Origin of the sequence: Halorubrum saccharovorum DSM 1137 (assembly GCF_000337915.1) — an archaeon.
GTDB classification, from domain to species: Archaea; Halobacteriota; Halobacteria; order Halobacteriales; family Haloferacaceae; genus Halorubrum; species Halorubrum saccharovorum.
In genome coordinates this window covers 165,618-220,433 of the sequence record NZ_AOJE01000010.1, presented here as the reverse complement: position 1 = coordinate 220,433, position 54,816 = coordinate 165,618, and the positions used below count along the sequence as shown (strand labels likewise).

Genomic DNA, 54,816 nt, shown 5'->3' with positions numbered 1-54,816 from the left:
CAGGAACGGCTCCAGTCCCGCGGCGCCGAACACGTGCGCCGGCGCTTCGAGCGCCAGCAGTTCGCGGACCTTCGCCGCCATCCCCCCGGAGACGTCCGTCGCGTCGCTCGCGCCCAGCGCGTCGGCGACCGCGTCGAACGAGTCGATCGACGAGATCACCTCGCCGCCGTCGTCGAGGACGCCCGGCACCGTCGAGCAGACGCCCACCCGCCGCGCGCCGAGCCCGACGGCCAGTTCGACGACCAGCTCGTCGCCGGAGACCACTGTCACCCCGGCGTCTGCGGTCGCGACGCCGTCGCCGTGGAGCACCGGGACGAACCCCTCGCCGAGCAGCGTCGCCGTCGACGAGATCGGCAGGTCGAGGTCGCCGTCGGCGCCCTCCGGACGGGCCGTAAGTGAGAGCGGGTGAACCGGCACCGCGGGCACGTCCCGCTCGTGGAGGCGGTCGAGGACGGCGCGGTTCAGCGCCGCCATCGCGCCGTGGATGTCCATCACCGCGTCGGCGTCGTCGGTCCCCGCGGTCGTCGAGACGCCGTGTTCGCTGGCGTGGTGATGACCGAAGCTCCCGCCGCCGTGGACGACGACGAGCCGCTCGACCGCGCCGTCGGCGAGCGCGTTCGCGACCGCGTCGCAGGCCGCGACGAGCGCGTCGTCGTCGATCGTCTCCGGACGGTCCTTCTCCGTGATCAGGCTCCCACCGAGCTTGAGGACGACGGGGGGTTCGGGGTCGGAGTCGGGGCCCGCGCCATCGCCCGTCACGGCTCCACCACTCGGACGCCCTCGGTCGCCAGCTCGGCGCGGAACGCCTCTTCACACCCCTGCGTGAACGAGAGCGCGGTCTCGGTCGCGTCGCTCGCGTCGAGCGCGACGATACAGCCGCCGCCGCCCGCGCCGGTGAGCTTCGCGCCGTGAGCCCCGGCGTCGCGGGCGGCCCACACCATCGCGTCGAGCGAGCGCGCGGAGACGCCGAGCGCGGCGAGCAGGCCGTGGTTGAAGTCCATCAGCTCGCCCAGCTCCGAGAGCAGCTCCGGCGAGGGCTCGGCGTCGCCCCCCGACTCCCCTTCCGGGACGGCGTCTTCGAGCAGCGCTTCGCCGGTCCGAACCACGTCGCCGATAGACGCGACGGTGTCGGCGGCGAACTCGTACTCCTCGCGGAGCTCGCCGACGCCGGCGACGAGTTCGCCGGTGTCGCCGGCGCCGCCGTCGAAGCCGACGACGAACGGGAGGTTCGGGGTCTCGATCGGCTCGCAGTCGTCGCCCTCGACGCGGACCGCGCCGCCCATCGTCGAGCAGAACGTGTCGGCGCGCGAGGCCTGCCCGTCCTGCACCTCGTACTCCGCGCGGTACGCCCGGTCGGCCAGCTCGCGGCGGTCGAGCGGCTCGCCGAGCGCGCGCGTCGCGGCGTCGATTCCCGCGACGACGACGGCGGCCGACGACCCCAGCCCGGCGCCGAGCGGGATGTCGCTCTCGACGGTGATGTCGAAGCCGGCGTCGGGGGCGTCGGCGGCGTCCCGTGCCTGCTCGACCGCGGCGTCGACGTAGCCCATCGCGGCCTCGACCAGCGGCGTCGGCACGTCCACGTCCGGGCGGTCGCTCGTCCCGCCGGAGTACTCCACCGTGAACCCGTCGAGCGAGAGGTCCTCGGCCTCGACGCGGACGTGGTCGTCCGACCGGGGTTCGGCGGTCACCGCGGCGCGTCGCTCGATCGCCGCCGGCACGGCGGGCTCCCCGTAGACGACGGCGTGTTCGCCGAAGAGGTACACCTTCCCCGGCGCTTCACAGACGGTCATACGAACTCACTCTCCCCGCGTGCTTACAGGCGTTGCGCTTGGCGGGACAGGCGAGCGTCGACGACGGCCGTCGCGGTCGAGTCTCGACGCGACGGCAAACCCCTCCGTCCCCGCCACCTTTTCACCGGCGGGCGCCGTCGTGCGCGCCATGACGACGCTCCCGTCGCTTCTGAGGCAGTCGCTCGCGAACTTCGTCGAGGGGCTGGCGGTCGCGATACCCCGACTGCTCTCCGGGCTGGTCTTCCTCGCGCTGGCGTACGTGACGGTTCGGATCGTCCTCGCGCTCGTCCGCTCGTCGATCGAGAGGGTGTACGTCGGCGACCGCGAACTCGTGGGCGATCTCATCGCCACGCTCGTCGCGATATTCCTCTGGTTCGGCGTCGCGCTCACCTTCCTGAAGGTCGTCGGCATGGGCGATATCGCGGCGAGTCTCGGCACCGCCGTCGGCTTCATCGCGTTGGGCGTCTCGTACGCCCTCTCCGAGATGATCGAGGACACGGTGGCGGGCGTCTACCTCCTCCGCGACCCCGACTTCAACGTCGGCTACCGCGTCGAGGCGAAGGGCGTCACGGGAACGGTCGCCGCCATCGAACTCCGGAAGACCCGAATCGACACGGACGCCGGCGACCGGATCGTGATGGCGAACCGTGAGATAGAGCCGCGGTGGACGCACGATGTCCCCGACGACGAGGACTGATCTCGCGAGGCGACCGACAGAAAGGACCCAATACTTATTAATTCAGTCTGAGATATCCGCAGTATGTCAACCCAAACAGAGGCAAACCCCGTGGAAACGGTCGCCGGAGACACGACGCTCGCCGCGCTCTCGCACGCGTCGGCGCTCGTCGCCTCGTTTCTGGGGCCGCTGCTGTTCCTCATCCTCGCGGACGACGACGACGAACTCGTCAAACAGAACGCGAAAAACTCGCTTAACTTCCAGCTGATCGTCTTCATCGCGATGGTCGTCTCGGCGCTGTTGACCGTCGTACTCGTCGGCTTCCTGCTCCTCCCGCTGATCAGACTGATCGACCTCGTGTTGGTGCTGATAGCCACCCTGAAGGCCAACGACGGGCAGGTCTATTCGTACCCGTACACGCCGGACCTTCTCTGAACACCGCGAATCGGATTCGTTCGCGTTCCCGCTAACGCACTCGGTACCGCCTCTCCGATCCATTTGTTCCACTGTCACGGCGGAGACAGCGGCTGCTCCAGAGAATCGGAGCGTCGGAAAAGTCGAACTCGACGTCGAAGGCCGGTTACAGTTCGTCTTCGAAGTCGTCGAGGGCGAACACGGTGTCGGAGCCGCGGCGGTCGAGCGTCTCGTTGGCGAGGAGCCAGTAGACGACCGACAGCGCGCGTCGACCCTTGTTGTTCGTCGGGATGACCAGGTCGACGTTCGACAGCTGGTTGTTGGAGTCGCACATCGCGATGACCGGGATGCCGACGGTGATAGCCTCCTTGACGGCCTGCGCGTCGCCGATCGGGTCGGTGACCACGACGACGTCCGGCTCGATGTAGCCGGCGTAGTCGGGGTTCGTCAGCGTGCCCGGGATGAAGCGTCCCGTACGGGCGCGGGCGCCGATGGCGTCCGCGAACTTCTCGGCCGGGAACCGGCCGTACTGGCGCGAGGACGTGACGAGGATCTGCTCGGGGTCGTAGTTCGAGAGGAAGTCCGCGGCGGTCCGGATCCGCTGGTCCGTCGTGCTCACGTCGAGCACGTACAGGCCGTCGTCGCGGACGCGGTGGATGAACCGCTCCATGTCCTTCGTCTTCTGCTGGGTCCCGATGTGGACACCGGCGGAGAGGTAGTCCTCGACCGGGATCAGCAGGTCGACGTCGTCGTCGGGCATGACGTCGTCGTCGAACGGAGAGGCGTCCTCCTCCTCGGCAGCGGCGTCGGCCTCTGCGGCCTCGTCGGTCTCGGCGTCGGCGGGTGCTTCGGGTTCGGCGTCAGCGGACGCCCCCTCGGCAGCCGCGTCGGCGGTCGGTTCCTCGGTCGTGTCGGCCTCCTCCTCGACCGCCGCGTCGACCGCCTCGGTCTCCGCGTCGTCGTCGAGTTCGACCGCGTCGTTGTCTTCGCTCATGCGTGGTGTCGGCCCGTCATACCGCGTCGTCCGCGATGCGGACCAGTTCGTTCAGCTTGGCGGTTCGCTCGCCGCCGACCGTGCCGGTCTTGATGAAGCCGGCGTCGGTCGCCACGGCGAGGTGTGCGATGGTGGTGTCCTCGGTCTCGCCCGAACGGTGGGAGATGACCGTCTCGTACCCGTTGCGGGAGGCGAGTTCGACCGCGTCGAACGCGTCCGACAGCGTCCCGATCTGGTTCGGCTTGATCAGGATGCTGTTGGCCGCGCCGACGTCGATCCCCTCGCGGAGCCGCTCGACGTTGGTGACGAACAGGTCGTCGCCGCAGATCAGCGTCCGGTCGCCGACCCGGTCGGTCAGCTCCGCGAACGCCTCGTAGTCGTTCTCGTCGAGCGGGTCCTCGACGTACGCGAGGTCGTACTCGTCGACGAGGCCGGCGACGTACTCGACCTGCTCGTCGGTCGATTTCGCCTCGTCGCCGTACACGTACGCCTCTCGGTCGTCGTCGTACAGCTCGGCGGCCGCCATGTCGAGTCCGAAGCGGATCTCGAAGCCCACTTCCTCCTCGACGCGGTCGACCGCCTCCTCGACGACCTCGAACGCCTCCGCGTCCGAGATCGGGGGCGCCCACGCGCCCTCGTCGCCCTTCGCCGCGGGCACGCCGCGCTCGTCGAGCACGTCCGCGACCGCCGCGTGGACCGCGGCGTTCGCGAAGACGGCCTCCGAGACGCTCGGCGCGCCGACGGGGGCCGCGAGGAACTCCTGGATGTGGGTCGCCTCCTTGGCGTGTTCCCCGCCGCCGACGACGTTGCCGAGCGGAATCGGGAAGTTCTCGCCGCGGAACGCGCCCCCGAGGTGCTGGTACAGCGGCGCACCGAGCACGTCGGCGGCGGCCTTCGCGGCCGCCATCGAGATCGCGACCGCGCTGTTGGCGCCGATCGCCGAGAAGTCGTCCGTGCCGTCGGCGGCGCGTAACGCGTTGTCGACGGCGCGCTGGTCGCCCGCGTAGACGCCTTCGAGGCGAGGCACCGCGTGCTCGCGGGCCTTCGCGATGGACTCGTTAGCCGGGAGCTCGATCGCCTCGTACTCGCCGGTCGAGGCCCCGCTGGGGGCCGCGCCGCGACCGAAGCCGCCGGACTCGGTGAGCACGTCGGCCTCGACGGTCGGGTTCCCCCGCGAGTCGAGCACGCGACGCAGCGAGATGCCGGTGATTCGGGTCATCAGTTTGACTCCCTCCGGACGGTGAAGGGGAGCGCACCCGCGTCGTACTCCTCGGCGGCGACGAGGATGGGCTCCGTCTGGTCCGTGTCGATCAGCACGGGCGCCCCGTAGGACACCTGCAGCGCTCGCGCGCCGAGGATTCGTGCCTTCTCGTACCGATTGTATCGCTGTTCTGACATGGATTACTGGTACGGCGAGACGACGTCGACGAGGTCGCGGTGGCTGACCAGCATGCGGCGGCAGCAGTGCCGGTCGACGCCGAGCTCGTCGAGGACCTCGCCGGGGTCCTCGTCGCCCTCGCGGGCGCGCTCCTTGAACTCCTCCCAGTGTTCACCCACGACGTTGCCGCACGTGAAACACCGGACGGGGATCATCATGACTGGATCACCTCAGCGGTAGGACTTCTGGTAGCGGGCACGCGCGCCGGGTCCGCCCCACTTCTTGGGTTCGGACTGGCGCACGTCGTTGACCAGCAGCGTGCGGTCGAAGTTCATGTACGCGTCGCGCAGCTCGGCGTCGCCGAGGTGCTGGACGAGACCGCGCGCGATGGCGGTCCGCGTCGCGTCGGCCTGGCCGCTGAAGCCGCCGCCCTCGACGTTGACCTCGATGTCCACGTCGGCGCGGAGCTCCTCGCCCGCGATGCGGAACGGCTCCAGCATCTTGAGGCGCGCCTGCTCCGGTTCGACCAGCTCGACTGGCTGGGAGTTGATTCGAACGCGGCCCTCGCCGTCGCGCACGGTGGCGCGGGCGACGGCCGTCTTCTTCTTGCCTGAGGTGTTAGTTACCATGTGACGTTGGCTCCCAGAGACTCGGAGATGTCCCCGAGCGTCGTGAATTTGATGTTCGAGAGGCGGTCGAGCGAGGTGTCGTCGAGGACGACGCTCTCGGCGTCCTCGTCGCGCTCGTAGGGGTTCCCGACGTACACGCGCACGTTCGAGAACGCCTCGCGGCCGTCCTCCGTCTTGTACGGCAGCATGCCGCGGATGGCACGCTTGAAGATCCGGTCGGGGCGCTTCGGGTAGTACGGCCCGCTGTCGGAGCCGAGCTCCGCGCGGGTGTGGTACGTCTCCATCGTCGCCTCCTCGTTGCCGGTGATGACCGCGCGCTCGGCGTTGACGACGGCGACCGTCTCGCCGTCGAGGACGCGCTGCGCGACCTTCGACGAGACGCGACCGAGGATGCAGTCGCGGGCGTCGACGACGACGTCCGCGTCGATCTTCGCGAGACTCATCGGATCACCCGGACGTTGCTCCCTTCGGGATTCTGTTCGATACACTGTTCAAGCGACACCGCTTCGCCGGCCTGGTCGATCTTCGTGCGGGCGGTGCCCGAGAAGTCGACGGCGGCGACGGTGACGTTCTTTTCGAGCACACCGCTGCCCAGCACCTTGCCGGGGACGACGACCGTCTCGTCTTCCTGCGCGTATCGTTCGATACGGCCCAGGTTGACCTCAGCGTGCGTGCGCCGTGGCTTCTCCAGTCGATCGGCGATGTCCTGCCACACGTTGGCACCGGAATCGCGCGAGACCGACTTCAGATCGGCGATGAGGTTCTGTAGTTTCGGATTCGTCTTGCTACTCATAGCTGTCCCTCCTGAAGTGGAGAGTTAGTGAAAACGGAGTGCAGGGAGCAGGATTTGAACCTGCGGACCTCTACAGGACAGCGCCCTGAACGCTGCGCCGTTGGCCTGACTTGGCTATCCCTGCGTGCACTCCTGCGTAATCCGGCTCCCTTCAAACCACTTTCGGTCCCGGCGCCGCAGCTCCGTTCAGGGGCGAGCGCCGTGTGTGCGGTTTGAAGGTCCGTCATTACGTTAGACCGCGACTTTCGTCTGTAGTTCGTCCGCGCGCTCCTCGATGGAGTCGATCGCGCGGAGCAGCAGTTCCTCGACGTCGAACGAGCCGTCCGTCTCGATGTGGAACACGAACGCGCCGGGGACATCCTCGACGCTGACCTCCTTCCCGGGGAACCGCTCCGAGAGATCGTTGTCGAACTCGTCGGTGAGCTCGATATCCCCGTCGGGCGTCTCGATGACGCCGCGGAGAATTCGCGGCTCGTCGTCGTCGAACTCGCCGAGGTCGCCCTCGACGGTCACGCGCTGAAGGTGGCGATAACCGACGGAGACGCCGCCCTGGTGTTTGGCGTGCTCCTTGCCGGTGTCGAGCACCGCGTCGGCCTCGAACTCCAGTCGCTGTCCTTCCTTCAGCTCGATGATCGGAATGTTGTCGTCCGCGACCTCGACGAGCGGGTCAGCGCACTCGATGTCGCCGGAGTACGCCGTCGCCGGGCCTTCGACGTCGAGCGCGAGGGTGACCTCGTCGCCGATTTCGAAGTCGTCGAGCGGCGTCGTCAGGGGCACGAGCCCCAGCCGAAGTCCGATCATCTCGTCGAACATGACGGAGGAGTTCTCGACGAACCGAACGGTGTCGATCGAGAACGTCGGGACGTCGGCGATCATCGCGCGGCGGATGCCGTTGGCGAACGCCGGCGTGAGCCCGCGGATCAGTACCCGCGCGCTGCGATCGTCCCGTTCGACGTACTGGACGTCGAAGTCGTCTTCCGTCATGTCAGACTCGCTTGTTCTTTGGCGCCTTCGTCCCGTCGTGCGGGATGGGCGTGACGTCCTCGATGCGACCGATCTCGACGCCCGCACGCGAGAGCGCGCGGATCGTCGCCTGCGCACCGGGACCGGTGGACTTGTTGAGGTTGCCGCCGGGACCGCGCACGCGAACGTGCACGCCTTCCAGGCCGGCGTCCTTGACGCGCTCGGCGACGACCTCCGCCATCTGCATGGCGGCGTACGGCGACGCCTCGTCGCGGTTCTGCTTCACCACGGTGCCGCCGGACGACTTGGCGATCGTCTCGGCGCCCGTCTCGTCGGTGACCGTGATGAGCGTGTTGTTGAACGACGCGTACACGTGGGCGATGCCCCACTTTCCGTCCTCGGATTCACTCATGGTTGGTTACTCCTGTGACTCCGCGCGCTCGGGGTGGAGATCGTCCGCGAGCGGGCTGTTCTCGTCGAAGGCGATGGCGCCTTCGTCGTCCACGTCGACCTTCACCGAGGGGCGCGTGACGCGCGCGCCGTCGACGGTGATGTGGCCGTGAACGATGAACTGGCGGGCCTGCTGGGTCGAGGACGCGAACCCCTGTCGGTAGGCGACCGTCTGGAGACGGCGCTCGAGCAGGTCGGTCACGTCCAGCGAGAGGACCGCAGAGATGTCGTCGTTGTCGCCGAGGATGCCGATCCGGCGGAGTCGTGCGACGAACTCCGCGCCGGCCTCCTGTGCGGCGTCGACGTCACCCTGGGCCTCGCCGAGCAGGCGGCGCGCCTCGCGCCGCATGCTGCGCAGCTCGGACTGGGCGCGCCAGAACTCCTCTTTGTTCTTCAGACCGTACCGCGAGAGGAGATCGGACTCCTCGGCGATGCGCTCGCCCTGGTACGGGTGGTTCGGCGTCTCGTAGCCCTTGGTGTTTTTCCCGGTGCTCATTCCTCGTCACCCGCTTCGTCTTCCGCCATCTCCTCGCGGATCTCCTCGACGTTGACCCCGATGGTCCCCTCCGAGCGACCCGTGGACTTCGTGCGCTGGCCGCGTACCTTCTGGCCGCGCTTGTGGCGAACGCCCTTGTACGATTCGATGATCTTCATCCGGTTGATGTCGTGGCGGCGCTTCTCGTTGACGTCGGTGCCGACGAGGTGCGTCGTCTCTCCGGAGTAGAAGTCGTTCTGTCTGTTCGTCATCCACGACGGGACGTGGTCTTCGAGGTTCTCGGCGATGTCGACCACCGTGTCGAGATCATCCTCGTCGAGGAGCCCGAACGTGGCGTTTCGGTCCACGTCGGCCTTCTCGGCGACCAGCCGCGCCGTGCGCGTGCCGATGCCGTCGAGTTCGGACAGGCTTCGCTCGACCGTCTTCGTCCCGTCGAGGTCAGCGCCCCCGATCCGGACGAAGTACTGGAGGTCTTCTTCCTCCTCCTCCGGCGAGTCGTCCTGTGATTCTTCCGTGCTCATGTGTTGGTTGTGGTGAGGCCTACCGGCGCGAATCCGGCGGTACTCGGTCCGTTCGAGCGTTGCGGCGGGGATTCGAACCCCGGAGGCAGTGACGCCACAGAGTTAGCAACCCTGCGCCTTGGGCCAGGCTTGGCTACCGCAACTCGCGTCGTATCATCGCCCTCGTGGACTCGGGGCCCGGCGCCCCTGCAGTTCGTGCATCCGTATGGTCCCCCTTTCGGTACTTAAACATCACGAAAGGCTCGGGGCGGATGCGTCCGATTCGCACGGGTGTGAGCCGTTGGCGTGGACGACGAAGCCGTTGGCGTGGACGACGAAGCCGTTGGCGTGGACGACGAGTCCCAGTCGGGCGTGAGCGCGAGGACGCCGGAGCGAGTTCCGTTTGGCGTACTGTTTAGTGGATGCCGCGGGAGGGTCCGAGCATGAAGGCCGTCCAGTTCGATTCCCACGGCGACCGCGACGTGATCGAGTACGGCGAGTTCCCCGACCCCGAGCCCGACCGCGGCGAGGTCCTCGTCGACGTCAAGGCCGGCGCGTTGAACCACCTCGACATCTGGACCCGGCGCGGCATGCCCGGCATCGACCTGGAGATGCCTCACATCCCGGGCAGCGACGCGGCCGGCGTCGTCGAGGCCGTCGGCGAGGACGTGACGCGCTTCGAGGTCGGCGACCGGGTCGCGGTGAGCGCGGGCGTCTCCTGCGGCGAGTGCGAGTTCTGCCGGCACGGCGAGGAGTCGCTCTGCCCGTCGTTCCACATCATCGGCGAGCACGTCCGCGGCGTCCACGCAGAACGCGCGGCCGTGCCCGCGGAGAACCTCGTCCCGGTCCCCTCGGGCGTCGACTGGGAGGTCGCGGGCTCCGCCTCGCTCGTCTTCCAGACCGCGTGGCGGATGCTTCAGAGTCGCGCCGACATCGAGGCCGGCGAGAAGGTGCTCGTCTTAGGCGCCTCCGGCGGCGTCGGCCACGCCGCGGTGCAGATCGCCGACCACGCCGGCTGCGAGGTGTTCGCGACCGCCTCCAGCGAGGAGAAGCTCTCGCATGCCGAGGACTGCGGCGCCGACCACGTCATCGACTACGAGGCGAACGACTTCGCCGAGGAGATCGCCGAGCTGACGGGTCGGCGCGGCGTCGACGTCGTCGTCGACCACATCGGCGAGGCCACCTACCCCGACTCGCTGAAGTCGATGGCGAAGGGCGGTCGGCTCGTCACCTGCGGCGCGACCACCGGCCCGAACCCCGACGCCGGACTCAACCGGATCTTCTGGAACCAGCTCTCCGTGATCGGCTCGACGATGGCGACCCCCGGCGAGGTCGACGACGTGCTGGAGCTCGTCTGGGACGGCACGTTCGAGCCGCGGGTCCGCGAGACGCTCCCGATGAGCGAGGCCGCTCGCGCACACGAGATGATCGAGAACCGTGAGGGCTTTGGCAAAGTGGTGGTTAGACCCGACAGTGAGCTCTGAATCCGACGGCGACGCGGGCGAGAGCGCGGACGGCGGCTACGTCCACGTCGCCGGCGAGGGCGCCGCCGGTGGGAAAGGCACCGACGAGGACCGGGAGGCCCATCCCGAAGCCGACGGCTTCGGTCGGAAGGGGTGGGCGCTGACGGCGGTGCTTTTCACCTGCGTCCTCGTCATCCCGGGGATCATCTACGTGTACCCGTACGCGGCGGGCGCGCTCGGGTTCTCGTTTTTCGCGACGTACCTCGCCTTGCCGCTCGTCCCGGCCGTCCTGCTCGGCGCGGTCGCGGTCTGGTCGATGACCGCCGCGACCCGGGACCGGTAGGGCCGCGCCGGCCGTTCGGCGGCGTCTCGCTGACGCTCTTCCCCACTCCCCGCGAGTCGAACGACAACCGTTTTGAACGGCACCCGCGCAGTAGCGATATGTTGATCACCGTCTCCGGCCCGCCTGGGAGCGGGAAGAGCACGAACGCCGCGGGGCTCGCCGATCGACTCGGCCTCGATCACGTCTCCGGCGGCGACATCTTCCGCGAGATGGCGGCCGAACACGACATGACGCCCGTCGAGTTCAACGAGTTCGCGGAGGAGGACCCCCAGATCGACCGCGACCTGGACCGGCGGCTCCACGAGATCGCGACGACTCGCGACGACCTCGTGTTGGAGTCGCGGCTCGCCGGGTGGCTCTCCGCGGATCACGCCGACTTCCGGTTCTGGTTCGACGCCCCGGTGTCGACCCGCGCCGAGCGCATCGCCGACCGAGAGGCGAAGTCCGTCGACCGCGCGAAGGCCGAGACCCAGCGCCGCGAGGCCTCCGAGAAGAAGCGGTACCGCGAGTACTACGATATCGACATCGACGACCTCTCCATCTACGACGCCGCGTACAACACCGCCCGATGGGGGCCTGAGCGGTTCATCGACGTCCTCGTCGCGACCATCGACGCGTACGACCCCGCTGCCGACGAGGGGAAGGCGCCGATCGAGGGCGTGAGCTACGACTTCTAGCGCCGAATCCCACTCTCCACACTCCCCGCATGACCCGACACACCGACGACACCGACCCCGGCGACGACTCGGCTACCGACCCCGGCGAGGACGACCCCCTCCGTCCCCCGCCAGAAGCGCGTTCGGTCCCGGAGCTGCTCCGGTTCGGCGTCGTCAACGTCGACAAGCCCGCCGGCCCCTCCTCTCACCAGCTCTCCGCGTGGGTCCGCGACGCGATCAACGAGTCGCTGGCGACGCTGGACCCGGACGGCCCCCCGATCGACGGCGTCGCCCACGCCGGGACGCTCGACCCCAAGGTCACCGGCTGTCTCCCGACCTTGACCGGCGACGCGACGCGGGCCGCGCAGGTCTTCCTCGAGGGGAGCAAGGAGTACGTCTCGGTGGTGGAACTCCACGGGTCGCCCCCCGCGGACTTCCGCGACGTGGTCGCCGAGTTCGAGGCGGAGATCTACCAGAAGCCGCCGCGCAAGAGCGCGGTGACCCGCCGGCTCCGGACCCGCACGATCCACGACCTCGACGTGCTGGAGGTCGACGACCGGCAGGCGCTCCTCCGGATCCGGTGTGAGTCCGGGACGTACGTCCGGAAGCTGTGTCACGACATCGGCCTCGCGACCGGCGTCGGCGCGCACATGGGCCACCTCCGCCGCACCGCCACCGACCCGTTCGACGACCGCGACCTACGTCCCTTACAGGACCTCGTCGACGCGCTCGCGTGGGCGGAGGAGGGCGACGACACGCTCCTCCGCGAGGTCGTCCGCCCCGCCGAGGACGCGCTTGTCCACCTCCCGTCGGTCACGATCGCGCCCTCCGCCGCACGCAACGTGGCCACCGGCGCGCCCGTCTACGCTCCCGGCGTCATCGACGCGGACCCGACCCCGGACGAGGGAGGCGAAGACGACGACGCCGGCCGCGGCCCCCCGCTCGTCGCCTGCCACACGCCCGACGGCGCCGCGGTCTGTCTCGGACGGCTGGTCGGCGATCCCGACGCCGAGTCGGGGGTCGTCGTCTCGCTGGAGCGCGTCCTCGTCTGAGGCCGTCGCGCTGGGTGGACGACGACTGAAACGAAGTCCTTAATTACCGGACTCTCGTTTTTCCGCGTGCAGACAGGGACCGTGGGGTAGTGGTATCCTATGCGGATGGGGTCCGTATGACCTGAGTTCGACTCTCAGCGGTCCCATCAGAAATTTTACTGGTTGCTGTAAACAGCAGCCTTAGCCACCTCTACACTCCGAAAAACGGATACGGGGGTGCGCTATGAACCGCCAAAACAGCGGTTCCGACGACGCCGGTCGCTGTCTCAACTGCGGGACCCACGTATCAGAAACATTTCAGGCAGTTTTCGGCGATGAGGACGACCGCGCGCACCGTCTGAGAACAGCGCATGCGCACCGAGTTCGAACCAGGTGTCGGCGGCGTCCGGCAGCGGGCCTCGGAAGAGACGGAATTATGGATCCTCCCACGATCCGGGTGCCCCCGACCGCGATGCCGGTTTACTCGTAACGCTCGGATCCGCGGATCGTCACCAGAATCGAGCGGAAGAGATGGTTATTTGTCCACAGTCAGAAACATATTTTAAATATAGCTGTTATCAATTGTCGGTATGCGTTCGCGCTATCTGTTCATCGTGGCCGCGGTCGTGTTGTTGGCTGGCTGCGGTGGGATAGCAGGTCCCGGTGAGAATGGAACCGCTAACGTAACCGATCCGGGAGAGGAAGTAAGCGGGGTAAATCAATCTAACTCAGACACCGATCCGAAATCGGAAACCCAACCAGAAGCGAATCTCGTGATATCCGAGATCGAGGTCGACCGGTTGATGACTTACAATCAGACACAGTCTGGCTCCGTAAGCGTCGAGAATGCCGGAGGTGAATCTGGTGCTGGCAACCTTTCGGTGATGCTTCGCGATCGACAGCTCGTTTCCGAAGCGATCGAACTTGACGCTGGTGAGACGATCGAAGTCGAGTTTGAAACGGGCCGACTGCGGTATCCAGAGGGTGATTACGTAATACAGGCGACGTTAAATGCCGAGTTTGTCGAACAGGAGTTCAGTATCAATCACCCAAGTCCATACGGTTCGACGGACATAGACCTGTACGTTGACGATAGCGCTACGGACCGAAAGTTGAACGAGAGTGTGTCTGAGGCCATCTCTTATTGGGAAGAAAATGACGAGGCGTACCTTGGTTACGAAGTTGAATATCATCTAGTCGACAGCGAAACTCAAGCCGACAAAGTGCTCACGTTTGAGGCTGTAGGCACGTGTGGAACCGAAATCGATACTGGCTACCTAGGTTGTGCGGATCTGGTCAGATCCAACGTAGACGATCCGGTTCGGCTCTCTGTCGATCCTCGGACTCCGAATCCGGTTGTAACAGACACGTTGATCCATGAGATCGGTCATACGCACGGCCTCGAACACGGTGAGGAGCCGGGTGCAGTGATGCGTGAGAGCTACGATGTGTTTGAAAGTCTCGGGTCGGTGAAGTTCCACGTCCGGTCTTCAAGCGGCTCTGTTCCGGACGATGCTCTGGATGAGATCGAAGAGGCGCTTGACTTCTATCAGTCAGAGGGTGCGTTTGAATACGCCCTTGTTAACTCGGCGGCTGATGCACACTACACAGTCACGTTCGACTCGCGCGGGACCCAGTGCGGATTTTCGGGGGGTGGCTCGTGTCTTATCGATGGTGAACACGAGTCACAGATCGATATTCGGCTTGAACAGTTGGACAGCGAGGTCGTCGCGTGGCATCTTGGCTACAATCTTGCTGGGCCTGCCGTTGATCGCCTCCCCGAAGGGTTAGATACGGAAGAGAGGGACGAACGGGAGGACTGGCCGCAGTAGTGGAACCAAACTCTTCAGCTCACGACACGGCGAACACAGGTGCGAGGACAGTGTAACAGATCCGTATCTCTTTGTCCGTGTAGAACGTTTACAGAACATGAAACCAACGGGAGGTGTGTCACGGATCCTCCTGATAGTGGGGATCGTCTTCCTCGCGGGCTGTGCGGGCGTCGTCCCCGGCGAGCAAACGCCGACGGAGCCGGACACGGGCGACGGATCGACGGTCGAGACGGCGAACGGAACCGTTGAACTCCACTACATCAACGTCGGCCAGTCGGTCAGTACGCTCGTCGTCGGACCGGAGGGGGAGACGATGCTCGTCGACACGGGTCACTACAACGACGACGGCGAGCACGTGTTACGGTATCTCCAGCGACACGATATCACCCGGATCGATCACCTCGTCACCTCGCACAACGACGCGGACCACATCGGCGGTAACGCGGCGGTCATCGAACACTACGAGACGGAGGCGGACGGGATCGGTGCGATCTACGACCCGGGTATCGCCGCGAGCACGCAGACCTACGCCGAGTACCTCGACGCGGTCGAGGAGTACGACGTGCCGCTGTACGAGACGCGCGAGGGCGACGCGATCTCGTTCGGTGACGTCGACGTCGACGTCCTCGGGCCGCCCGATCCGTACCTCGAAGGCGAAGCGCGCAACGAGAACAGCATCGTCCTGAAGCTCACGCACGGCGAGACGAGCTTCCTGCTCTCCGGCGACGCCGAGGACGACCAAGAGGAGTACCTGATCGACGCGTACGGCACGGAGCTCCGGTCGACCGTGCTGAAGGCCGGCCATCACGGCTCGTCGAGCTCGTCGAGCGAACCGTTCCTCGACGCGGTGCACCCGCGGGCGGTCGTCGTCTCGAGCGCCTACGACTCGCAGTACGGGCACCCGCACGACGAGGTCCTCCGGCGGCTTTCGGACCGGTCGATCCCGACGTACTGGACCGCGACGCACGGCGATATCGTGCTGGTGAGCGACGGGAGCGGCGTCTCCGTACGGACGCAGCGCGACGCGCCCATCGACCCCCTCGCGCTCCGCGACGGCGACCCGATCGAACTGGGTACGAGCGGCGACGTCGTCGAACGCGCCCGGCTCGGCGGCGGTCCGGTCGATGGCGGCTCCGGAGGCGACGGCGATGAGACTGCGGGCGACGGAACCGGAAGTGACGGCGACGAGGCGGACGGTGCCGACGGAGAGAACGAGACGACATCGGCCGCTTCGGGCGCGGCCTTGGAGGTCGCCGCGATCAACGCGGACGCCGAGGGCGACGACCGCGAGAACCTCAACGACGAGTACGTCGTCTTCGAGAACGCGGGCGACGAGCCGATCGACCTCTCCGGGTGGACCGTCGAGGACGAGGCGGCACACAGCTACGAGTTCCCGGGGGGGTTCACGCTCGACGCGGGCGCGACGGTGACGCTTCGGAGCGGAAGCGGCACGGACACCGACACCGATCTGTACTGGGGGTCGGGCTCCCCGGTCTGGAACAACGGCGGGGACACGGTGATACTCTCGGACGGTGACGGGGAACACGTCCTCGAGGTGAGCTACGAGTGACCGATATCGAACTCCCAGACGGCGAGTACACCGCGGTCGTCGACAACGTCGAAGACGGGCTCGCGACCGTGTTCTTCGAGCGCGACGGCGCCGATGTCGGGAACGCGGTTCTGGAGGTCTCGCAGCTCCCGTCGGAGGGGCGGCACGCCGACGCCGTCCTCTCGGTGACGCTCGACGACGGGCGCATCGAGTCCGCCTCGCACGAGCCCGAGCGGACGGAGTCCCGATCGGAGGCGGCACAGGACCGGTTCGATCGGCTCTCGGAGCGACCGCCGTCCGACGAGGACGCGTAGCCGAGCCGCGGACACGGGGCAGTGTCCCGAGCCGCGGACACGGGGCAGTGTCGATCGACGGGAGCGCCGGCGACCGAACGGCCGCACTGCGGGATCCGGCTCGCCGAAGGCCACAGCGAGTGAGCCTCCGCAACCACTAAACGCGGCTCGCTCCTTGCTCCGGTAATGGCCGATTGGACGGAGAAGTACCGCCCGAGCACGCTCTCGGAGGTCCGCGGCAACGACAAGGCCCGCGACGCGTTCGCGGAGTGGGCGCGCTCGTGGGACGACCACCGCGAGGCCGTCGTCCTCCACGGGAGTCCGGGCGTCGGGAAGACGAGCGCGGCCCACGCGCTCGCGAACGACATGGGGTGGGAGACGGTCGAACTGAACGCCTCCGACCAGCGCACCGCCGACGTCATCGAGCGCTTCGCGGGGCGGGCCGCTCGCAACGCCACCCTCGGCGGGAGCGCGGCCGGCGGCGGCGCGGCCGGCGGCGACACGGCCTCCCGCCAGCTCGTCATCCTCGACGAGGCCGACAACATCCACGGCAACTACGACCGCGGAGGCGCCTCGGCGATCACGAAACTGGTCAAGGAGTCGGGCCAGCCCATCGTTCTCATCGCCAACGACTACTACGACATGGCGCGCGGGCTCCGGGACGCCACCCAGGAGATCGAGTTCCGCGACGTCTCCGCGCGCTCCATCGTCCCCGTCCTCCGCGACGTCTGCCGGAAGGAGTCGATTGAGTTCGAGTCGGACGCGCTCGAACGGATCGCCGAGCGCAACCGCGGCGACCTCCGCGGCGCGATCAACGACCTGCAGGCCGCCACGGAGGGGCGCGACTCGATCGCGGTCGAGGACGTGGTCACCGGCGACCGCGACAAGGCGCTCGGGCTCTTCCCGTTCCTCGACGCGGTCCTCAAAGAGGAGTCGGCGGAGGAGGCCCTCCAGTCGGCGTACGCGGTCGACGAGACGCCAGACGACCTCACGAAATGGATCGAGAACAACGTCCTCGACGTGTACGAGCCGATGGAGGCGGTGCGCGCGTACGACTTCCTCGCGAACGCCGACGTGTGGCTCGGTCGCGTCCGGGCCACCCAGAATTACACCTACTGGCGCTACGCCACCGACAACGCGGCCGCGGGCGTCGCCGCCGCGCGCGACGGCGAAAAGGGCGGGTGGACGCGCTACGGCCGCCCGCAGTTCTGGAGCTCCTCCGACGCGACCGCGGACGAAGTCGTCGGACGGATCGCCGCCGAGAGCGGGTGTAGCGTCGCGACCGCGCGCCGCGAGGTGCTCCCGTTCCTGCGGGCGGTCACCCACCACTGCAAGCCCCGCGAGCTGACGGTCGCGATGGCGGCCGCCTACGACCTCGACGAGGCGGGCGTCGCCTTCGTCACCGGCTCCGGCGAGTCGACGAACAAGGTGGAGTCGATCGTCGAGGACGCGCAGGCGCTCCGCGAGGAGCGGATGGAGGACCACGCCGAAGGCGCCTTCGCCGGCGGTCGCCGCGGGGCGGACGAGTCCGATTCACCGGACGGCGACGGCGGGGAACACGGAGACGCTCCGGCGAGCGGGGCCGTCGGTGAGGGTACCGCTATCGACGAGGGGACGGACAGCGACGACGGCGCCGCTACCGGCGAGGGTACCGACGACGGTGACGACGGACAGGCGGGACTGAGCGACTTCGTCTAAGCGAACGGGAACGGAACACCGGCCACGAGGGAGCGGTCGCTGCGGGGTGTCACTCGCTCGGCGACGGCTCAGACCCGCCTGCCGGGTCGAGCCCGGTCGATTCGGGGGCGACGCGCTCGGTCGGTGCGGCGTCGATCTCGTCGGTCCCCTCGTGGTCGGCGAGATCGACGCCGACAAACTCGAATCTGGCGCCGCCGGCCTCGCTCTCGGTCACCGAGACCTCCCAGCCGTGGGCCTCCGCGATGCGTTCGACGATGGAGAGTCCGAACCCCGTCCCGTCCCTGTCGCTCGAGTGGCCCGGTTCGAAGACGGTGTCGCGCTCCGACGGCTCGATCCCCACGCCGTCGTCGGCGACGTAGAAGCCGTTCGGCAGCCGTCCCACGAACACCCGGAGCGAGGGCTCCCGATCGGGCGCGCTCTCCGAACCACCGGCCTCGCGTTCGGCGTCTGAGATACCGGGATCTGAGTCGTCGGAATCGAGTGGAGCGGCGGCGTCTCCCCTGAACGCCTCGGGGCCGATGGTCGACCCTCCGTCGCTCTGTTCGACGGGGCCGACGGGAAGCGTCTCCTCCGTTCCGTGTTCGATCGCGTTGCGGAAGAGGTTCTCCAACGCCTGTCGGAGCCGGCTCCGATCGCACTCGATCGCCGGCAGCGGGTCGGCGACGGCGAGCGCGACGCCCCCCGGGGCGCCGACCGTCCGCCACGCCTGGTCCACGACGGCCCGGAGGTCCGTCGTCTCGGTCTCCTCGACCGATCGGCCCTCGCGGGCGAGCGCGAGGAGGTCCGAGATGAGGTCGTCCATGTAGTCGAGCGCGTCGTGGGCGCGGTCCAACCGCTCGACGGTCGCGTCGCCGTCGAGATCTCGGGCCAGTTCGATGTTTCCGACCGCGACGGACAGCGGGTTCCGCAGGTCGTGAGAGACCACGCTGGCGAACTCTTCGAGCCGCTCCCGCTGCTGTTCGAGCTGTCTTCGGCGCTGGACCCGTTCGTCCGCGGGGAAGAGGTATCCGACGACGTCGCCGTTCTCGTCGCGGGAGCCGAGCTCGTGGACCCACTCGGAGTCGCCGTCGATCGTGATCCGATACGTCACGTCGACCGTGCCGTCGGCGAGCGCGTCTCGGAGGGGGTCCCTGTCGTCCGCCGCGACGACGCGGAGCCAGTCGGACCGCGGCAGCGCCTCCGGGTTCAGGCGCGACTCGCCGGCGGCCTCGACGACGAGTTGGGTCGGATCGCCGTCCGGCCGCCGATACGCGAGGCCCGGCCGACAATCCATCGGCTGCGTCACACCCGATACACCTTACTGTATAATAATAAACCTTTCTCAAATATCAGTTCTGTTAGAGAATTTTTCGATGAGTTGATTACGTAATACATGGTTCAAGTCCATTAATAGAGCTATATATGGCTGAAAACAAATTCCGCACATCAGATCGCGTCCGCTTACATCACATAACCGTCACGTGTCGGACATCGGCCGAGCGCGGAACGCGGTTTTAATCTCTGCCGGGACGTGGTGTCCGTATGCGCGCGGCGATCCTCCGCGAGTACGGCGAACCGCTGGATGTCCGCGAGATCCCAGAACCGGATCCCGGTCCCGACGGCGCACTGATCCGCGTAACCGCCTGCGGCGTCTGCCGGAGCGACTGGCACGCGTGGGCGGGCCACGGCGAGTGGGCCGACGACCGCGTCCCCCGCGGACAGGTGCTCGGCCACGAACCCGCCGGCGAGGTGATCGCCGTCGGCGATTCGGTCGACCGGTTCACGCCGGGAGACCGCGTCGTCGTCCCGTTCTCGCTCGGCGACGGCACCTGTCCGCGCTGTCGGCGAGGACACGGGAACGTCTGCGACGACGGGCGCGCCCTCGGGTTCGAGCCCGACGCCCCCGGCGCGTTCGCCGAACGCGTCGCCGTGCCCGACGCCGACTACAACCTCGTCGAGCGCCCGCCGTGGCTCGACGCGACCGCCGCGGCCGCGCTCGGCTGTCGGTACATGACGGCGTATCACGCCCTCGCGGAACGAGTCGAGCTCGGCGGCGGCGAGTGGCTCGCCGTCCACGGCTGTGGCGGCGTCGGGCTCTCGGCGGTCCAACTCGGCGACGCGCTCGGCGCGCGGATCGTCGCCGTCGACGTCGACGACGGCGCCCTCTCGCTCGCTCGCGACCTGGGGGCCGACGAGGTCGCGAATCCGAACGACCTCTGTGGCGACGAAAAGGCGGTGCCGGACCGGATTCGGACCCTCACCGACGGCGGGGCGGACGTGTCGATGGACGCGCTCGGGATCGCCGAGACGTGCCGCAACTCCGTCCGGTCCGTGCGCCCGCGCGGAACCCACGTGCAGGTGGGGCTGACCACCGAGGCCGAGCGCGGCGAGGTGTCGCTGCCGACCGATTGGATGACCCGCTGGGAGGTGTCGTTCGTCGGATCGCGCGGGATGCCGCCGACCAGCTACGACGACCTGTTCGCGCTCGTCGAGGCGACCGACGTGGACCCCGCCGCGCTGGTGAGCGACGAGCTGGCGCTCTCGGAGGTCTCCGAGCGACTCGCCGCGATGGAGGAGTACGACGCGCGCGGCGTCGAGGTCGTCACCGACTTCGAGGGTTGAATGTTTGCGTGCTCCGTCCGAAAACTGGTGGAGAGTCGGACGGGATCGAAAGGTGGCCTAAACAACGAAAGCGCTGGATGCTAGATCAAGGTCCATGCGAGCGCGCCGATCACCGCGAGAATAAACAAGACGAGGACGATCTGCGCTACTGTTCTAATAGCGCTTGAACTGGACCTTCCTGGAGGATCGGTTAAGTCAACCTCCTGTGAGAACCAAGGCACTTCTTCGCCGTCGGCCCTCCGGTCGGCACGCTGGGCCTTTTGGAGTTCGAGTCCCGGACAGTCGTGACTCTCGGGCAGTCGATGGTTGACACAAAACGTCCTGCCGCATCGACTGCAGTTGTATTCCATCGAGTCACTACGTCCGCACGCCTGACACTTCATGAACTCGCGTGCGGAGGGAACCGTGATAAGGGTATGGCGAGATGCAGGTCCTTCTCGCCCAGTTGGCGAGCACCCCCTCAATTTAAATTAGAGATTGAACCGGTGGGGCTCTCTTCACCTGACAAGAAGAGGGTGCTGAATATACATAATCAATATAGCAAACCGTTCGCAGGGCGTCATGATCACCTCAATTTATTCTATGTCGTCATCGTCGTAGTCGGTCGTAACCACCGCGCTACGAATGTCTTGGTATCGCTGTGAACTCTGTAAGTCTTCAAGACCGATATTGAGGGTCCCCGAGGCTCCTTTGTCGGTCGCAACACCGCTCGTGAGAATGCTTTGAACCCCCTCCTCAATGGTCATGTCTATGTCATACACGTCCGACTGAGGAATATACGTTAACAGCCCACCAGTCACTGGGTTCGGTGCTAACGGCAGGAACATTGAGACCATCTCCTCGTGATCGGTTGAGTCTTCAATCGTTACCGGAGCGTCGCCGGTCTTGAACCCGAGCACGTAGACGTTCTCTTCGAAACACTGGACGAGCTTCACCTCCTGAAACTTGTCGCCCTGCTCGTCAAGAACTACGTCTCCCATCCGCCGAAAGCTCTTGTACACTGTTCCGACGCCCGGGATTGAGGACAACATGAGATCGAAGACATCCACGACCCGCTGACCGTAGTGATTGCGTCCCACAACCCCGACGATAGCGATAACGAGCACAAGGACCGCGATCGCGATGAGTTCGGAAACGAACGCCACAACGTCGGCGTAGATCCCGATTTCGATGAGCAGCTGGACGAATCCGCCCGACTCAATACGCTGGATGACACCGGCCCATCTTAGGATCCGAATAAGCGGGTCCAGTGCGTTCCGAACGAATCCGATCGCGATGCTGACAATGTATAGCGTCACGATGACGGGGATCATGATCGCGACACCCGTGATCAGCGAATTGTATGCGCGCGAGTACAGAGATTGCCCGGTTTGTTTCGCCCGGGTCGCGACTTGGGAGGACTTGCTATCGTCAGGCGAAGACATGATTCGTACTTCCGGGAGGATTAGTAAAAGAGATATTCATTACGAAAGCGCGACTGCGTACGGCGACTTCAAACAGGAGCAAGTGCTTCACTAGGGTAAGGTTCGTGTTCTCCCGAATGGGTGGGTTGCGTCGCCCACGGACCGGCTCTTGTCTCCCGAAGCAGTCCATCACATTGACCAATAGGGCTACTGTACTGTCCAGGCGCTAGCTATCACGCTTTAAACCTCGGTTAGCATGACATACGCGCTCTGTATTCAGCATGCTCGCTAGAATATGCCAACAGATCAGTGCTTTTCGTGGCTGTCCGGGAAGTGATGGAGAGTCGGAAAGAGTCCTCGAAGTCGGAGCAATCACGCCGATAACCATCAGCTTCCCTGTACCCTTCCGTCCGGTTGACTCGCGTTCCGGACGCAACGAGGCCATAACCTCACGACATGCCTCAATTGGAACTGTCGATCGACAATTCTCTCTTCACTCCTCCCGCTCGGCCCCGAGCCCGGGGATCGAGACGCGGTCCTCGACGCGCTCCATCAGCTTCGACGCGGTGAGGACCAAGGCGAGGTACGTCATCCCGGTCACGACGAAGATGAGCGTGTATCGGAACGTCTCGGAAGCGACCTGGTTGGTCCGGTAGTACAGCTCGGGGACCGTGATGAAGCCCGCCAGCGACGAGTACTTGATCAGGTAGACGAACTCGTTGGTCCACGACGGGATCGCGTAGCGAAGCCCCTGCGGAAGCACGACGTGGTAGATCGTCTCCAGCTTCGAGAGGCCGATCGCGCGGCCGGCGGTGATCTGACCCTCCTCGACGCTCTCTAAGGCCCCGCGGATGTACTCCGCCTGATAGGCGGCCCCGTTGAGCGTGAATCCGAGGATCGCCACCCACACCACGTCCCGCGCGAACACCCCGGAGACCGCACCGGGGACGTAGCTCGCGAGGTTGAGCCCGTAGTAGAGCACGAACAGCTGCGCCAGGAGTGGAGTGCCGCGCAACAGCTCTGTGTACCCCAGCGAGAGCCACGCCGAGAACCGACCGTACACGCGAGTCACGGCCAGCGGGACAGCGATGATGAAACCGAGAGTGAGACTCACGCCGGTGATCACGACCGTGAGCCACGTCCCCCGAGATAGCACCGGCGTGAGCTCGACGACGAAGCCGGCGTCGGCAGCGTACGCGGCGAGCCCCGGGATCGCCCCGAAAGCCGCCTCCACGGCCCCTACCGGGACGAGCGGCTGGCCGACCGGGACTATCACTCCGCCGAGCCACCGGTTGATCCAGCTCACGACGAGCCAGCCCCAGAACAGCGCGCCGGCGGCGACGAGGAGGAGCCGACCGACCGAGCGGTCGGAGTCGGCCACGCGTTCTCGGATCGCCGCGGGTCTCGTCGCGCTCGCCATCAGTCGTGACTCGTGATCCGTTCGAGGAACCGGCCGGTCCGTTCCTCCTCGGGGTGATCAAACAGCTGTTCTGGCGGGCCGCGTTCGATCACGTGTCCGTCGTCCAGGAACACGATCTCGTCGGCGACTTCGCGGGCGAAGCTCATCTCGTGGGTGACCACGAGCATCGTCATCCCCTCCTCGACGAGCCCGTGCATCACCTCCAACACCTCTCCGATGAGCTCCGGATCGAGCGCGCTCGTCGGCTCGTCGAACAGCATCAGCTTCGGCTCCATCGCCAGCGCGCGGGCGATGCCGACCCGCTGCTGTTGGCCCCCGGACAGCTCCGCAGGATAGGAGTCGAACTGGTCGGAGAGCCCGACGCGTTCCAGCTGGGCCTCGGCGCGCTCCCGGGCCTCCGACTCCGAGAGCCCGAGCACGCGGCGGGGGCCGAGCGCGGCGTTTCCGACCGCGGTGAGGTGCGCGAACAGGTTGAACCCCTGAAACACCATCCCGACCTCGCGGCGGAGTTCGTCAACGTCGAGGTCGGGCGAGAGCACCTCCTCGCCGTCCAGCAGTATCGACCCCTCCTGCGCCTCCGCGAGCCGGTTGACGCACCGCAGCATGGTCGATTTCCCGGAGCCGGAGGGACCGATCAGGACGGTCACGTCGCCGCGGTCCATCTCGAAGGAGACCTCGTCGAGCACCTTCTCGTCGCCGTACCACTTCGAGACGTCCGTCACGCGGAGGAAGTCGTCGTCACTCACGCCGACTCACCCTCCGGGATCGCGTAGTGGTCGCCGAGGTAGTCGAGCGCGCGGTTCGTCGTGAACGTGAGAACGAAGTAGATTGCACTGATGAAGAGGATAACTTCGAGCACCGCGGTCGTCTGCTCCGAGAACAGGTTGTACCCTCGGGTGAGCAGCTCCGCGAGCCCGATCGCGAACACGATGCTCGTGTCTTTCAACACGATCGTGAACTCGTTTTGAAAGCCCGGAATCGACCGACGCAGGGCCTGCGGTACGACGACGTGTCGGACCGCCTCGAACCGCGAGAGCCCGAGCGAGCGTCCGGCCTCGAGCTGTCCGTCGTCGACGCTCGACAGCGCCGCTCGGAATATCTGCGACTGGTAGGCGGCGCTGCGCAGTCCGAGCCCCATGATCCCGGCCGTCATCGCCGAGGATATCGAGGCGATTCCGAGGTTGATCTGAGGGACGCCGACGACGAAGTACATCACGATGAGGATCACGACGATCGGGGTCCCGCGGAGCACGACGCCGACCGTGCTGACGGCCCGTTCGAGGAGGCCGTCGCCGTACACCTCGACCGCGCCCGCCGGGAACCCGACGAGGAACCCGAGGAGGATCGACGCGATCGTGAGCCCGATCGTGAGCAGGGCGCCGATCCCGAGGTAGTCGGCGTTTCCGAAGACGAACTCCCAGTCGGCGGGCTGGCCGATAAACCACCAGTCACCGGACTCGCCGACGGACGCGAGCGTCGCGAGTACGTCGCCCGTCGGGAGATCGGTCGCAGCGCTGGCGACCGCCGCGAGCGCGAGCGTCCCCGGGTCCGACATCCTACTCCTGCCCGAACCAGGTGTTGGTTATCTCCTCGTACGTGCCGTCGTCGCGAACGGTCGCGAGGCCGTCGTTCAGCGCGGACTGGATCTCCGACTCGCCCTGCCGGAGACCGAAGCCGAACTCCTCGCCGGTCTCCTCGATGAACGCGATCGTCACGTCCCGGTTGGCCGCGAAGGTCTCCGCGACGGGAGTGTCGATGACGACGGCGTCGATGTTCTCGTTTTCGAGGTCCTCGACCGCGAGGACGTAGCTCCCGTACGTGCGGTAGTCGTCCTCGGCGACGAGCCCGGGGTCGACGAGGTTCGACTGGACCTGATCGGCGCCGGTCGTCCCGGACTGCGCGCCCACGCTGACGCCTTCGAAGTCCTCCCACGTCGACGGCTGGAAGTCGCCGCCCTCCCGCACGAGGATCGCCTGATCGGACTCCCAGTAGGGGTCCGAGAAGGCGATCGTCTCCTGGCGGTCCTCGGTGATCGTCATCGCGGCCGCGATCACGTCGATCTCTTCGTTCTGGGTGAGCGCGGGGATGAGCGAGTCGAACTCGAAGGTTGCCCACTCGCCCAGTTCGTACCCTGTCTCGCCGACGACGGCCTCCAGCAGGTCGATGTCGAAGCCGATCAGCTCGCCGTCTTCCTGCATCTCGAACGGCGGGAAGCCGGGCGCGGTGCCCGGAGTGATCGTAGTGCTGTCCCCGCCGTCGCCGAGACAGCCGGCGACGCCGGTCAGTCCGACGGCGCTGGCCCCGCCGGTCAGCTTCAGGTACGTGCGACGGTTCATGTCCGTCTCCGTGCGGTATGGCATACCGATGGGTGAACGGGAACTGATTTTAACCTTTCCTCCTCAGGCAGGTCGTCGAACCCGTTTCCGGGGAGCCTCGACTGGTCGATCCGATCAGTCGCCGTGAACGGGGCCCGCCGCCGTCCCCTCCGACCCGCCGCCCCTGATCGCCCACGCGGCGCCGAGCGCGAGCGCGGCGGCGGCGGCGAGCGCGACGAGGTTGAGCAGCTGCCAGAACGGGGAGTACAACACCAGGTCGCGGCCTAAAAGCAGGGTCCCGACGAGGGCGGCCATCGCGCCGCCGGCGAGCAGGCGAACGGTCTTCGCGGTCGACCGATCGAGCCCCGCGTAGCCGGTTCGGACCGCCTCCGTGGCGTACGCGACGGCCGCCACGAGCCCGAGGTGGCCGGCGAGCCCGGTCGCGTAGAAGCCCGCCTGCGCCCCCGGCGAGTAGGTGACGAACGGGACCGCTCGCGAGAACACCGCGCTGGCGACGATCCCGGCCACAGCGACCCCGACCGCGGCCCGGAGCAGCCGCGGGGAGCCGCGGCCGCCGCCCCAGATCGTCGCCAGCCCGAGCAGCGTGAAGATCCCCAGCGCGACGATCAGGTGGGCGGCGTGCGTCGACACCGTGTACCCGCCGGGAACGAATCCGCCGAGGGTGACGGTTATCGCGCCGACCGTGATCTGCAGCGGGAGGATCGCGACCGCGAGCGTCGCCGCCAGCCGGGTTCGGCGATCTCGACCGCCGAACCACGACCAGCCGGCGACGCCGATGATGAGGAACCCGGTGACCATCGCCCACACGCGGTGGAACCACTCGATGAAGTCCGGGTTGATCGTCAGTTCGGGGATGAACTGGTCGGAACAGAGCGGCCACTGGGCCTGACACGCCAGCCCCGAGCCGGTCGCCGCGGTGTAGACGCCGAGCGCGAACAACACCAGCGTCATCCCGGTCGTCGCCGCCGCGTATCGCCTGAACGTCAGCCACGCGGGCCGAAGACTCATTGGTCGAGTTCGGGATTGAGCGTACTTAGACCGTTCGGACGCTCCGAGGAGGCGGGAATTCGATAACCGGGAAGAAACCGTCACGGCCCCGTGTTCTACTTATATCTGAACGAGGCGGTGGCGCGCCCCGGTGAGCGGCCGTCAGGCCGCGAACCGACGGTGCGAGGGAGTCAGTGGTCCGGAGCAACGCGGAGGACCACTGACGAGGCTGGGGAGGTGTGAGGCTGCGGTCCCGCGAGCGGAGCGAGCGGGAGCACGGAAGTCGCAGCGCCGAGCGCAGCGAGGCGACCGTCTTCTGGCGGTGCTGTGCGGTCGGGTGGGACTCAAAGGGGTAGCCGCGAAAACGGCGCAGGCGACGTAAGCACTGCAAGGAGTGAGCGGAGCGAACGACTGAAGCGCGCAGCGAGCGTGCGCCGTTTTCGCGGCTGGGGCTTTGGTGGCCTTCACCGTCGATCTGTCGATGACCGTTTATAAATAACCGACAGAGACTCTACTCACGAATACCGCCTATCCCGACAGTTCCCGTTTCGCTCTCCGCGCCCGATCCGACATCTCCTCGTTGTTCTCGACATCGGCGAGGGTTTCGATCGCCTCCAACTGCCGCACCGAGTCGTCGAGGAACGAGAGCACGTCGCCGGTGTACGCGTACACCATGTAGTCGTCGCTCATCACGTCCACGATCGCCTGCGGGCCGAGTCCCTCTGCCCGAAGCTCCAACACGTACCGCATGAACTTCTCCTCCGGGCAGCCGCAGTAGGGGTTCGCCTGACAGTCGCAGTCGAGGAAGTCCTCCGCGAAGTCCAGGATCCGGTCCCGCGTCGTCGAGTCGAGCTTCGAGAGCCCGTCGCCGGTGAACAGCATGTCCAGCGTCGCGCCGGCGAAGGCCCCCTTCGGGATGTTCGTCTCCAGCTGGGAGGCGAGCTGCCGGTGGTTCTTCACGTAGATCTTGTCGGTGAACGCCACGGTTGCCCGCTGATACGCCGGCTGGGAGTAAAAGCGACGCGGTCGCGGGGGCGACGACGTCCCGACCGGCGAGGCCACTCACCGAACGACACCGTCCCGACCGGCGAGGCCACTCACCGAACGACACCGTCCCGACCGGCGAGGCCACTCACCGAACGACACCGTCCCGACCGGCGAGGCCGTTCACCGAACGACACCGCGTCACACGCCCGTCCGGGAGTCGTAACGGTTATTTATCAAAGCGGGATAGATATCGACGCGTGTCCGGGTTAGGGTAGTGGACTATCCTTCAGCCTTGTGGAGGCTGAGACGCGGGTTCGATTCTCGCACCCGGACCTTTTCACGACGACCGTAGGGAGGAGTGGAAAAGCCGGAAGGCGAGATTGAACCACGCGAGACGAGCGCGGCGAGTCTCGCCTCGGGTTCGATTCTCGCACCGGGGCCTTCGACGGCGAGTAACACCGCGAGCCGCGGGTTTTGGCGGATCGCGCTCCGCCGAACGCGGTCGCCGCCGACCCCGCCAGTAGGCCCGTGATCGGGTTTACGAGCGATCGTCGCCGATCGCCGCCCCTCCAACCACGGCGTCGCCGCCGACCGCTCGCTCGCCCGGCTGCTCCTCTCCTTCGGCGCGGGCGAGTTCGACGACGAAGACGGCGCCTCGCGGCTCGTTGTCCTCGACCCACACGTCGCCGCCGAACTGCCGGGTCAGGACCGAGACGAGGTAGAGCCCGATCCCGGAGCCGGCGCTGTCGAGTCCCTTCTCGCCTTTGCCGAACACCACCTCCTTCTCCGTGTCGGGAACGCCCGGCCCGTTGTCGGCGACCCGGACGCGGATCCGGTCGTCGGTCTCCTCGCAGGTGACCGTCACCTCTGGGGCGTCGGTGTCGTTGTGCTGGACCGCGTTGTTCAGGAGGTTCCGGAACACCGACGCGAGCATCTCGTTCGCGAGGACGGTGGCCCGAGGCGGGTCCTCGGGCACGCGGACCGTCGCGTTCGGGAAGGAGTCGCGCGCGGCCTGGACCTCGGCGGTCAACACGTCGCACAGATCGACCGGCTTCACTTCGAGCACCGCGTCCCCGGTGAGCGAGTCGACGAAGTCGCGAGCCGTCTCGGTAAGCTCGATGACGTGGGCGGACTTCCGGAGCACGCGGTCGAGGGCGTCCCGTCCGTCCTCGTCGACGTGGTCGCGGAGGGCCTCGGCCCAGCCGTGGATCACGGCCATGTCGTTGCGGATGTCGTGGCGGACCACCCGGTTCAGCGCCTCCAACTGTTCCGTCCGCTCCTCCAGACGGATCCGGTACCGTTCCCTGTCGGTGACGTCGGCGACCGTGAGTAGCTCACCGGCCGGGACGCCGCCGGCGGTGAACGCGTTCCGAGAGACGTGGAAAAACGCCGTCGTTCGGGATGGCGCTCCCTCTTCCCCGTCGGTCGCGCCTTCCACCGCGATCACGCCGTCCGCGTCGCGGTCGATGGCGAGTCGCGGAAGCACGGATTCGAGCGGCTCGCCGATCGCCCCGCGGAGCGGCGGGAACAGCAGGCTCGCGGCCCGATTGTAATCGCGGACGCGTCCGGATTGGTCCAAGAATATCGCCGCGGCGTCGCTCTCGGCCGCGAACCGGATCGCCTCGAACCGCCGGACGTAGACGAACAGCGTGCCGACGGCGAACAGCGCCACCCCCGGCGGCTCGTACATCAGCGGGAGGAGCCAGGACAGCTCTCCCCCGAAGACGGTCGCGGCCGTCGGAATCGCCGTGACGCCGACGAGCGCGACCAGCGGCCGGCTGTCGGCGCCGGCGTAGTAGAACTGCTCGATCAGCATGAAGAACCCGACCGCGATGACGGCGTACGAGAGCCCGAGGACCGCCCAGTAGAGCAGCTCGTGCCGGATCGTGAGGTGGGGGAACGGCTCGGTGACCCACGTCGTCGTGAAGTAGAGCTCGTGGACCGGATTGGTCACCTTCAGCAGGCTCATCGCCGCGAAGAGGCCGACGACGAGCCACCGGTACGGCGCGTGTCGAGGCGATCGACCGGTGTAGGCGGCACAGAAGTAGAGCCACGCGCCGACAGCGAGGAGCGCGAAGACGAATCCGACAATGTAACACGCCGTCTTGAGCGTCTCGTCCGGCGCGACGAGGTACCCCACGTAGCCGCCCGCCCAGACGGCGACCGCGAGGAGGAGCGCGACCAGTCCCTCGCGGGTCTCCGGGTGTCCGACGCGCAGGGCTCGCGGCAGGGCGGCGAGACACGCGAGCGCCGACAGCGCGAACACGGAGACGTGCGCGAGAAAGACGTGGTCCATCGTTCGACGGCTACACCCTCCACGCCCCCTCCGATAACGATTCGGGTGTCGGTCCGGCGGACGGCGGCGTCGGACGCCGACCGCGTCCGTCGCGCCACCGGGTCACCCGAAGATACGCGACAGCCCCAGCGTCCACCGGGCCAGCACGGAGCAGGCGAAGAGAGCGCCCTCGGTGCGTGAGAGCCGCCGCCCGGACCACAGCGCCGCGACCCTCACCACCGTGAGGACCGTCAGCCAGGTGGGCGTCACCACCGTGAGGACCGTCAGCCAGGTGGGCGTCTCGATCGAGTGCGCCGTGCGCTCGTCGCGCACGAGGTAGGCCGTGTAGGCGACGAACAGTCCGACCAGCGGGGCGCCCTCGATAGCGGTCACGGTCCTGTCGAGCAGGGCTCCGACCCCGACGAACGTCGAGAGTACCAGCGCGGCGCCGTCGCGGTGGACCAGCGAGCGCTCGACCGGGATGACGCGTAGCAGCGACACCGCCCCGAGGATGAACGCGAGGGTGTAAGCGTTCGAGCCGACCACGTTTCCGACGCCGATCTCGGCGAGCCCCGCCAGCGCCGCGTCGACCGTCACGACGAGTTCGGGCGTCGAGGTCCCCATCGCGACGATCGTCAGTCCGATCGTGGATTCGCTGACGCCGAACCGACGAGCGCTCCGTACCGTCGAGTCGACGAGCGCCCGAACCCCGAACGGAGGCCGCCCGACGCGACGCGTAACGCACCGTGTACTTATGTGTCGGTCGGGCGTCGTGTCGCTCGTTATGGACGGACGTGAGACGCCGTGAGACGACGCGGTCTGCTCCGGAAGAGCGCCGGGATCGGCGCCGTCGGCCTCGCAGGGCTCGCGGGATGTGGGGACGGGAGCGACGGCTCGGCCTTCGAGGAGGGGTTCGAAGGGGGCCTCGGCGAGACGCCGTACGGCGGGCTCCGCGACGCGCTGTGGCGCGCCGACGGCTGGCGGGAGTGCTCCTTCGAGTGGACCGCCCCCGAGCTGTCGATGGACACGCTCCACCTCGCGGTGGGGACGGCGGTGATCTGGGGGGCCGACGCGACTCACTACGTCGACGACCTCGCGGTGACCGTCGAGCCGCGATGAGCGAGACGACAGGGGCGGAGTCGACCGCGGCCGGCGACGGCGACACCACCGACGGCAGCGCGACCACCGCCGACACGATGCGCGCACGCGCCGGCGAGAACCGGGTGAAGCTCTGGCTGCTGTTGCGCGCGAACAGGCTCCTCGTCGCGGGCGTCCTGACGCTCGTCGTCTTCGTCGCTTTCCTCGCCGTAGCGGCCGCGTTCTCCCCGGCTCTCGCCGAGAAGGTCGGGTCGAGCGACCCGATCGAGACGCTGTTCGCCTCGATGATCACGGCGATCGTCACCGGGGCGACACTCGTCGTCACGATCGGACAGCTCGTTCTCACGCAGGAGAATGGTCCCCTCGGGGACCAACAGGAGCGCATGGACGACACGCTCGCGGTCCGGGACTCCGTCGCGGACCTGACCGGTTCGCCGGCTCCGACGGACCCCGACGCGTTCCTCGAGGCGATCCTCCAGGCGGCGTCCGACCGCGCTTTGGATCTCCGCGAAGCGGTTCACGACAGCGGTGACAGTGACGACGGCCCGGATCGAGCCGCCCTCGAAGCGGACATCGACGAGCTCGTCGCGGGCGTGGTCGAGAACGCCGACGGAGTGCGTGGCCAGCTCGACGGCGCGGAGTTCGGTTCCTTCGACGTGGTGTTCGCCGCCCTCGATTTCAACTACGGCCGAAAGATCGGTCGGAGCGAGCGCGTCGTCGACAATCACGGCGACACGCTCACCGACGAGGAACGGGACCTGATCGGGGAGCTAAAGGAATCGCTGTCGCTGTTCGGTCCCGCCCGCGAACACGTCAAGACGCTGTACTTCCAGTGGGCGCTGATCGACCTCTCGCGGCTGATCCTCTACGCCGCGGTGCCCGCGTTGGTCGTCGCGGGCGCCATGCTCGCGGTCGTCGACGGCGGCACGTTCCCGGGGCGAACCCTCGGGGTCGACCACCTCTCGCTCGTCGTCGGGGGCGCGTTCGCGGTTACGCTCCTCCCGTTCTCCCTTTTCATCTCCTACGTGCTCCGCGTTCTCACCCTCGCGAAGCGAACGCTCGCGATCGGGCCGCTGGTGTTGCGGGACTGATCGCGAATCCGACGCCTCAACGGTTGAGAACTGTTTTTCGTGAAATGTCGCCCGCGACACTAACGACCGGTCTCATCTCCGGCGGCGTGCCGCGTCGACCGGGAAACCCTCGTGGCGGGCGGTCGCCTGCGCGGCGACGGGCGGGTCGCGTGAACGACCACATGTGACGCGCCTGGGTTCTCCGCGCGGTCATCGCTCCCATCGGGGAGTACTCGGGCGGGGACTGAGGGCGCGCGTCTGCGAATAGCCGCCGCCTCGGTTTAAAAGGTCCGCTGCGGTCGTTCAGTCCTCCTGCTCGGTGCCCGCGACGACCACGCGCTCGCCGTCGTCGGACTGCGCCTCCGAGGCCGACACCGGATCGATGCCGCGCCTGGAGGCGTCGATCTCGGACAGGAGGTAGACGAGCCCGGCCAGCAGGACGGCGCCGAGCGGGAGCAGCGCGAGCGGCCTCACCCGGGTGAATCCCCACACGACGAGGAGGAGGACGACGACCGCGGCGACCGTGACCGCGTAGTAGATCTGGGTGCGGACGTGGTCGATCAGGTCGGCGCCGGTGAACGTCGCCGAGAGGACGGTCGTGTCGGAGATGGGCGAGCTGTGGTCCCCGAAGATGGCGCCCGAGAAGATGACGCCCACCATCGCCGCCACGAGCGTGTGGCCCGCCGCGCCGCCGCCGCTGACCTCCCACGCGATCGGGATCGCGATCGGGGTGACGATCCCCATCGTCCCCCACGAGGTGCCGGTCGAAAAGGCGATGACGCCGGCGACGACGAACACCAGCGCGGGCAGGAGCGCGGGGGAGACTGACCCCACCGCGATGGTCGCGACGTAGTCGCCGGTGCCGAGCGCGTCGATCGCCTCGCCGATCCCCCACGCGAGCACGAGGATGGAGGCCGCGGTGAGCATGATCCCGAACCCGTCGATCGTGTACTCGGTCGCGTCGCCGACCCCGAAGATCCCGTACACTTTCGCGAGGGCGAAGCCGCTCGCGACCATCGCGAACGATCCGATCATCAGCGCCACCTCGTAGGAGGCGTTGAGCGCGGCGTCCCACAGCTCTCCGCCGGCCGCGCTGAGCTCCCCGGCGAGGAGGTCGCCGCCGAACGCGACCGGCGAGAACTCGCCGGACCACAGCGCGGTCGCGACCGTCACGACGATCAGCACCGCGACGGGGACGAAGAAGTTGGCGAGCCGGGGCGTCGACGCGGGCGGCTCGCCGAGCTCGCCGGCCACATCCTGCATCGGCACGGCCTCGTCGCGCGTCACCTTCCCGGAGGTCCACGAGCGGTTCTCGGCGGTCAGCATCTCGCCGTAGTCGCGGCCCGACCCCACGATCAGGAGGACCATCACGATCGCGAGGATCGCGTACATGTTGAACGGGATCGACGAGACGAACACGTCGAAGGTCCCGGGGCGGTTCGCGGCGTCGACGCCGGCGGACTCGTACCCCTCCGTGATGAGGGAGAGCTGGAACGCGACCCACGAGGAGATGCCCAGCGTCGCCACCGGGGCGGCGGTGGAGTCGACGATGTACGAGAGCTTCTCGCGGGAGATCCGGAGGCGGTCGGAGACGTCCTTCATCGCCGACCCGACGATCGCGGTGTTTGCGTAGTCGTCGAAGAAGAGGACGATCCCGAGCCCCCACGCGACGAGCCCGGCCTGCCGCTGGGAGTCGAGGCGTTCGAGCGCCCAGTCGCGGACCGCGGCGGTGCCGCCGAGGTTCCACACCATGGCGACGCCGGATCCGAGGAGCAGGGTGAACACGAGGATGGTGGCCTGGAACTCGTCGGAGACCGCCGCGACGATCCACTCGAACGTCTGTACGATTCCGAGCCCGCCGGTGACGATGACGGCCCCCGACCAGATGCCGAGGAACAGTGACAGGACGGCCTTCCGCGTGATCACCGCCAGCACGATCGCGAGCACCGGCGGCGCGATGGACAGCGCTCCGAAGTCGGTCATTGTCACGTACTGCCACGAGGAGGTATATAAACGTCGCGTGCCGCACCCGCGTCACCGGGACGCGGTCGCTTCCGCGCGGACCGGGCGCCGTCACCGACCGGCGGAATCGGCGCGTATCCGAACGCACTTACGTCCCTGTGACCGACCCACGTGCAATGTCTGTACGAGTCGGCATCCTCGGCGCCACCGGCGCCGTGGGACAGCGGTTCATCCAGCTCCTCGACGACCACCCGACGTTCGACCTCGCCGCGGTCACCGCGAGTGCGGACAGCGCGGGCAAGAGTTATCGCGAGGCCGCGAAGTGGCGCGTAGACACCCCGATCCCGGACGACGTCGCCGAGATGGAGGTCGCGGAGACGACGCCCGACGGGATCGCGGACGACGACGTGGACCTGCTCTTCTCGTCGCTCCCCTCGGGCGTCGCGGCCGAGGTCGAGCCGGCGTTCCTGGAGGAGGGGTACGTCGTCTCCTCGAACTCCTCGAACGACCGCATGGCGATGGACGTGCCGCTGACGATCCCCGAGATCAACCCCGATCACCTCGACCTGATCGAGGTCCAGCGCGACGAGCGCGGCTGGGACGGGGCCCTCGTCAAGAACCCGAACTGCTCGACGATCACGATGGTCCCCACCCTGGCGGCGATCGACCGGTTCGGGCTGGAGAGCGTCCGGGTCTCCACCCTGCAGGCGGTGTCGGGGGCCGGCTACTCCGGCGTCACCTCGATGGAGATCATCGACAACGCCATCCCGCACATCGGCGGCGAGGAGGAGAAGATGGAGACGGAGTCGCGCAAGCTCCTCGGCGAGTTCGACGGCGCGGAGATCCACCTCCACGGCGCCGACGTGGCCGCCTCCTGTAACCGAATTCCGACGCTCGACGGCCACCTCGAGAACGTCTTCGCCGAGTTCGCCGAGGACCCCTCGCCCGCCGACCTCCGCGAGGCGATGCGCTCGTTCGAGGGCGCCGGCGCGCTCCCCAGTTCGCCCGACCAGCTCATCAAGGTGTTCGGCGAGGACGAGCCGGAGCGTCCCCAGCCCCGCCTCGACCGCACGTACGCGGACGGGATGGGCATCGTCGCCGGCGGCGTGCAGGCGACCGACGCCGGCGCGAAGTACAACTGCCTCGCGCACAACACGATCCGCGGCGCCGCGGGCGCCTCGCTGCTCAACGGCGAGCTGCTCGTCGAAGAAGGGTACGTCTGATCGGCGAAGGGTACGTCTGATCGGCGGAGTCGACGCGAGCGAGGCACGGCGAGCAGAACCGAGGTGGCGCGATCGCGGCGACTCGCGACTGCCAGACACTTTTCACTCCGCGTTCCGTCACCGAGCGCAATGTCAGAGATGATCTCGAAGCGGTCCCTCCGACGAGGCGTCGCCGTGCTCCTCGTCCCGCTGTCGGGAGCGACGACTCTCCCCGAGTTCGTCGAGTCCGCGCTGCCCGGCGCCTCGGACGTCCTCGGTATCGCGCTGTTCGTCGCCGCCGTCGCCTACCTCGTCACGTGCGTCGGGCGACAGGTGACCGCGGCGTCTGACACCCCGCTGTAGCGGGACGATCCGGCGGCGGCAGGGGCCGGACGCGACGACCGAAGTCTTGAACGGTTACGCCTCGGTACCCGGACCGCATGGTTGATAAAGACGCCGTTCGCCGCGGGTACGACGAACTGGCGGAGGCGTACGCCGCGGATCGGAACGAAGACGGTCGCGGACGAGAGGTTCTCTCACGGTTTCTCCAAGGGCTTCCCGGATCAGCGCGCGTCCTCGACGCCGGCTGCGGACAGGGAACGCCCGTTCTCCGGGACCTACACGCGTCGGAGACCGCAGTCGGGATGGATATCTCGCGTTCGCAACTGGAACTGGCCGCGGACGCCGTCCCCGACGCGGCGCTCGCGCAGGGGGACATGGCGAGGCTGCCCTTCCGCGACGGATCCTTCGACGCGGTGACGGCCTACCACTCGCTCATCCACGTCCCGCGCGAGCAACACCAAGCGGTCGTCGACGAGTTCGCTCGCGTCCTCCGCAACGGGGGGAGACTGCTCTGCTCCGAGGGGCCCGAGGAGTGGAGCGGTGCGAACCCGGACTGGCTCGACACGGGGGTCGAGATGCAGTGGCACATCGCGGGCGTCGAGGCGACGCGGGAGCACCTCCGGAACGCCGGGTTCGTCGTCGAACGAGAGTGGGGGGTCGACAACTCGCTCAACGCCGGCGACGACGCTCGGTGGACGTTCCTCTCGACGCGGTTGGAGGGGTGAGTCGGCCGCGGACCCCCTCGCTTGCTACCTCACTTCCCCTCGAACTCGGGATCGCCGTCGCCCATGAACGCCGTGACGCCCTCGATGAGGTCGTCGGTGTTCATCACGTGGCCGAAACCCATCGCCTCCACTTCGAGACCGGCCTCGCCGTCGGTGCGGCCGGCGTGTATCGTACGTTTCGTGTATTTCTGAGCGATCGGCGGGCCGGCGGCGAGCTGCTCGACCAGCTCCCGCGCGCGTTCGTCGAGCTCGTCGTCCGGGACCACGTCGTTGACGAAACCGTACCCTTCGAGCGTCTCCGGTTCGTAGCGGTCCGCGGTGAAGATGATCTCCTTGGCGCGCCCCTCGCCGACGATCCGAGCGAGCCGCTGGGTGCCTCCCCACCCCGGCATCAGTCCGAGGTCGTGCTCCGGCTGGCCGAACTCCGATCGCTCGGAGGCGACCCGGAGATCCGCCGCGGTCGCGAGCTCCATTCCCCCGCCGAGGCAGTAGCCGTCGATGGCGGCGACCACGGGCTTGTCGGAGTCCTCCAGTTTGCCGAACGCCCGCTGACCCCGCCGCGAGAGCTCGACCGCGGTGAGCGGTTCGACGCCGCCGGCGGCCATGCTCTGTACGTCGGCGCCCGCGGAGAACGCGCGATCGCCGGCGCCGGAGAGCAGGATCGCCCGCACCTCGTCGTCGTCGTCGAGGCGGTCGACCGCGTCCGGGAGCTCGTCGAGAAGCTCTCCGCTGATCGTGTTCATCCGGTGCGGGCGGTCGATCTCGACGTGCCCCACGCGGCCCTCGACGGTGACGTTGAGGGTGTCGTAGGCGGCGAGCGCGTCGTCGCCGTCCTCGCCGTCGCCGGCCCGGTCGCCGTCGTGGAAGCCGCCCGCCTCGGCGGCCTCGCGGAGGTAGTCGGTCGCCTCGTAGCGCGCCTCGCCCGTCTCCTCGTGGAGGTCGTCGAGCACGTCGACGAGGTCGTCGAGCCCCTCGCTGTCGGCGAGCTTCGCGGGACCGTCCGGGAAGCCGGCGCCGAGCATCACCGCGCGGTCGATCGCCCGCGGATCGGCCACGTCGTTCCCGACGAGGCCGGCGACCTCGTTGGCCATCACGGCGAGCAGTCGCTTGCGGACGTCGGCGTCGATCGCGTCGGACGGGATCTGCGCCCCGCCGTTCTCGTAGTCGTAGAACCCCTTACCGGTCTTCTTCCCCAGCTCCTCGGCCTCGACCTTCTCGACGAGCAGCGGGCAGGGGCGGTACGCCTCGCCCAGCACCTCGTGCATGTACTCCAGGACGTGGTACCCCACGTCGATGCCGACTTGGTCCGCGAGCTCGAACGAGCCCATCGGGAGCCCCATGTCGAACTTCGTCGTGGAGTCGACCGTCTCGATGTCGGCGTCGCCCGACTCGACGATCCACGCGGCCTCGTTCATCAGCGGGACCAAGATCCGGTTGACGATGAACCCGGGGCTGTCCTTCCGGACGCGGACGGGGGTCTTCCCCATCGACTCGGCGAGCCCCTCGATCAGTTCGAGGGTGTCCTCGGAGGTGTGTCTCCCGGAGATGACCTCGACGAGGTCCATCCGCACCGGCGGGTTGAAGAAGTGCATCCCGCAGAAACGCTCGGGGCGGTCGGTGACTTCCGACAGTTCGGTGATAGAGAGGCTGGAGGTGTTGGTGACGAAGACGGCCTCCTCGGGCGCGTACTCGACGACCTCGTCGTACACGTCTTTCTTGATCGCCATCTTCTCGGGGACGACCTCGACCACCACGTCGGCGTCGGCGAGCGAGTCTTCGAGGTCGACGAAGGTCTCCACGCGGTCGAGCGCGGCTTCGGCCTCGTCGTCGTCGATGCGGTCCTTCTCGGCGAGCTTGCCGAGCGACCACTCGATCTGGTCGTAGCCGTCCTGTACGAACTCCTCTTTGATATCCCGCAGGGACACGTCGTAGCCGGCGAGCGCGGCCACCTCCGCGATGCCGTGGCCCATGTTCCCGGCGCCGAGGACCGTTACGCGCTGGACGTCTTCGAGCTGCATATCGAAACGGTCGGAACCGTAATGGTTGAACGTTTCCATCTTCCAAACGGAAAACTCACTGTAAGTTTATCCGGGGCGCTCCGCGGGGAAACCCACTCCCGTCTCCGGCCCCAACCCCGCCCGATGAACGAGCGAGTCGCGGCGACCCTGCGCGAGGACCCGACGATGGCGCGGCTGATCGATCGACACGGCCCGCTGGCGGTCGAGCCGGCCGGCGACGAGTTCTCGCGCCTCTGTACCTCGATCGTGAACCAGCAGCTCTCGACCGCCTCCGCGGCGGCGATTCACGAGCGGTTCCTCGACGTACTCGGCGGCGATCCCACCCCGAATCTGGTCCTCGCGGCCGACGAGGACGACCTCCGCGAGGCGGGTCTCAGCGGGACCAAGGTCGAGTACTTGCGCGAGGTCGCCGCGGCGTTCCGCGACGGCGACCGCGAACTCACGCGCGAGGGGCTCGCGGACGCGAGCGACGATGAGGCCGTCGCCGCGCTCACCGAGATCCGGGGCGTCGGCGAGTGGACCGCGCGGATGTACCTCATCTTCGCGCTGGGCCGCGAGGACGTGCTCCCGCTGGGCGACCTCGCGGTGCGGAAGGGGATCGAGCAGGTGTACAACGACGGCGACGAGCTGACCCGCGCGGAGATGCGCGAGATCGGCGACGCGTGGCGCCCCTACCGGAGCTACGGGACGCGGTACGTCTGGGCGGAGTACGAGTCGTAGCCGGCCTGCCGAACGCTACTCGCCGCCCGCCGCCGCGTACGTCTCCAGCGCCGCGAGCCGCCCGTCTTCGACCGAGAACACATCGATGAACGCGAACACCTCGTCGCCGTCGGCGTCGAGCAGGCGACCGCGGACGGCGACGCCGGGACCCTCGGGGTACACCGCGTCGACGACGTGAGTCGTGTCGGTCATCGGGCGCTCGTCGCGCATGAACGAGACGAAGCGGTCGCGCCCCTCGAACGTGCGGTCGGGGCGCCGCTGGACGAAGTCGGGGGCGAGTAGATCCCTGAGCCGGTCGTACTCGCCGGCGTCGAGCGCGTCGTAGTACGCCCGGGCGAGCCGAGCCGGGTCGCCTGTTTTGGGCACCGTCACGCCGCCAGCGCCTCGAACTCCTCGGCCGAGGTGCGGGTCCCCTTCGAGATGACGGCGTCGCCGGCGCGGAGCGTGGTGTCGATGTCGTGGCCGACGAGCCACCCCTCGTCGGGGCGCCGGATCGCGATGACGCTCGTCGAGATGTCGGTCGCGGGGATCCCGTCTTCGACCCGGGTCCCGTCGAGGTCGCTCCCCTCGCCGATCACGGTTCGGACGATGATCTCGTCGGACTCCTGGACCGCCATCTCCACGACCGGGTGGACGCCGATGTCGCGCATGACGCCCTCGGTGATCTCTAAGGCGGCGTCGGAGATCTCCTCGGTCGCGACGCCGAGGTGGATCAGCCCGCGCAGCGAGACGGGGTCGTCGGCCTCGCGGGCGGCCCGGAGCGTCCACGCCTCGAACCGCGACTGGAGGGCGTCGACCTCGATCTCCAGGTTCGACACCTCCTCGGAGAGCGCCTCGTTGTCGAACAGCACGGAGCCGTACGCCAGATCGACCGCCAGCTCCGAGAGGTTCTTCATCAACACGATGGAGTCGACCGCGCGCTCTAAGTCGTCGATCGCGGGTTCCGGGGGCTCGTCCGGCTCGAACGCGTCGCCGGTCAGCGTCGGGTGCACGTCGGCGACGCCCGTCTCCGGCCCGCGGAGGAGCGTCACGTCGCCGGCCTCGATCCGGGTCGTCGGACCGGGGTTGAGGATCCAGTCGTCGTCGCGCCGGATCGCGATGACGCGCACGCCCGTCTTCGACTCCAGGTCGATGTCCTTCAGCGTCCGCCCCGCGTACGCGGAGTCGGGCGAGACCGTGCCGCGCACCAGCGTCTCGACGCCCTCGGTGAGCGCGCCGCGCATCGCGTCGGGGAGCCCGATCTCCTCGGTGACGATCTTGGCGATGTCGCCGGCGGCGTCGGAGATCTTGTCGGCCGCGCCGACAACGCCGAGCACCGGCGCGAGCGTCTCGGCCTCGTCCGGGCTCCGCGCCGCGAGCATGAGGCTCATCCGCGCGCGCATCTGGAGCACGTCCATCCGGTGTTCGAGCTCGACGACCTCGTGGGCGATCGTCGGGCTCCCGTGGAGGACCGCGGAGTACGACAGGTCGATCAACAGCTCGGCGGTGTCTTTCATCTCCACGAGCAGGTCCTTCACGCTCGTCGGCTCGTACTGGACCGTCAGCGGCCCGTCCCGCCCGTCGAATCGTCCCATGGTGACACCTCTCCGGCTCCGAGTAAAAGGCTTGTTACGGGGCATCTGTCGCTCTCACGAACCGGCGTCTCAGGCGGCGTCTCAGGCTGCGTCGCCGGTGACGTAGGCGACTGGACTCGCCTCCGAACCGCCGCTCTCTCCCGCCTCGATCGGCCGGGCGAGGTCGACGAGCGCGAGCCACCGGAGGAGCCGGTCGGCGCGCTCGCGCCACGTCGCCGCCCAGTCCGGATCGCGGGCGCGGTCGTGTCTCGGCACCGATTCTCGCGTCGCCTCGAACAGCCCCTCGGGGGTGAGCGGGTCCGCTGGCGAGGCGTCCCGCAGGGCGGAAAGCGCTTCTGGGACGAGCAGCACGCCCTGGCGGAGCCCCTCGCGGACGCGCTCGGGGGTCGGCTCCGCGTCGGCCCTGACGAACCCGCGGGGCGTCTCGCGGGCCAGTCCGAGCGCGCGCAGGAACGCCAGCCAGTCGTTCGCGGTCTGTCTGTCGGCGAGTCCCTGCCGCTCGCGGAGCCGGGCGCAGCAGTCGTCGGTGCGCCCCGGAACGAGCGGGACCGCCCGCTGGAACGCGCGGAGGTCGTCGAGGGCGTCGGGCGGTTCGGGGACGGGTTTGAGCCTCATCGTCGGGGGGCGGGACGTGGCGACGCGGCGACCGGCATCAGCGGTAGCCGAACGACTCCGCCAGCAGCTCCTCGTCCGTCTCGCCGACCGTGTAGACGGGGCCGTCGACCACGTCGACGGTGACCGTCGCGGGGGCGAAGACGCGCTCGTCCACCTCGTAGAAGTCCCAGTCGGCGTCCTCGAACACCTCGACGAACGGCGTCCCGTACTCCTCGCGGGCGGTCGAGACGATCTGGTCGAAGCGGTCGTCGTCGCGCGCGACCTGCAGGTGGACCTCCCCGCCGTACGCCAAGGCGTCGTTCGTCCGGCCCATCGCGAGGTCCTCGTCGCGGGTGGCCGGAGCCATCGGCGCGGAACCGGAGGCGTGAAGCACGTCGGTCGGCTCGTAGCCGAGTTCCAGCAGGCGGAAGACGGCGAGCTCCGCGGCGCGGGCCGCGGTCGCGACCGACCCCGCGGTCGAGCCGGTGGCGTACGCCGGGAGGAACACGCCCTCGGCGTCGACCTCGGCGAGGTCGGCGACGTGCTCCGCGACCTCCTCGGTCGGGAGCGTCGTCGACTCGACGGCGAGCGTCGCGAACTCGGAGGAGTCGTAGTAGCCGACGCGCTCGAACTCGGTCTCCTGTCCGACGAGCGCGCGGGCCGGCCCCGAGCCGAGCCCCTCGAAGCCGGAGTCGAAGGCGAGCTCCCAACCGGCCTTCTGCGAGCAGAGCAGGGCGATCGCGGGGTGGTCGGTCGACAGCTCGACGTACTGGCGCGGCGCGTCCGCGACCTCGCCCATGCGGGTGCGGAGGTTCGCGAGCCCGGCGGTCTGGATCTCGGCGAGCAGCAGTCCCGCCTCGACGCCGCCGGCGGCGTCGACGCCGAAGTCGACGACGGTGGCGCCGTTGTCCAGCTCGTAGCCGACGACGTCGAGCTCGCCGGCGAAGTCGAGCGCCTCGTCGACGAGCTCGATCGCGGTCCGGTTGATGCTTTCCATGCTCGACCCTTCTCGCTCCCGCAGTAAGTGGTTTGTCAGTCGTCGTCGTCAGCGCCCGCGGCTCAGCTACCGTCGCCGCCGGCGACCGGTTCGACGCGGAACACGTACCCCTCGTACGCGTCGTACAGGTTCGTCGGGGACTCGCCGGCGGCGTGGTCCGCACAGAGGAACGCGGTCGCCTCCACGGCGCCCGCACCGGTCTCCTCCTGGTAGCGCTCGGTAACCGAGAACGCCACGGGCTCGGAACAGCCCCGACGATGGCACTCGGTCGGCGGATCGGCGGTCGGCTCCGGCTCGTCGCCGCGCTCTCTGGCCTCCGAGATGTCCCGCTGTATCCGTCGCCGCTCCTCCTCGCGTGCCTGCTTGTCGCGTCCCGATTTTGTGTCGGCCATACGCCCCACGTCACGCTTCAGGGGCATAACGCTACGGTCGGTTCGGACCTCCGGCCTACCAGAAGCCGCCGTCCGACCCGCCCCCAGAGCCGTCGGGGCCCGACGGGCCGCCCGGTCCGCGGGGTCCTCTCGGGCGGGGATCGGGGTCGATCTCCACCAGCTCCGACTCGGCGCGCGGGTCGATCTCGCTGCCCTCCTCGTACCGGACGAAGGAGAGGTAGAAGGGCTCGCCGCAGCCGACGCCCTCCGCGTCCGACTCGCGGTAGGGTTCATCGCCCTCCGCGTCCGGCTCGCGGTAGGGTTCACCGCCCCCCACGTCCGGCCCGCGAACCCCGTCGTGCGGGTCCCAGTCGACCCCGTCGCTCTCGCCGCAGACGAACCGGACGCCGTCGGCGTCGTCGCCCTCGAACGGGTCCGTCGGGGCGACGTACGCCCACCCTTCGAGGGGGTACGGCGTCACCGACTTGTCTGCGAGGTAGCCGTCGCGCTCCAGTTCGACGAGCGTCCCGCAGTGCGGACAGTAGTAGGTGACCGGATAGCTCATGCGGATCGTACGGGCGGTATTTATAAAGGATCGTCGGCGGGGAGAGGTCCGTCAGCGGAGGCGAGGGCCTCGTTGTGTCCCCGGAAGCTGCGGCTTCATCGGCGGCGGGCGCGGTGTGGTCCCCGTCGTTCGGTTCACGGGAGGGCCGTCCGGAGGTCCTCGCAGAGGTCATCGGGGTCTTCGAGGCCGACGGACACCCGGACCAGCGTCTCGGGCACCTCCGCCGAGTCCTCACACCGGCTGAACTCCTCGGGGATCATCAGCGACGGCACCTCGACGAGGCTCTCGACCCCACCGAGACTCGCTCCCGGCGTGAACACCTCGAGTCCCCGGACGAACGCCTCGAGTTCGACGAGCGTCCCGTCGAACTCGAAGGACAGCATCCCGCTGTATCCCGACATCTGCTCGCTCGCGAGGTCGTGTTGCGGGTGGCTCTCGAGACCCGGATAACGGACGCGAGCGATCCGATCGCGGCCTTCGAGGAACCGGGCGACCGCCGTCGCGTTCGTCTCGTGGCGGTCCATTCGCGCGGGGAGCGTCTTGACGCCCCGCGCCACGAGGTAGCAGTCGAACGGCGACAGCATGTTCCCGAGCCCGACGCGCTGCGCGAACGCCAACCGCTCGAACACCTCGCCGTCGTCGGTGATAACGGCGCCGCCGATCGAGTCGGAGTGCCCGTTGAGGTACTTGGTGGTGCTGTGAACGGCGACGTCGGCACCCAGTTCGAGTGGGGCCTGACAGTACGGGCTCGCGAAGGTACCGTCCACGCCGAACGGCGCGTCGTGATCGTCGGCGATGTCGGCTATCGCTCGGATATCGCACAGCCGAAGCAAGGGGTTCGACGGGGTTTCCGCCCAGATCAAGTCGGTGTCCGAGCTGACCGCATCGGCGACGTTGTCTGGGTTGCGGGCGTCGACGAAGTCGACGTCGACGCCGAGGTGTCCGGCCAGGTGTTCCGTGAGCAGTTTCTCTGTTCCGCTATAGACGGTGTCCGAGGAGACGACGTGGCCGTTCGGCGGGACCAGCGACAGCATCGTCGACGAGATGGCGGCCATTCCGGAGGCGAACGCCAGCCCGTGCTCGCCGCCTTCGAGGCGGGCCAACTGCGCTTCGAGGGCCGCCCGCGTCGGATTGCTCTCGCGCGAATAGTCGTGTTCGTCGGCGTCCGTCCCGACGCCCCACTCGAACGTCGTCGAGAGGTGGATCGGCGGGACGACGTCGGTCGTTCGATCCCCGTGAGAACGGGCCTCGGCCGCGCCGACTGCGGTGGTCGCGAATCGGTTCCCGTCGGACCGGCTATCGTGTCGCGTCATGAGATATCACCATTGGACTCACTCGAACCCGATTCGGAGAGGGAGTTTACGAACGGTTCTCGGGGACGAGTGATAGGTGTGGAGTTCCCGGCGAGGGTGGCCACGACCCGAACCCGACTCGGCCGCGGATCGGCGGGCCGGTTGCCGCCGTTGCCGCCGTTGCCGGGCGTTGCCGGGCGTTGCCGGGCTTTGCCGGGCGCCGTCGGCTCCGAGGGGAAGCGTCTTGCCGACGCGGACGAGTGGTGCTCTCGATGTACTTGGTGACGTTCCGCCTCGCTCCGGGCGAGTACGACGCGGAGTTTCACGAGCTGAATGACGCGATACAAGCGGTCGCCGAGGACACGGCGGGGTATCTGGGCAAGCGGACGTGGCACGCGCCGGACGGCGACGAGGTCCTCGTCGTCTACTACTGGGAGTCGTTGGACGCGCTCGAGTCGTTCGGAGCGGACGCGGACCACGAGCGGGCGAAACGGCGGTGGACCGAGTGGTACGACGCGTACGAGGTCACCGTTACGGAAGTCGTCGAGACGTACGGGAGCGGATTCGGTGACGATGCGATCCCCCTCGCGTAGGGGTGGCAGATCGCAAAGAGTGGTCCGCAACCAAGAGTGGTCCGCAACCAAGAGTGGTCCGCAACCAAGAGTGGTCCGCAACAGGAGCGACCGCGCAGCTAGTGGAACCCGCGGTCCACGTCGTCGTCGTCGATCAGGTCCTCGAGCTCGGACGAGAGGAGCTCCTCGGCCTCCTCGAAGGTGTCGGAGAGCGCGTCGAGCTCGTCGGGGCGCCCGTCGAACTCGTAGTCCATCGGGCCGAACGCGGGCGAGTCGACCGCCTCCATCACGTCCTCGAACAGGTGGTCGGGGCTGGTCGGCGCCTCCGCGTGGACCTTCAGCGTCTCGCGCAGCCGGGTCGCCACGTCCTCCGCCTCGGCCTCGTCCTCGGGCGGGGACTGCACCGCGAACCGCCCGGCGGACTCCTCGTCCGGGAGCAGGGGGTCCAGCTCGTCGTCGACCCGGCGGGCGACCCGCGTCCCGACCCCGCGGAGGTCGCGGGGGTTCTTCGCGTACGTCTTCAGGTGGTAGACGCCGACGCCCGGGTGACCGAAGTAGAGGTCTTCGCCGAGCCCCTCGCGTCTGGATCCGGCGACCGCGCGCCAGCCGTCGGGGTCGGTCGAGTCGCTCGCGACGTCGGCGAGGATGTCGTCCCAGTCTCGCACGCGCATGTCGGCGTATAGTCATGAGTGGGCGCGCTTGAGCGTGTCGGTCCCGGCCAGCGGGGATCGGGTCCGTCGCCTCACCGACAGCGTTTTTCGGGATCGCCGCCGATGACGGCCGTGAACGTTCGGGGGCCGATCCTCTCCGTCGGGGAGGCGCGGACGGTGTCGACGTCGTACGGCGACCGCGAGCTCCGCGAGCTCCGGATCCGGCCCGACCGCGGCGCGGGCGACGCGGTCGACGTGACGCTGTGGGGCAAGTGGACCGAGACCGCCGAGGCCGCCGAGCCGGGGATGGAACTGCTCGTCACCGGCGCCGAGGAGGACGAGTTCGGCGGCGAGACGGGGTACGCCACCACCGGCGACTCGTGGGTCGTGCTCGAACCCGACTTCCTCGTCGACGTGACCGGGATCCGGTCGTGGGTGCAGTGCCCGCGGATGTACTACCTGAACAAGCTCTCGGGGATCCCGCTGAACTACCCCGTGGTGAAGGGGACGGTCGTCCACGAGGTGTTCGGAGACCTGCTGCGCGGGATGGATATGGAGGCGTCCGTCGCCGACCGCGTCGACGAGGCGGGCCTCGAACTCGGCCTGCTGGGGTACGAGCCCGAGGAGGTCGCCGACGAGGTCCGCCGGAACGCCGCCGCGATCGAGGGGTGGCTCTCGCAGGGGACCCTGACCGACGAGGACACGTGGCGGTCGGAGTTCACCCTCATCTCGCCGACGTTCGGCCTGAAGGGCCGGGCCGACGCGCTCCGGCGCGGGACCCCCGTCGAGCTGAAGACGGGGAAGAACACCAAGCGCGAGCCGCGCTTCCACGACAAGATCCAGGCGGCCTGCTACGCGCTCATGCTCGACGAGCGCGGCGTCGACCCCGACATCGGAACCCTCCTCTACACGAAGAACACCGCCTTGGACCGCAACGAGGAGTCGGGCGATCTGTCGCCCGCCAAGGAGTTCTCCGTGGGACGGGGCCTGTTGGAGTTCGTCGTCCGCGAGCGCAACGCCCTCGCGGCGATGGAGTGGCGCGCGCTCGACGACCCCGGCGAGCGCCCCACGGTCCCGACGGGGTACGAGGCGGACGCGAAGTGCGAGTACTGCTTCGAGCAGGACACCTGCATGGTCGTCTCCGGTCGCCTCGATCAGGAGTCGAAGGCGGGGTCGGTCGGGACGCCCGTCCCCGACGAGGAGCGCGACTACTTCGACCGGTTCTACGTCGCCTTAGAGGAGGAGCGCCGCGAGACCCACGCCGAGTACCGGAAGCTGTGGGAGCAGACCCCGGAGGAGCGCGCCGCGGACGACCGCGCCCTCATCGACCTCGAACCGGTCTCGCAGACCGAGATCGACGACGCCCGGTGGGAGCTTCGCGCCCGAAAGCCGGGTGACGCCGTCTCCAAGCTCCGCGAGGGCGACGTGGCGCTCGCGAGCGACGGCGACCCCGTCTCCGGCCACGGCGAACTGGGCCGGATCACCGCGCTCGACGGCGACGAGGTCGTCGTCGAGACCGACGAGCCGGTCGAGCTCCGGCGGCTCGACGTCTACCCCTCCGAGATCTCCGTCGACCGCTCGCTCACCGCGCTCCACGACGCGATATTGAAGGGGAGCGAGCGACGCAAGGAGGTGCTGTTCGGGCGGCGCGAGCCCGAGTTCCGGGCGGAGAGCGAGCGCCCGGCGGGAGCGCCCGGAAGCGACGATCCGGACGCCCCCGACGCCTACATCGACAACAACGCGGCCCAGAACGAGGCCGTCGGGCTCGCCGTCGACGCCGAGGACTGCGCGCTGATCCACGGCCCGCCGGGCACCGGGAAGACGTACACCATCGCGCGGACGATCCGGGCCTTGGTCGAGGAGGGGAACCGCGTGCTGCTCTCGGCGTTCACGAACCGCGCGGTCGACAACGCCCTCGAAGCGCTCCGGGATCAGGGCTTTGAAGATGTGCTCCGCGTCGGGACCGAGACCGGCGTCCGCGGCGACATGCAGGACGTGCGGCTCGTCCAGCGCGGCGACCCCAACGCCAAGGCCGCCGAGCTGCGGGACGCGCCGGTCGTCGCCGCCACCACCGCGGCCTGCGGCTCCCGCGTCCTCCGCGAGTGCGAGTTCGACGTGGCCGTGGTCGACGAGGCCTCCCAGCTCACGGAGCCGGGCACTCACGCCGCGATCAACCGCGCGGACCGGTTCGTACTCGTGGGCGACCACGAGCAGCTCCCGCCGGTCGTTCGCGCCGAAAACGACCTCCAGACCTCCCTCTTTCAGCGTCTCATCGAGGAGTACCCCGACGCGAGCGTCATGCTCGACCGCCAGTACCGGATGAGCCAGCGGATCCAGGCGTTCGCGTCCGCGGAGTTCTACGACGGCGCGCTCCGCCCGGCGACCCCCGAGGTCGCGGGGCAGACCCTCCGCGATCTGGGCGTCGATCCCGCCGACCTCCCCGAGGGGCTCGCCGGGGGCGTGAGCTTCGTCGACCCGAACGGGAGCCGCGACGGCAACCGGAACGTCCGGGAGGCCGAGCGCGTCGCCGCGGTCGTCGACGCCTACGTCGCCGCCGGCGTCGACCCGGACGACATCGGCGTGATCGCCCCGTTCCGCGCGCAGGTCGCCGAGATCGGTCGGCGGACCTCGGTCACGGTCGACACGGTCGACCGCTTCCAGGGCTCCTCGAAGGAGGTGATCGTCGTCTCGCTGGTCGCGACCGGCGACCTCGACGGGCCGATCTTCGAGGACCACCGGCGGATGAACGTGGCGCTCACGCGGGCGAAAAAGCAGCTTACCCTCGTCGGCGACGCCGACGCGCTCGCGTCCGAGCCGTTCTACGCGCGGCTGCTCGACTGGGCGCGGCGGTGAGGCGGGCGGCGGTCCGATCGCTCCCGTCCGCCCCTACTCTCCGTCCGCGCCGGGGTCCGCCTCGGTGACGATCCCGGGCTCCTTGCTCGCGATGACGACCATCCGGTCGGTGAGGTCCTCGATCGTGTTCGCGAGCTCGTCCAACAGGATCGCCAGCTCCCGGTAGACGAGCGGCTGGTCGACCGCGTCGTCGGCGAACGCGGTCGCGATGGCGTCGTTGCGGAGCTCGTCGCACTCGCTTTCCAGACCGCGAATCGCCTCGATCCCCTCGGTGAGCGTCTCAGTCGCGTCGCCGCGCGCGAGTCCGCGGACGAACCCCTCGACGACATCGACGAGGACCGCGACCATCTCGACGATGCGGGTGGCCATCTCGCGCATGTCGCGGAACGGCTCGGCGTCGGGGTCGGGGCGCATCATGAGCGCCTCTTGGGCGATCCGCTCGGTGTGGTTCGCGACCACGTCGAGCTCCTTGTAGAAGTCGAGCAGCGCGGACTCGTTGAAGTTGATCCGGGTGTTCAACAGGCCGATGTCGTCCGGGCCGGCGTCGGTGATGGCCGCGGTGATCTCTCGGACCAGCTCGTCGCACTCGCTCTCGATCGCGGCGATGTCGTCGATCGTCTCGCGGTACGGCCCGTCGCTCGCGTACTCGTCGAGGGCGCGCGGGAGGAGGGCGACGCAGTCGTCGATCCGGTCGAGGTACGCGGCGGTCTGGGATTCGAGCCGTTCGCCGAAGTCGGCGTCGGTGGGCATGTCCCGATCCACGAACGTCGGGGCTAAAGAGGTTCCCTCGCGTTTCGTCGATCGTGAGGGTTCTTTCGGGCGGTCCCGCCCGCGTTGACGGGCGCGTGGTGCACCCGGCGTCGTCGGTCGCGTGGTGCGCCCGGCGTCGGTCGCGCAGTGGACCCGGCGTCGTCGGTCGCGTCCTCCCTACAGCCCGTCGACGGCGTCGAGCGCCGCCTCGATGTCGGGAACGTCGAACCACTCCCGGCCGGTGTACGCGTTCGTCCCCGACGCGTACAGCTCGGAGACCGCGTCGACGACCGCCGGCGGCAGCGGGTCGGGGTCGGGCTCGCAGAGCTCGCGCCAGTCGTCGATGTCGCGGTCGGCGACCGCCGTCTTCGCCTCCTTCACGGCCTCGACCCACGCGGGATCGTTCGCCTTGTACCACTGGCGGACGACCTCCTTCGAGATCCCGCGCCCGCCGTAGGAGAAGCGGTTCTCGTCGAAGGTTCCGACCACGTCGGCGACGCGGAGCTCCCCGTCGACGTAGAGGCACTCGATCTTCCCGTCCTCGTGGACGAAGCCGGCCGCCTCGGCGCGCTCGGTGACGACCCGGTTCACGTCGAGCGCGAGCGATTCGAGCGCGTCGATTTCGGCGACGCCCGCGATCCGGTCGGCCTCGGCGCGAGTGAGGTACCGGTCCTGCTGCTCGTACTTCGTCGAGAACTCCACGACCGGCTCGGGGAGGTCGACCGGTTCGTCGGGCCAGTCGCCGTCGGGACCGGCGAGGTCGTCGAGCCCGAAGTCGGCGGGTTCCCGGCGGCGCCGGAGGCTGGACCCAACCGGGACTCGGTTCCGGAAGACGACCTCCAGCGGGACGAGGTAGTTCTCCCCGCCCGCGGCGTGGAACGCGTCGTAGTCGTAGCCCGCGTGGGGCCCCTCGTACGGGAGGTCCGGGACCTGCGTCAGGTCGATGGCCATCTCCGTCGGCGGGGCGCTCGCGTCGGCGAGCGCGACGATCTCACCCGTGTCAGCGTCTGTAACGCCGCGGTAGTGCGTCGGGACGCCCTCGTCGTCCAGCAGTTCGAAGTTGAACGCCCCCATCGCGCAGAGGCTCGCGCCCTTGCGCGGGATCGCGTCCGGCATCTGGCCCCAGTCGAACACCGAGTAGGCGTCCGTGAAGACGAACCGACCGCGGCCGAGCGAATCGGCGGTCGCGGCCTCGTCGACGCGGAACTCCTTGACGCTCGTCATACCGCATCCGCCGACCGCCTCCCCCATGAATCTTTCACTTACGTGGTCACCTCCATCTGTTTCTACCGAGAACGATCCACAGTTGTGGACAGGGTCGGCGGTGAGGATCGCCGGCGAGGGCACGGCGTCGCGGCCGAGCCAGCATCGAAAGGACCACGCGGCTCGCGGGCGCACCCCAGAACATGCACGATGCTCGCGAGGTCGTCGTCCTCCGGTACGGTCACCGGCCGGGCCGCGACGACCGCATGACGACGCACGTCGGGCTCACGGCCCGGGCGCTCGGCGCCGACCGGGTGATCTTCCCCGACAACGCCGGGCAGTCGGCGGAGACGGTGCGGGACATCACCGACCGGTTCGGCGGTCCCTTCGCGGTGGAGTTGCGCGACGACCAGAAGGCGATCGTCCGGAACTGGGACGGAGTCGTCGCCCATCTCACGATGTACGGCGAGCGGGTCCAGGACGTCGAGGAGGAGGTTCGGGAGTCGATCGGGCTCGGCGGGGCGGGAAGCGGTGGCGACGGCCCCGCGACCGTCGGCGACGGACCGGCGACGCCCCGCGACCTCCTCGTCGTCGTCGGCGGCGAGAAGGTGCCGTGGGCGCTGTACGAACGCGCCGACTTCAACGTGGGCGTGACGAACCAGCCGCACTCCGAGGTCGCGGGGCTCGCGGTCTTCCTCGACCGCCTGTTCGAGGGCGCGGAACTCGAACGGGAATGGGAGGGCGCCGACCGCCGGGTGGTACCGGAGTCGACCGGCAAGACGGTGATCGACGCGGAGGAGGAGCTCGCAGACGACGGCGAAGGTTCGGAACCCGCAGACGACGGCGAAGGTTCGGAACCCGCAGACGACGAGGGCACCGAATCCGGCGCGGGCGGCTCCGAAACCGACGACCGCGACTGAGTCCCCCTACTCGTCGCAGTCGCCGCGCTTCGACCCTCGCCTCGATCCCCGATTCGACCGTCGATCCGGCTCCTGATCGACGACCTCCGGCGTGCCGCTCAGAATGCCGCGGAGTCCCGACATCGGCTCGCCGACGGTGATCCCGTGTTCCGTGATCTTGAACTCGCGGATCGTCCGCTCGAAGTCGCTCGTCCGCTTTTTGAGGACGCCGATCGCCTTCCGGAGCTCGCCCTCGACCTCGAGGTGACGGAGGAAGACGATGTTGTCGGCGAGGTAGCTGATGTTCTCCATCGTCGCGTGGAACTCCCCCGTGACGTTCCGCGTCTCGTCGATGAAGATCCCGGTCGCGCCCATGTTCTTGAGGTAGCGACCGAGGGCGTGCATCTGCTGGAGCATCATGTCCTCCTCGCCGCGCAGCGTCAGCCGGTACCCGGAGATCCCGTCGACCATCACGATGTCGGCGCCGCGCTCCTCCACCTCCTCGCGGACCATTCGCGCGAACTCCTGTGGCGACCGCTCTAACGCCTCCACCTCGTTCACCTGCAGGGTCCCGCGCTCCAGCATCTCGTCGACCGGGATGTTGACCGCCCGCGACCGGGTGAGGAACGTCTCCCGGTTCTCCTCGAACAGGTAGATGACGGAGCGTTCCCCCCGGCCCGCGGCCTCCTTCATGAACTGCGTACTCAGGGTCGTCTTCCCGACCCCGGTCGGCCCGCTCACGATGGTGACGGTGCCGCGCTCGATCCCGCCGTGGAGCAGCTCGTCGACCTCGGGGATCCCCGACGATATCTGTTCGAACTCGATGTCCTCGTCGCGCTGGCCGGGCTGGAGCGCCGGGTACACCTCGATGCCCGCGTCGGTGACCCGGTAGGCGTGATCGCCACCCTGCGTCGCCGACCCGCGGAACTTCGGGACGCGGACGGTCTTCCCGTACTCCGCGGCGTCCAGCCGGATCGTCCCGTCCGTGATGAACTCGAGGTCGTCCGTCGGCAGCGACGGCGTGTTCTGGACGGTGAACAGCACCGTCGCCTCCCGGTCTTTCAGGAAACGCATGAATCCGACGACCTGCTTCCGGAACTGGTAGTCGTCGGACAGCAGGAAGCGGATCTGGGTCAGGGGGTCGACCACGACTCGGTCGGGGTCGACCGCGGTGACGCCCTCGACGATCTTCTCGGTCAGCGGCTCCCGCTCGACCTCGGCTGGCTCGAACACCTCGTACGACTCGTCTTCGACGAACACGTCCGCGCTCGGGCTCAGGTCGAGGAACTCGATCGCGTCGGTGTCGAAGCCGAGCGCCGCCGCGTTGGCCTTCAGGTCGCGGACGTCCTCTTCGAGGTTGATGAACAGCGCCGTCTCCCCCTCGTCGACACCCTGCTGGAGGAAGTGGAAGCTCAGGATTGTCTTTCCGCTGCCGGCCTGACCGCGGACCATGTAGCTCCGGTTCGGCACGAGCCCGCCCGACAGTATCTCGTCGAGCCCCGCGATACCCGTCGAGGCGCGATCGGCGAGTGGTGTCGACATACCGTTTACTCCGGACGGGGGGTAGTTAATCAATGGGTAGCTCTTAGTGGATACACGGTCTCCTTTTAGGAGACATGGCTCCAGGCCCCGCGGGGATCGCTTCCGACGCCCCCTTCGGCGGACCGCCGGACGTGGACGAGGAGGTCCGCGTCCTCCTTTTCATGCGGTCGGGGCGCGACCGCGAGCTCGTGGCGGAAGCCCTCGGCGACCGCTTCCGCGTCGAGTCGACGACGGACGCGGCGGCGCTCGACTCGCGGTTCGACTGCTGCGTCTGCGACGACGAGGGGTTCGAGCGGGCCGCCGGCTCGATCGAGTCGCGACGGGAGCGCGCGGCGCCCGCATTCCTCCCGTTCGTCCTCCTCGCGGGCGGCGACACCGACCGGGAGACGACGCAGGAGGCGTGGGATCACGTCGACGACGTCATCGAACTCCCGGTGCGCAAGCGGGCGCTCCGCACCCGGATCGGTAACCTCGTCGAGCGACGGCGAACCACCCTCCGGCTCGCTGACCGCGAGCAGCGGCTGGCGGCCGCTGTCGAGGAGATCCGGCAGAAGGAGCGCGCGATGGACGAGGCCCCGGTGGGGATCGCCCTCGCGGAGCCGGGGACGGGGAATAACCCGCTGACCTACGTCAACGAGGAGTTCGAGCGGCTCACCGGCTACGGACCGGAGGTGCTCGGGAAGGACTGTCGGCTCCTCCAAGGGGAGGACACGGACCCCGCGACGACGGCGGCGATCCGCGAGGCGATCGACGACGAGCGGCCGGTCTCCGTCGACATCCTGAACTACCGCGCGAACGGCAAGAAGTTCTGGAATCAGCTCACCGTCGCGCCGATCCACGACGAGACCGGCGACGTGATCCGCTTCGTCGGCTTCCAGACGGACATCACCGACCGGAAGATCCGCGAGCGCCGGCTGGAGGTCATGAGTCGGGTGCTCAACCACAACCTCCGGAACAAGATGAACCTCATCGAGGGGTACACGGAGCTGCTGCGGAGCGATCCCGACGAGGAGCAGCGTCGGAAGTCGCTCGACGTGATCTCGGAGACGACCGACGACCTGATGCGGATCGCGGAGGCGGTGCGGAAGATCGACCACACGCTTTCGAAGACGGATCCGGGCGAGACCGCGGTCGAACTGCGCGACCGCCTGTCCGAGCTGCTGAGTCAGATGACCGATCAGTACCCGAACGCCACGTTCCACCTCTCGCTCCCCGACGGTGATTCCCTCGGTGTGAGCGTGCTCGGCCTCCAGACGGCGATCGAGGAGGGGGTAGAGAACGCGGTCAAGCACAACGACGACCCGGAGCCGACGGTCTGGATACGCGCCGAGCGCGGGGACGAGGGCTGGATCGAGATCGAGATCGAAGACGACGGCCCGGGGATCCCGGAACACGAGACCCACGTGCTCGAACGGGGCGAGACGTCGCTGAAGCACGCGGACCGACTCGGGATCTGGCTGATGTACTGGGTCGTGAGCAAGGCGGGCGGGCAGTTCTCGGTGGAGTCGTCCGAGACGGGCGGGACGCTCCTCCGGATGACGATCCCGGCCCGCTCCTGATCGCGTTCCCGGCCCGCTCCTGATCGCGTGCCCTCGACAGCGAACCGCCGGTGGCGAACCCCCGATCGCGCACCTCCGAGTTCACAGCGTCCGCTTCGATCGGAGCCGCGCGAGCCTGGTCCGCGCCTCCTGCCGGCTCGTCCCCCGCACGCGACCGGTCTCGGCGTCCGCCATCGAGACGAGGGAGAGCCGGTCGAGGAGGGGCGGCCAGTCGGCGGCACCTGCGGCGTCGCTGGCGAACGCGACCGCGTTTCCGAGCCCGTCGCGCTCGGCGGCCCCGAGCCGCGCGACCGCCTCGTCA

At 68.2% G+C, this 54,816-nt stretch carries 59 protein-coding genes, 4 tRNA genes and 1 pseudogene (2 of these 64 running past the window's edge); 24 read left to right on the top strand and 40 right to left on the bottom strand.

Annotation, left to right across the window (positions count from 1 at the left end):
• Positions 1-759, bottom strand: partial view of an isopentenyl phosphate kinase gene (locus C471_RS02880; protein ID WP_004046460.1) — the 5' portion only. It extends 33 nt beyond the left edge of the window; the window shows 759 of its 792 coding nt (coding positions 1-759); the start codon lies at positions 757-759; its stop codon lies beyond the left edge, outside the window.
• Positions 756-1,790, bottom strand: a complete 1,035-nt coding sequence (gene mvk / locus C471_RS02875) for a mevalonate kinase (RefSeq protein ID WP_004046459.1) — start codon at positions 1,788-1,790, stop codon at positions 756-758. The genes C471_RS02880 and mvk overlap by 4 nt, the downstream gene beginning before the upstream one ends.
• 148 nt (positions 1,791-1,938) lie before the next feature.
• On the opposite strand from mvk, the gene C471_RS02870 reads away from it, so the two are divergent.
• Together C471_RS02870 and C471_RS02865 are read left to right on the top strand one after the other, a co-directional pair.
• Positions 1,939-2,487, top strand: coding sequence for a mechanosensitive ion channel domain-containing protein (locus tag C471_RS02870; RefSeq protein WP_004046458.1), 549 nt, complete (start codon positions 1,939-1,941; stop codon positions 2,485-2,487).
• A gap of 63 nt (positions 2,488-2,550) precedes the next feature.
• Entirely contained in the window at positions 2,551-2,901 is a 351-nt protein-coding gene (locus C471_RS02865; RefSeq protein WP_049908932.1) for a DUF4870 domain-containing protein, read from the top strand.
• Between the two features lie 145 nt (positions 2,902-3,046).
• Here the strand turns inward: C471_RS02865 and rpsB are convergent, their stop codons facing one another.
• From rpsB to C471_RS02800, 13 genes are all read right to left on the bottom strand, one after another.
• A complete protein-coding gene (rpsB, locus tag C471_RS02860) occupies positions 3,047-3,874 on the bottom strand; it encodes a 30S ribosomal protein S2 (RefSeq protein ID WP_004046456.1) in 828 nt (275 codons plus the stop codon).
• Between the two features lie 16 nt (positions 3,875-3,890).
• Positions 3,891-5,093 carry a phosphopyruvate hydratase gene (eno, locus tag C471_RS02855; RefSeq protein ID WP_004046455.1) on the bottom strand — a complete coding sequence of 401 codons (1,203 nt, stop codon included), beginning with the start codon at positions 5,091-5,093 and terminating at the stop codon, positions 3,891-3,893.
• Positions 5,093-5,272: a DNA-directed RNA polymerase subunit K gene (locus tag C471_RS02850; protein WP_004046454.1), complete on the bottom strand. Its 180-nt coding sequence runs from the start codon at positions 5,270-5,272 to the stop codon at positions 5,093-5,095. Before C471_RS02850 ends, eno begins: the two co-directional genes overlap by 1 nt.
• 3 nt (positions 5,273-5,275) lie before the next feature.
• Positions 5,276-5,470, bottom strand: a complete 195-nt coding sequence (locus tag C471_RS02845) for a DNA-directed RNA polymerase subunit N (RefSeq protein ID WP_004046453.1) — start codon at positions 5,468-5,470, stop codon at positions 5,276-5,278.
• A 12-nt stretch (positions 5,471-5,482) separates the two neighbouring features.
• A complete protein-coding gene (locus C471_RS02840) occupies positions 5,483-5,881 on the bottom strand; it encodes a 30S ribosomal protein S9 (protein WP_004046452.1) in 399 nt (132 codons plus the stop codon).
• Positions 5,875-6,324, bottom strand: a complete 450-nt coding sequence (locus tag C471_RS02835) for a 50S ribosomal protein L13 (RefSeq protein WP_004046451.1) — start codon at positions 6,322-6,324, stop codon at positions 5,875-5,877. Before C471_RS02835 ends, C471_RS02840 begins: the two co-directional genes overlap by 7 nt.
• Positions 6,321-6,674 (bottom strand): 50S ribosomal protein L18e, encoded by a 354-nt coding sequence (locus C471_RS02830; protein WP_004046450.1) that lies wholly within the window; start codon positions 6,672-6,674, stop codon positions 6,321-6,323. The genes C471_RS02835 and C471_RS02830 overlap by 4 nt, the downstream gene beginning before the upstream one ends.
• A gap of 39 nt (positions 6,675-6,713) precedes the next feature.
• Positions 6,714-6,798: transfer RNA gene (locus C471_RS02825), tRNA-Leu, on the bottom strand.
• A gap of 107 nt (positions 6,799-6,905) precedes the next feature.
• Positions 6,906-7,658, bottom strand: a complete 753-nt coding sequence (locus C471_RS02820) for a DNA-directed RNA polymerase subunit D (RefSeq protein ID WP_004046449.1) — start codon at positions 7,656-7,658, stop codon at positions 6,906-6,908.
• Between the two features lies 1 nt (position 7,659).
• Complete coding sequence (locus tag C471_RS02815) at positions 7,660-8,049, bottom strand: 30S ribosomal protein S11 (RefSeq protein WP_004046448.1); 390 nt, start codon at positions 8,047-8,049, stop codon at positions 7,660-7,662.
• Between the two features lie 6 nt (positions 8,050-8,055).
• Positions 8,056-8,583 (bottom strand): 30S ribosomal protein S4, encoded by a 528-nt coding sequence (locus C471_RS02810; protein WP_004046447.1) that lies wholly within the window; start codon positions 8,581-8,583, stop codon positions 8,056-8,058.
• On the bottom strand, positions 8,580-9,104 hold the full coding sequence (locus C471_RS02805) for a 30S ribosomal protein S13 (RefSeq protein WP_004046446.1): 525 nt from the start codon (positions 9,102-9,104) through the stop codon (positions 8,580-8,582). Before C471_RS02805 ends, C471_RS02810 begins: the two co-directional genes overlap by 4 nt.
• Positions 9,105-9,161: 57 nt before the next feature.
• Positions 9,162-9,247, bottom strand: a tRNA-Ser gene (locus C471_RS02800).
• A gap of 279 nt (positions 9,248-9,526) precedes the next feature.
• Here C471_RS02800 and C471_RS02795 point away from each other — a divergent pair.
• The 10 genes from C471_RS02795 (at position 9,527) to C471_RS02755 (ending at position 17,948) form a co-directional block, all read left to right on the top strand.
• Positions 9,527-10,567: a zinc-binding dehydrogenase gene (locus tag C471_RS02795; protein WP_004046445.1), complete on the top strand. Its 1,041-nt coding sequence runs from the start codon at positions 9,527-9,529 to the stop codon at positions 10,565-10,567.
• Positions 10,557-10,889, top strand: a complete 333-nt coding sequence (locus tag C471_RS02790; protein ID WP_004046444.1) for a hypothetical protein — start codon at positions 10,557-10,559, stop codon at positions 10,887-10,889. The genes C471_RS02795 and C471_RS02790 overlap by 11 nt, the downstream gene beginning before the upstream one ends.
• A 98-nt stretch (positions 10,890-10,987) precedes the next feature.
• On the top strand, positions 10,988-11,566 hold the full coding sequence (gene cmk, locus C471_RS02785; RefSeq protein ID WP_004046443.1) for a (d)CMP kinase: 579 nt from the start codon (positions 10,988-10,990) through the stop codon (positions 11,564-11,566).
• Between the two features lie 29 nt (positions 11,567-11,595).
• Positions 11,596-12,597, top strand: a complete 1,002-nt coding sequence (locus tag C471_RS02780; RefSeq protein ID WP_004046442.1) for an RNA-guided pseudouridylation complex pseudouridine synthase subunit Cbf5 — start codon at positions 11,596-11,598, stop codon at positions 12,595-12,597.
• Positions 12,598-12,672: 75 nt separating this feature from the next.
• Positions 12,673-12,743 (top strand) — tRNA-Pro (locus C471_RS02775).
• A gap of 77 nt (positions 12,744-12,820) precedes the next feature.
• Positions 12,821-13,066 (top strand): DUF7563 family protein, encoded by a 246-nt coding sequence (locus C471_RS18420; protein WP_152421801.1) that lies wholly within the window; start codon positions 12,821-12,823, stop codon positions 13,064-13,066.
• A 100-nt stretch (positions 13,067-13,166) separates the two neighbouring features.
• Positions 13,167-14,408, top strand: a complete 1,242-nt coding sequence (locus tag C471_RS02770; protein WP_152421800.1) for a hypothetical protein — start codon at positions 13,167-13,169, stop codon at positions 14,406-14,408.
• A 97-nt stretch (positions 14,409-14,505) separates the two neighbouring features.
• Positions 14,506-15,978, top strand: coding sequence for a lamin tail domain-containing protein (locus tag C471_RS02765; protein ID WP_239638605.1), 1,473 nt, complete (start codon positions 14,506-14,508; stop codon positions 15,976-15,978).
• Positions 15,975-16,271 carry a DUF3006 family protein gene (locus C471_RS02760; RefSeq protein WP_004046439.1) on the top strand — a complete coding sequence of 99 codons (297 nt, stop codon included), beginning with the start codon at positions 15,975-15,977 and terminating at the stop codon, positions 16,269-16,271. Before C471_RS02765 ends, C471_RS02760 begins: the two co-directional genes overlap by 4 nt.
• Positions 16,272-16,436: 165 nt before the next feature.
• Entirely contained in the window at positions 16,437-17,948 is a 1,512-nt protein-coding gene (locus C471_RS02755) for a replication factor C large subunit (protein WP_004046438.1), read from the top strand.
• 49 nt (positions 17,949-17,997) lie between these two features.
• Here C471_RS02755 and C471_RS02750 read toward each other — a convergent pair whose 3' ends face one another.
• Positions 17,998-19,221 carry a sensor histidine kinase gene (locus tag C471_RS02750; RefSeq protein ID WP_004046437.1) on the bottom strand — a complete coding sequence of 408 codons (1,224 nt, stop codon included), beginning with the start codon at positions 19,219-19,221 and terminating at the stop codon, positions 17,998-18,000.
• Positions 19,222-19,469: 248 nt separating this feature from the next.
• On the opposite strand from C471_RS02750, the gene C471_RS02745 reads away from it, so the two are divergent.
• The gene (locus C471_RS02745; protein WP_004046436.1) at positions 19,470-20,549 is read left to right on the top strand and encodes a zinc-dependent alcohol dehydrogenase family protein; all 1,080 of its coding nucleotides are present in this window, start codon (positions 19,470-19,472) and stop codon (positions 20,547-20,549) included.
• An 80-nt stretch (positions 20,550-20,629) separates the two neighbouring features.
• On the opposite strand, the gene C471_RS18310 is transcribed toward C471_RS02745, so the two are convergent.
• From C471_RS18310 to C471_RS02710, 8 genes are all read right to left on the bottom strand, one after another.
• Positions 20,630-20,932, bottom strand: coding sequence for an AN1-type zinc finger domain-containing protein (locus C471_RS18310; protein ID WP_080505522.1), 303 nt, complete (start codon positions 20,930-20,932; stop codon positions 20,630-20,632).
• A gap of 192 nt (positions 20,933-21,124) precedes the next feature.
• The gene (locus C471_RS02740; protein ID WP_004046435.1) at positions 21,125-21,973 is read right to left on the bottom strand and encodes a DUF502 domain-containing protein; all 849 of its coding nucleotides are present in this window, start codon (positions 21,971-21,973) and stop codon (positions 21,125-21,127) included.
• 472 nt (positions 21,974-22,445) lie between these two features.
• Positions 22,446-23,372: an amino acid ABC transporter permease gene (locus C471_RS02735; RefSeq protein ID WP_004046434.1), complete on the bottom strand. Its 927-nt coding sequence runs from the start codon at positions 23,370-23,372 to the stop codon at positions 22,446-22,448.
• Positions 23,372-24,118: an amino acid ABC transporter ATP-binding protein gene (locus C471_RS02730; protein WP_004046433.1), complete on the bottom strand. Its 747-nt coding sequence runs from the start codon at positions 24,116-24,118 to the stop codon at positions 23,372-23,374. Before C471_RS02730 ends, C471_RS02735 begins: the two co-directional genes overlap by 1 nt.
• Positions 24,115-24,927: an amino acid ABC transporter permease gene (locus C471_RS02725; protein ID WP_004046432.1), complete on the bottom strand. Its 813-nt coding sequence runs from the start codon at positions 24,925-24,927 to the stop codon at positions 24,115-24,117. The genes C471_RS02730 and C471_RS02725 overlap by 4 nt, the downstream gene beginning before the upstream one ends.
• A gap of 1 nt (position 24,928) precedes the next feature.
• Positions 24,929-25,732, bottom strand: a complete 804-nt coding sequence (locus C471_RS02720; RefSeq protein ID WP_004046431.1) for a basic amino acid ABC transporter substrate-binding protein — start codon at positions 25,730-25,732, stop codon at positions 24,929-24,931.
• Between the two features lie 90 nt (positions 25,733-25,822).
• On the bottom strand, positions 25,823-26,716 hold the full coding sequence (locus tag C471_RS02715) for a COX15/CtaA family protein (protein WP_239638603.1): 894 nt from the start codon (positions 26,714-26,716) through the stop codon (positions 25,823-25,825).
• Between the two features lie 507 nt (positions 26,717-27,223).
• Complete coding sequence (locus C471_RS02710) at positions 27,224-27,679, bottom strand: DUF5814 domain-containing protein (RefSeq protein ID WP_004046429.1); 456 nt, start codon at positions 27,677-27,679, stop codon at positions 27,224-27,226.
• A 263-nt stretch (positions 27,680-27,942) separates the two neighbouring features.
• Between C471_RS02710 and C471_RS02705 the strand changes: the two genes are divergently transcribed.
• A tRNA-His gene (locus C471_RS02705) sits at positions 27,943-28,015 on the top strand.
• Positions 28,016-28,220: 205 nt separating this feature from the next.
• On the opposite strand, the gene C471_RS02700 is transcribed toward C471_RS02705, so the two are convergent.
• Together C471_RS02700 and C471_RS02695 are read right to left on the bottom strand one after the other, a co-directional pair.
• Positions 28,221-29,978: a sensor histidine kinase gene (locus tag C471_RS02700; protein ID WP_004046428.1), complete on the bottom strand. Its 1,758-nt coding sequence runs from the start codon at positions 29,976-29,978 to the stop codon at positions 28,221-28,223.
• 102 nt (positions 29,979-30,080) lie between these two features.
• Positions 30,081-30,668: pseudogene (locus C471_RS02695) on the bottom strand (sodium:calcium antiporter); the annotation flags it as partial.
• A gap of 93 nt (positions 30,669-30,761) precedes the next feature.
• Here C471_RS02695 and C471_RS02690 point away from each other — a divergent pair.
• Positions 30,762-31,076: a hypothetical protein gene (locus C471_RS02690; RefSeq protein ID WP_004046426.1), complete on the top strand. Its 315-nt coding sequence runs from the start codon at positions 30,762-30,764 to the stop codon at positions 31,074-31,076.
• A complete protein-coding gene (locus C471_RS02685) occupies positions 31,073-32,146 on the top strand; it encodes a hypothetical protein (RefSeq protein WP_004046425.1) in 1,074 nt (357 codons plus the stop codon). The genes C471_RS02690 and C471_RS02685 overlap by 4 nt, the downstream gene beginning before the upstream one ends.
• A gap of 282 nt (positions 32,147-32,428) precedes the next feature.
• Here the strand turns inward: C471_RS02685 and C471_RS02680 are convergent, their stop codons facing one another.
• Complete coding sequence (locus C471_RS02680) at positions 32,429-34,108, bottom strand: Na+/H+ antiporter NhaC family protein (protein ID WP_004046424.1); 1,680 nt, start codon at positions 34,106-34,108, stop codon at positions 32,429-32,431.
• A gap of 155 nt (positions 34,109-34,263) precedes the next feature.
• Between C471_RS02680 and asd the strand changes: the two genes are divergently transcribed.
• The 3 genes from asd (at position 34,264) to C471_RS02665 (ending at position 36,356) form a co-directional block, all read left to right on the top strand.
• A complete protein-coding gene (gene asd / locus C471_RS02675; protein ID WP_004046423.1) occupies positions 34,264-35,310 on the top strand; it encodes an aspartate-semialdehyde dehydrogenase in 1,047 nt (348 codons plus the stop codon).
• Between the two features lie 129 nt (positions 35,311-35,439).
• Positions 35,440-35,652 carry a hypothetical protein gene (locus C471_RS02670; protein WP_004046422.1) on the top strand — a complete coding sequence of 71 codons (213 nt, stop codon included), beginning with the start codon at positions 35,440-35,442 and terminating at the stop codon, positions 35,650-35,652.
• A 77-nt stretch (positions 35,653-35,729) separates the two neighbouring features.
• Positions 35,730-36,356 (top strand): class I SAM-dependent methyltransferase, encoded by a 627-nt coding sequence (locus C471_RS02665; RefSeq protein ID WP_004046421.1) that lies wholly within the window; start codon positions 35,730-35,732, stop codon positions 36,354-36,356.
• Positions 36,357-36,385: 29 nt separating this feature from the next.
• Here C471_RS02665 and C471_RS02660 read toward each other — a convergent pair whose 3' ends face one another.
• Complete coding sequence (locus C471_RS02660) at positions 36,386-38,374, bottom strand: 3-hydroxyacyl-CoA dehydrogenase/enoyl-CoA hydratase family protein (protein ID WP_004046420.1); 1,989 nt, start codon at positions 38,372-38,374, stop codon at positions 36,386-36,388.
• A gap of 123 nt (positions 38,375-38,497) precedes the next feature.
• Here C471_RS02660 and C471_RS02655 point away from each other — a divergent pair, with 123 nt between their 5' ends.
• Positions 38,498-39,094 carry a DNA-3-methyladenine glycosylase family protein gene (locus tag C471_RS02655; protein WP_004046419.1) on the top strand — a complete coding sequence of 199 codons (597 nt, stop codon included), beginning with the start codon at positions 38,498-38,500 and terminating at the stop codon, positions 39,092-39,094.
• Positions 39,095-39,109: 15 nt separating this feature from the next.
• Here the strand turns inward: C471_RS02655 and C471_RS02650 are convergent, their stop codons facing one another.
• The 7 genes from C471_RS02650 to C471_RS02620 all read right to left on the bottom strand — a co-directional run bounded on the left by C471_RS02650 (position 39,110) and on the right by C471_RS02620 (position 44,508).
• A complete protein-coding gene (locus tag C471_RS02650; RefSeq protein ID WP_004046418.1) occupies positions 39,110-39,466 on the bottom strand; it encodes a nuclear transport factor 2 family protein in 357 nt (118 codons plus the stop codon).
• Positions 39,463-40,668 carry a potassium channel family protein gene (locus C471_RS02645; RefSeq protein WP_004046417.1) on the bottom strand — a complete coding sequence of 402 codons (1,206 nt, stop codon included), beginning with the start codon at positions 40,666-40,668 and terminating at the stop codon, positions 39,463-39,465. Before C471_RS02645 ends, C471_RS02650 begins: the two co-directional genes overlap by 4 nt.
• 81 nt (positions 40,669-40,749) lie before the next feature.
• Positions 40,750-41,283, bottom strand: coding sequence for a hypothetical protein (locus C471_RS02640; protein WP_004046416.1), 534 nt, complete (start codon positions 41,281-41,283; stop codon positions 40,750-40,752).
• A gap of 37 nt (positions 41,284-41,320) precedes the next feature.
• Positions 41,321-42,259 carry a methenyltetrahydromethanopterin cyclohydrolase gene (gene mch / locus C471_RS02635; protein WP_004046415.1) on the bottom strand — a complete coding sequence of 313 codons (939 nt, stop codon included), beginning with the start codon at positions 42,257-42,259 and terminating at the stop codon, positions 41,321-41,323.
• A gap of 62 nt (positions 42,260-42,321) precedes the next feature.
• Entirely contained in the window at positions 42,322-42,651 is a 330-nt protein-coding gene (locus C471_RS02630; protein WP_049908931.1) for a hypothetical protein, read from the bottom strand.
• 55 nt (positions 42,652-42,706) lie between these two features.
• Positions 42,707-43,195 carry a hypothetical protein gene (locus C471_RS02625; RefSeq protein ID WP_004046413.1) on the bottom strand — a complete coding sequence of 163 codons (489 nt, stop codon included), beginning with the start codon at positions 43,193-43,195 and terminating at the stop codon, positions 42,707-42,709.
• 134 nt (positions 43,196-43,329) lie between these two features.
• Positions 43,330-44,508, bottom strand: a complete 1,179-nt coding sequence (locus tag C471_RS02620) for a trans-sulfuration enzyme family protein (RefSeq protein WP_004046412.1) — start codon at positions 44,506-44,508, stop codon at positions 43,330-43,332.
• A 251-nt stretch (positions 44,509-44,759) separates the two neighbouring features.
• Here C471_RS02620 and C471_RS02615 point away from each other — a divergent pair, with 251 nt between their 5' ends.
• On the top strand, positions 44,760-45,080 hold the full coding sequence (locus tag C471_RS02615; protein WP_049908930.1) for an antibiotic biosynthesis monooxygenase family protein: 321 nt from the start codon (positions 44,760-44,762) through the stop codon (positions 45,078-45,080).
• Between the two features lie 98 nt (positions 45,081-45,178).
• Here the strand turns inward: C471_RS02615 and C471_RS02610 are convergent, their stop codons facing one another.
• Positions 45,179-45,730 (bottom strand): hypothetical protein, encoded by a 552-nt coding sequence (locus C471_RS02610; RefSeq protein ID WP_004046410.1) that lies wholly within the window; start codon positions 45,728-45,730, stop codon positions 45,179-45,181.
• A 111-nt stretch (positions 45,731-45,841) separates the two neighbouring features.
• On the opposite strand from C471_RS02610, the gene C471_RS02605 reads away from it, so the two are divergent.
• Entirely contained in the window at positions 45,842-48,562 is a 2,721-nt protein-coding gene (locus C471_RS02605) for an AAA domain-containing protein (protein WP_004046409.1), read from the top strand.
• Between the two features lie 33 nt (positions 48,563-48,595).
• Here C471_RS02605 and C471_RS02600 read toward each other — a convergent pair whose 3' ends face one another.
• The gene (locus C471_RS02600; RefSeq protein WP_004046408.1) at positions 48,596-49,312 is read right to left on the bottom strand and encodes a DUF47 domain-containing protein; all 717 of its coding nucleotides are present in this window, start codon (positions 49,310-49,312) and stop codon (positions 48,596-48,598) included.
• 177 nt (positions 49,313-49,489) lie between these two features.
• Positions 49,490-50,536 carry a phosphoribosylaminoimidazolesuccinocarboxamide synthase gene (locus C471_RS02595; RefSeq protein ID WP_004046407.1) on the bottom strand — a complete coding sequence of 349 codons (1,047 nt, stop codon included), beginning with the start codon at positions 50,534-50,536 and terminating at the stop codon, positions 49,490-49,492.
• A 182-nt stretch (positions 50,537-50,718) separates the two neighbouring features.
• On the opposite strand from C471_RS02595, the gene C471_RS02590 reads away from it, so the two are divergent.
• Positions 50,719-51,435, top strand: a complete 717-nt coding sequence (locus C471_RS02590) for a tRNA (cytidine(56)-2'-O)-methyltransferase (protein ID WP_004046406.1) — start codon at positions 50,719-50,721, stop codon at positions 51,433-51,435.
• 6 nt (positions 51,436-51,441) lie between these two features.
• On the opposite strand, the gene C471_RS02585 is transcribed toward C471_RS02590, so the two are convergent.
• Complete coding sequence (locus C471_RS02585; protein WP_004046405.1) at positions 51,442-52,956, bottom strand: ATPase domain-containing protein; 1,515 nt, start codon at positions 52,954-52,956, stop codon at positions 51,442-51,444.
• Positions 52,957-53,030: 74 nt separating this feature from the next.
• Between C471_RS02585 and C471_RS02580 the strand changes: the two genes are divergently transcribed.
• Complete coding sequence (locus tag C471_RS02580; RefSeq protein ID WP_049908929.1) at positions 53,031-54,515, top strand: PAS domain-containing protein; 1,485 nt, start codon at positions 53,031-53,033, stop codon at positions 54,513-54,515.
• Positions 54,516-54,596: 81 nt separating this feature from the next.
• Here C471_RS02580 and C471_RS02575 read toward each other — a convergent pair whose 3' ends face one another.
• Positions 54,597-54,816: the end of a hypothetical protein gene (locus C471_RS02575; RefSeq protein WP_004046403.1), read on the bottom strand. It continues 842 nt past the right edge of the window; only the last 220 of its 1,062 coding nucleotides appear in the window; its start codon lies off the right edge, out of view; it ends in the stop codon at positions 54,597-54,599.

Bases quoted from the DNA above. Each gene is read 5' to 3' on its own strand.
- mvk (WP_004046459.1), bottom strand. From the start codon at position 1,790: ATGACCGTCTGTGAAGCGCCGGGGAAGGTGTACCTCTTCGGCGAACAC.
- C471_RS02870 (WP_004046458.1), top strand. From the start codon at position 1,939: ATGACGACGCTCCCGTCGCTTCTGAGGCAGTCGCTCGCGAACTTCGTC.
- C471_RS02865 (WP_049908932.1), top strand. From the start codon at position 2,551: ATGTCAACCCAAACAGAGGCAAACCCCGTGGAAACGGTCGCCGGAGAC.
- rpsB (WP_004046456.1), bottom strand. From the start codon at position 3,874: ATGAGCGAAGACAACGACGCGGTCGAACTCGACGACGACGCGGAGACC.
- eno (WP_004046455.1), bottom strand. From the start codon at position 5,093: ATGACCCGAATCACCGGCATCTCGCTGCGTCGCGTGCTCGACTCGCGG.
- C471_RS02850 (WP_004046454.1), bottom strand. From the start codon at position 5,272: ATGTCAGAACAGCGATACAATCGGTACGAGAAGGCACGAATCCTCGGC.
- C471_RS02845 (WP_004046453.1), bottom strand. From the start codon at position 5,470: ATGATGATCCCCGTCCGGTGTTTCACGTGCGGCAACGTCGTGGGTGAA.
- C471_RS02840 (WP_004046452.1), bottom strand. From the start codon at position 5,881: ATGGTAACTAACACCTCAGGCAAGAAGAAGACGGCCGTCGCCCGCGCC.
- C471_RS02835 (WP_004046451.1), bottom strand. From the start codon at position 6,324: ATGAGTCTCGCGAAGATCGACGCGGACGTCGTCGTCGACGCCCGCGAC.
- C471_RS02830 (WP_004046450.1), bottom strand. From the start codon at position 6,674: ATGAGTAGCAAGACGAATCCGAAACTACAGAACCTCATCGCCGATCTG.
- C471_RS02820 (WP_004046449.1), bottom strand. From the start codon at position 7,658: ATGACGGAAGACGACTTCGACGTCCAGTACGTCGAACGGGACGATCGC.
- C471_RS02815 (WP_004046448.1), bottom strand. From the start codon at position 8,049: ATGAGTGAATCCGAGGACGGAAAGTGGGGCATCGCCCACGTGTACGCG.
- C471_RS02810 (WP_004046447.1), bottom strand. From the start codon at position 8,583: ATGAGCACCGGGAAAAACACCAAGGGCTACGAGACGCCGAACCACCCG.
- C471_RS02805 (WP_004046446.1), bottom strand. From the start codon at position 9,104: ATGAGCACGGAAGAATCACAGGACGACTCGCCGGAGGAGGAGGAAGAA.
- C471_RS02795 (WP_004046445.1), top strand. From the start codon at position 9,527: ATGAAGGCCGTCCAGTTCGATTCCCACGGCGACCGCGACGTGATCGAG.
- cmk (WP_004046443.1), top strand. From the start codon at position 10,988: ATGTTGATCACCGTCTCCGGCCCGCCTGGGAGCGGGAAGAGCACGAAC.
- C471_RS02780 (WP_004046442.1), top strand. From the start codon at position 11,596: ATGACCCGACACACCGACGACACCGACCCCGGCGACGACTCGGCTACC.
- C471_RS18420 (WP_152421801.1), top strand. From the start codon at position 12,821: ATGAACCGCCAAAACAGCGGTTCCGACGACGCCGGTCGCTGTCTCAAC.
- C471_RS02770 (WP_152421800.1), top strand. From the start codon at position 13,167: ATGCGTTCGCGCTATCTGTTCATCGTGGCCGCGGTCGTGTTGTTGGCT.
- C471_RS02765 (WP_239638605.1), top strand. From the start codon at position 14,506: ATGAAACCAACGGGAGGTGTGTCACGGATCCTCCTGATAGTGGGGATC.
- C471_RS02755 (WP_004046438.1), top strand. From the start codon at position 16,437: ATGGCCGATTGGACGGAGAAGTACCGCCCGAGCACGCTCTCGGAGGTC.
- C471_RS02750 (WP_004046437.1), bottom strand. From the start codon at position 19,221: ATGGATTGTCGGCCGGGCCTCGCGTATCGGCGGCCGGACGGCGATCCG.
- C471_RS02745 (WP_004046436.1), top strand. From the start codon at position 19,470: ATGCGCGCGGCGATCCTCCGCGAGTACGGCGAACCGCTGGATGTCCGC.
- C471_RS18310 (WP_080505522.1), bottom strand. From the start codon at position 20,932: ATGAAGTGTCAGGCGTGCGGACGTAGTGACTCGATGGAATACAACTGC.
- C471_RS02740 (WP_004046435.1), bottom strand. From the start codon at position 21,973: ATGTCTTCGCCTGACGATAGCAAGTCCTCCCAAGTCGCGACCCGGGCG.
- C471_RS02735 (WP_004046434.1), bottom strand. From the start codon at position 23,372: ATGGCGAGCGCGACGAGACCCGCGGCGATCCGAGAACGCGTGGCCGAC.
- C471_RS02725 (WP_004046432.1), bottom strand. From the start codon at position 24,927: ATGTCGGACCCGGGGACGCTCGCGCTCGCGGCGGTCGCCAGCGCTGCG.
- C471_RS02720 (WP_004046431.1), bottom strand. From the start codon at position 25,732: ATGCCATACCGCACGGAGACGGACATGAACCGTCGCACGTACCTGAAG.
- C471_RS02715 (WP_239638603.1), bottom strand. From the start codon at position 26,716: ATGAGTCTTCGGCCCGCGTGGCTGACGTTCAGGCGATACGCGGCGGCG.
- C471_RS02700 (WP_004046428.1), bottom strand. From the start codon at position 29,978: ATGGACCACGTCTTTCTCGCGCACGTCTCCGTGTTCGCGCTGTCGGCG.
- C471_RS02685 (WP_004046425.1), top strand. From the start codon at position 31,073: ATGAGCGAGACGACAGGGGCGGAGTCGACCGCGGCCGGCGACGGCGAC.
- C471_RS02680 (WP_004046424.1), bottom strand. From the start codon at position 34,108: ATGACCGACTTCGGAGCGCTGTCCATCGCGCCGCCGGTGCTCGCGATC.
- asd (WP_004046423.1), top strand. From the start codon at position 34,264: ATGTCTGTACGAGTCGGCATCCTCGGCGCCACCGGCGCCGTGGGACAG.
- C471_RS02670 (WP_004046422.1), top strand. From the start codon at position 35,440: ATGTCAGAGATGATCTCGAAGCGGTCCCTCCGACGAGGCGTCGCCGTG.
- C471_RS02665 (WP_004046421.1), top strand. From the start codon at position 35,730: ATGGTTGATAAAGACGCCGTTCGCCGCGGGTACGACGAACTGGCGGAG.
- C471_RS02660 (WP_004046420.1), bottom strand. From the start codon at position 38,374: ATGCAGCTCGAAGACGTCCAGCGCGTAACGGTCCTCGGCGCCGGGAAC.
- C471_RS02655 (WP_004046419.1), top strand. From the start codon at position 38,498: ATGAACGAGCGAGTCGCGGCGACCCTGCGCGAGGACCCGACGATGGCG.
- C471_RS02645 (WP_004046417.1), bottom strand. From the start codon at position 40,668: ATGGGACGATTCGACGGGCGGGACGGGCCGCTGACGGTCCAGTACGAG.
- C471_RS02640 (WP_004046416.1), bottom strand. From the start codon at position 41,283: ATGAGGCTCAAACCCGTCCCCGAACCGCCCGACGCCCTCGACGACCTC.
- mch (WP_004046415.1), bottom strand. From the start codon at position 42,259: ATGGAAAGCATCAACCGGACCGCGATCGAGCTCGTCGACGAGGCGCTC.
- C471_RS02630 (WP_049908931.1), bottom strand. From the start codon at position 42,651: ATGGCCGACACAAAATCGGGACGCGACAAGCAGGCACGCGAGGAGGAG.
- C471_RS02625 (WP_004046413.1), bottom strand. From the start codon at position 43,195: ATGAGCTATCCGGTCACCTACTACTGTCCGCACTGCGGGACGCTCGTC.
- C471_RS02620 (WP_004046412.1), bottom strand. From the start codon at position 44,508: ATGACGCGACACGATAGCCGGTCCGACGGGAACCGATTCGCGACCACC.
- C471_RS02615 (WP_049908930.1), top strand. From the start codon at position 44,760: ATGTACTTGGTGACGTTCCGCCTCGCTCCGGGCGAGTACGACGCGGAG.
- C471_RS02610 (WP_004046410.1), bottom strand. From the start codon at position 45,730: ATGCGCGTGCGAGACTGGGACGACATCCTCGCCGACGTCGCGAGCGAC.
- C471_RS02600 (WP_004046408.1), bottom strand. From the start codon at position 49,312: ATGCCCACCGACGCCGACTTCGGCGAACGGCTCGAATCCCAGACCGCC.
- C471_RS02595 (WP_004046407.1), bottom strand. From the start codon at position 50,536: ATGACGAGCGTCAAGGAGTTCCGCGTCGACGAGGCCGCGACCGCCGAT.
- C471_RS02590 (WP_004046406.1), top strand. From the start codon at position 50,719: ATGCACGATGCTCGCGAGGTCGTCGTCCTCCGGTACGGTCACCGGCCG.
- C471_RS02585 (WP_004046405.1), bottom strand. From the start codon at position 52,956: ATGTCGACACCACTCGCCGATCGCGCCTCGACGGGTATCGCGGGGCTC.
- C471_RS02580 (WP_049908929.1), top strand. From the start codon at position 53,031: ATGGCTCCAGGCCCCGCGGGGATCGCTTCCGACGCCCCCTTCGGCGGA.